The sequence below is a fragment of the Metallosphaera cuprina Ar-4 genome (genome assembly GCF_000204925.1).
GTDB classification, from domain to species: domain Archaea; phylum Thermoproteota; class Thermoprotei_A; order Sulfolobales; family Sulfolobaceae; genus Metallosphaera; species Metallosphaera cuprina.
Genome location: NC_015435.1, coordinates 1,779,239 through 1,835,406, shown reverse-complemented (window position 1 = coordinate 1,835,406; position 56,168 = coordinate 1,779,239). Strand labels below are relative to the sequence as shown.

Genomic DNA, 56,168 nt, shown 5'->3' with positions numbered 1-56,168 from the left:
CGTTAGCTTCATCGTAAATGGGTGGAAGGTCGTGAATCTCTGTCTCTAGACCACAACTACCACATTTAATATGCGCAGATTTAGGCCCTTCATGGTTCTTGTCAAATTTTATAGTTACAGCTATTTTACCGCAACGGGGACATTCGAAAGTCTTAGGTAATTTAGGCTTTACTTTTACGATCTTAGTCCTTTTTTTCCTTTTACCTCCCATGTGAGCCACTCTTCCTTCTTTTTTCTATTTTTACAGCCTCTTTCTTACTTGTTACACCGGTTAATATTTCCTCAAACGTTACGTACGTAACACTTCCGAAGATAACTACTATAGAAGCTATAAGTATTACCTGGATTAATGATAAGTCACTCATTTCGGGATCTCATTAACTTTCTCAGTTTTAATGATTTTCCATAAGTGAAAATCTCGTTTAAGATTTCTTTATATTCCTGTTTTTTAACAATGATCTTTACGAAGTCTTCTCTTTGAGAAGCTAGCTCATAAGTTTGTGCATGAACGCACAATCTGTCATAACCTAGGAGTTTAGAGAACACAAAAGATTCGCAGTCGCAGAAATTTGGTCCTACTATATGATCTTTATGTACTCCCTTTTCTCTAGCTAAGAAAATGAAAACATAGGAACCGTTATCTTGCAAAATAAGTTGTGCTATTCTTCTTTCCTTGACCGCTTTCTCTGCTCCTTTGGAATATCTCAATTGTTCCACCTTCGTCAGCAATCACTATCATGTCATATAGTTTCTCACAAAATATACCTGTTTCTATCACTCCAGGGATAGATTTTATTTCCCTTTCTAAGGCACAAAGGTTAGAGGTTTCTACTGAAACATCAACTAATACGTTTCCGTTATCGGTTACTATTGGCCCCATCTTTCCATTGGATTCTCTAAGGGTCGGATTTAAGCCAGATGACCTTAGCTTAGAAACCACAAATGAGAGCGCGAATGGTGCTATCTCAATAGGGACTAGTACGTCCCTTTTTGAGATGACCTTAGACTTTTCTCCGATGAAGATCCTCTCAGTTGAGAAGAAAGAGAGTATCTTCTCTCTTAGAAGAGCTCCTCCACCACCCTTTACTAAAATCTTTTCATCTCCCGAGTTCAGAAAGAAATCAAAACTATCAATGTAAATTTCTGGTATAGCTCCAGTCAACGGAGATAGGACGTTCTGAGTATATCTAGAAACTAAAAGATCTGTATCTACAGAACTAGTAATAATTATCTTATTATGTAACAGATTAGCGTTTTGTAAAACTTCTACTAATTTTCTCACGGTCTTTCCAGTGCCCAATCCGATTATTTTCTTGTCTCGTAGCATAGGTAAGACGTATTCAGCTAAGGCCTTTTTTGTATCATACATAGATCTAAATTAAATAGCCCTTTAAATAAACATTATGAGGGACCCGTAGCTCAGCCAGGATAGAGCGAAGGCCTTCGGAGCCTTAGGTCCCGGGTTCGAATCCCGGCGGGTCCGTAAAATAGTTAAAACGGATTGATAAATTTCGGTCCAACTCTTCATATCGTCTAATGAGCACTTTAGCTTTTATCGGATGTTTCTTAATCTTACCTCAATCTGTAAAAATAGAAATTTTTGTTGTACTTAGCAAAGCAAAACAAAGATGTAGATTTGTTACTTATGTCTCTCTTTTCCAGGTCATTCGTCATAGCTTCAATATCAGCTTCTGATTTGAAACAGGTTAGAGTAGGTCAAAGGTAAAGCAACAAGTCTTCAATAATTAGCTCTTCTAGACTATGAAATTGTTAAAATCTTTTTCTGAAAATTCTTTATTATTATTTAAGTTGTCTATGACGGTATTTGAATACGATGTCCTCGATTCCACTTCGTATCTGTAGTTTCGTCTAGCGTTTAGTTTTTAATTTTTATGTTTTTCAAATAAAAACATTTAATATTACTTCGTTATAATTAATAAAACAATTTCAGAACAGTTCTAGGTTTAGCTAAAGTTCACGATAGCGAATCTGTTATAGTATATAGAGAAAAGACCTTATCTTTGTTAACTTTTCTCATTAATATAGTTTTTGAACAATTTAATGGGCCCGTTGGGATTTGAACCCAAGACCTCTGGCTTGTAAGGCCAGCGTCCTAACCAGGCTAGACGACGGGCCCATTCCTTACTTTTCTTACAGGTTTGATTATAAGTTAGGGGTTATTAATTTGTTTCTAAGATCATGACAAGTCAAAACTTGTATCAGAATCGCCTGAAAGGTTATTAGCGATTTATTAATAAATCAATGTGCATTATAAAATATTATTTATGCCTTAATTCCATTTATACTGCAGTAAAGAATTGCACTAGCATAAGGAATGGGACCAACATCTATTTTCATTGATCTTAAGGTTACGTGTTCTCCTAGAGATTGTTCAATCTTGGTAAACCCATTCTCAATCCCAGGGAAAATCAGTATCGAGTTTTCCTGAATAGATCCTGGTTCTATTTCTTTTTCAGCATATGGAGAAAATAAATATATCTTACTGGGACTAAATAGCTCAACGGCGTCTTTAAGATCTGGAAGAATTATAAGAGATTTATTATACTTTAGAGCTAATCTTCCTACGTCGGGAATTCCAGCCTGAGCTGCAGTACCTCCAACCTTTGTTATTAAAAGTTTCTTAATGTTTAAGCTAAAAGCCAACTTTGCAAAGTCTAAAAGTCTCTGAGAACTCGTAACATTATGCAATCCGACTACTATTTCCAATTAAAGCACCAAATATATTCGAGGCTATTCTTGTTGATAAGACTACTGGTACGGCTTCTCCAACTTGGTTATATTGCTCTTCCTTACTACCGTAGAAGACGTGAGAGTCCGGATAGCTCATTAGTCTAGCCTGCTCTCTCACTGTGAGATATCTTGGATGAAACGGATGAACAAATTTTGAATTTCCGAGAACCGTGGGCGCTACTTCAAAAGGATCTAGTCTAATGTATAGAGGGATTTCTCTCTTGTGACCTCTGAACATTGTCAAATAGTCTCCATAATCTAGGGAACTCATCCTTACGGTCTTCATCTCATTTGGCTCTATCGGTTCATGATTAGGGACATCAAATCTATCCTCCAGGTCATATATTGCCTCCCACACAGTTTTTTTAGGCGATGTCTTTAATTCTAGCTTTACATTGGAGATAAAGATCCTGGTTCTTTTGGACGGATTTCCATAATTTTCGGCACGAAGGAGATTAAAGATTGGTTCATAGCCAACTCTTCTGAACTCATTTATTATAGCCTCTTTCAATTCTTTTGTCTCTATTATTGAAGGAACGTTTTCCATTATAAATATTCTAGGTCTCAGTTCTCCAACCAACCTGATGAACTCCAGGGTTAATGTCCCACGTTCATCCACGTAAAGTCTTTCCACCGGGTTATTCATTCTTAAAGGGTTAGCTCCTGTGAAAGGTTCACAGGGAGGACTTCCAATGACGACGTCGGGTCTTGAACCTATCAAACCTATTATATCTTTTCCTGTTACGTTTCTAATATCCTCTTCTAGTACTGTGGCTGTGGGGAAATTGCTAGAATAAGTTCTAGCAGCAGCATGGTTTAAATCTATGGCAAGGCTTATCTCAAATCCTTGAAGTTTAAACCCCTTAGCGAAACCACCAGCTCCAGAGAAAAGGTCCACTACCTTAGGAGCTTCCAATTTTTGTCTCCCTTGAAATCTCCTCCTCTATTTCTCTGATTTTTCGTTCTAAGAATTCTCGCATCTTAGCTGAATCATAATAAATTAATTGAACTCCACATTTTGGGCATTTAAACTCGTTCTCAAAAGCTTCCTCAAATGTGTACTTAGTTTTGTCATCAGGACAAATATAAAACTCATTGTTTGTCTCATACTCTAGTCTGGCCCTTAACTTATTTAGGATCTCTCTCTTTCTAGAGAGAAGTAACTCATTAATCTGGTCTATATTAGCTTTCCAATAGTACACGTACCATCCGGTCTCCTTATCTCTAGTCCTTCTATAGCTGACTAACCCGTGTTCCGAAAGAGCGTAAAGTTTTTTCCTTATCTCATTAACTTTTACGTTAAGTTTGTTAGCCATATCTTCATCAGTTAGCTCAGCTCTATTTTCTAAGAGGAAGGATAGAACGTCGATGACTTCATCTCCTAGCAGCTCTCTTGCAATGTCTTTCATGAGCTGATCTACGTTATCTGACGTCATTTATGAATCACCCTCTTTCCTCCATTTGTGGGAATAACGGAAATTTTACTATCCCCAAAAATAAGATTTAGTTGTTCTCCCTTATATAGCCTGTCAAGAAAAATAGCTAAGGACGCCACCTCTGAGTGTGGTTGGTTAGATATCGCTACGTTAAAGTCAGCTATATGATAGTACCATCCCTCCACCTTCTCCGCTCCAACTATAACTAGAATATTGTCCAATTGTCGTATGTTATCTATTATTTCAGGTACGTTGATCCCATACATGGTTAGATGAACTACTTTACCTCCGTCTTTCTTCCACTCACTGACAATTTTTTTAGGCTCAGATGTAATATCTATAGTGAAATAGTTTCCGCCCCACTTGCCTATGGTAGATCTTATTTTATCTACTACTTTTAGGTCGTCTCCTTCGATATAGATTCCTCTAGCCCCGAAGGCCCTTGCTACGAGCGCAACGTGGGTTGTTACTCTCTTATCTCTTAAAGGCCTGTGACCTAATCTTAAGACATATACGTTCTTTAGTTGACTAGGGAGAATATTTTATCCCTCAATAGTTCTATATTGAGGCCATTTTTAGCTGAAACTGGGACGCAGTCCATAATTGGAGCGTACAATCCCTCGCTTAGTAGCCTTACTGTTTCTAGTTTGTTAGCAACATTGCCGTTTAGCAAGTCGGCCTTATTGCCAACAATAATAATAGGTTTTCCTGTTATTCCGAGTTCTCTAAGTATCTCAAAAGACGATCTAGTAATCTCAATAAGAATCGAATCGTCTAGGGAAATGTCTACAACCAGTAACAATAGATCCGCATATTTTATCTCTGATAATGTAACAAAAAACGTGTCTATGATTTGAGGTGGGATACTTCTAATAAATCCTACAGTATCCACAAGCATCAATTTCTTAGAGTTTCGTTTTATAGCGTATCTCTTCGGGGCTGTTGTGGTGAACATAGACTGATCCGTAGCCTGATTTAAACCTGTCATCACATTAAAGATCGAAGTTTTACCGGCGTTAGTATAACCAGTAATAGCGACGTATGGTATATCCCTTTCTCTGCTCTTCATCTGATCCTCTCTAAATTTTTTTAGACTTTCTAACTCTCTAGTAATTTTTGAGATTTTCCTATTATAAAGCCTGAGAATTGATTCCACACCGTAAGTGCCGGCGCCCAAAGGCCCTTGTTGTTCTGACTTCTTGGTCTTGCTGTATACATCCTTTAGTATTGGAAGCTCATATTTTAGCCTGGCTAACTCTATCTGAAGTTTTGCTTCCTTTGAGCCAGCGTGTAGGGCAAATATTTCCAATAAGAGGAAAAGCTTATCTAGTATTTTCTTATTTTCAAGCGATCTATTCAAATTAATAAAGTGCCTTGGAGAAAGTAGATCGAATATAACTATTGTCTCTATATCCTTCTCCTTTAAGAGCTTAACCTTCTCTTGAGAAATGTAGAACAGTCTATTGGGCTTTGATGGAAGAGGATAAGTTAGTGTAACTGAGTAACCGGCAGTCTCGGTAAGAGTTAGAGCTTCTTCCACCAACTCATCAGGAGCGAATAGGACAGCCTTCACTTCCTCCCCTCTCTTATTTTTATAATGTCTCCCAAAGTTAAGGTTTGAGAGTCTGATTCTGAAGTTTCTTTTTTGCCTGAAGAAACTTCTACAACGAGTTTTACACCCAATATCCTCTCAATGACTCTTGCCTCACTTATAGTTGGTTTTAGCTTTCCTAGTTCAATTCTTTTTATTATGTTTTCCTTGACCTTCATTTTCTCCGCTAACTCATTAGTTGACAAATGCATTCTTTCTCTTCCCTCTCTTATTATCTTAGGGTAATTCTCGTCTATGTCTAGCTCTACCTCATCACGTTTTACTATCGTCTTCGGCCTAGTTTGAACTTGCTTCGTTTCCTTTGGAATCATGACTAAATGTTTCTTATTTTTCTCGTAACATCTTCTGCAAATTATCATGGGACTACCTTCTATTTTCACATGATAACCCTGTCCTTCAATCTCGGAACCACATATTTCGCAGTATGTTACTGCATCGTTTTTCATGGGTACCATATATAATAGATGGCGATAAACATTTTTAGTCTAACTTAACCAAATTCTTATATGATTGAGCTTGTCCGATGAGTTAGATTTATCAAAGGATGCTTCTGTAAATGACGAGCACGCTATAAGGATCCTGGAGGAGAAAATCAGGGCGATGCAAATTGAGGCCGAGAGCCTTAGAAAAGAATTAAATTATTACAAATCTGAAATGGAGAAATTATTAAGTCCTCCGCTCATAGAAGCAGTAGTACTTGATATATTAGAGGATGGTAGAGTAATAGTAAAAAGCACTTCAGGGCCTAATTTGGTTGTTAATGTATCAGATAACGTTGATATCAGTGCAATTAAGGTAGGAAAGTACGTGGCCCTAAATCAGAGAGGGTCCGCAGTAGTGGAAGTGTTGAGAGATAGAGAGGATCCATTAGTTAGATCTATGGAGGTTGTTGAGAAACCTAACGTTAGATATCAAGATATTGGAGGGCTAGAACAACAGATTCAGGAGATAAAAGAGGTAGTTGAGCTTCCTTTAAAGAGGCCAGAACTATTTAAAGACCTAGGGATAATTCCTCCTAAGGGAGTGCTTCTTTACGGACCTCCTGGTACAGGAAAGACCATGTTAGCTAAGGCTGTAGCTACTGAAAGTAAAGCCGCGTTCATACATGTTGTAGCTTCCGAGTTTGCGCAGAAGTTCGTTGGAGAGGGAGCTAGAGTAGTTAGAGATCTCTTTGAACTCGCTAGAAAGAAGGCCCCATCGATAGTCTTTATAGACGAGATAGACGCAATAGGAGCTAAAAGAATCGATTTGGGTACTAGCGGTGAAAGGGAAGTACAGAGAACTCTAATGCAACTATTAGCTGAGATTGATGGATTTCAACCTTTAGACAACGTAAAAATAATTGCTGCAACCAATAGGGTCGACATCCTTGATCCTGCGTTATTGAGACCAGGTAGGTTTGATAGGCTAATAGAGATACCTCTTCCTGACGTAAATGGAAGAGAGCAGATCTTTAGGATTTACCTTCAGAGGATGAAGATCGATGATTCAGTTAAAGTGAACGAGTTAGCTTTACTTACCGATGGTTTAAGCGGTGCGGATATTAAGAATCTATGTACAGAAGCGGGTTACATAGCAATAAGGGAGGAGAGCAAGACCATAACAATGTCGCATTTTAGGAAAGCTATAGAGAGACTGAGAAGCAAAAAGTTAAGTAGAGATGTAATAGACAGGGGAGAGAAGTATGTATGAGAGAGCGTAAACTAAGACAATTCGTAACTGACCCAGAGGAGGCATCACCCTACTTAGACGTCCTCAGATCCATTGCGGATTATCAGTTTGGTATAGGTACAGCTCCCTGTCTGTTCAATTCCGAGAGCTCTTTTACAATACAAAGATCTGTTAATACGTGGAGAATAAGAAACGTTCTTCTTGACGGAAAGCTTTTCTTAGTCCTAAGACCTCAAGATGGACTATTTTCTATTACAGTTTTTGCTGCAGAGCTATTAAAAAAATGTTCTAACCCACCTAGGCTGAGAGTTACAGTCAATGATGAGGTTATACAAGCAATAATGAAAGAGGGAAACGTTTTCGCCAAACACGTTATAAATGTGGACAGGAACTTACGCGCAGGTGATGAGGCCATCATTGTAAATAATAGCGATGAGCTAATAGCGGTAGGTAAGATGAGGCTATCTGGCGAGGAAGTGATGGAATATAAAAGGGGGGTAGCTGTAACAGTAAAGGAGAGGTGTAGGATACGAAAGTAGTCTTAAAGAATATTACAGAAGACGAGTTGAGAAACTCTAAATTTATTTCAGGTTTTAGGACTTTAGGAGAAGTAGGTTATCTTTCAATCAGGCATCTAGTGCTGATGAGGAAAATGAGGAGGATAGGATTCGTGCTTACCAAATATCTTAGGGATGTGACGTTTCTAGACGATTACGGGGTAGCTACTCCGTTCGAGTTATTTTATGATGATGAATACAAAGTACTAGTAATGCTTAATCATCTCTTACCCTTTCAAAGAGAATGGAGTGATTTTACTCACGGAATGGTTAAATGGTTAAAGAGGGTTCAGATAAGAGATTCGATACTTGTTGGAGGTCTAGATAAGAGATACAAGGACGTTAATGATCCGTTAAAGTGGATGAGAACTAGCAGGAGTAGCATAGAATTAGAGTACCCAACTCTGAATAAGCAGCTTATCATGGTAGGTCCATTAGCTCTCTTCACCGTGTATGCCGAGATCGAAGATTTACCAGCTACTGTGCTATTACCTTATGCTGATAGGGAAAGGTTAGATCCAGGAGCAGCAGCTGTAGCTGTAGATGTAATAAACAAGATTATTGGTTTTAACATAGACACCAGAGAACTTTATGAAGACGCTAAAAAAATAGAGCAGGAGCTCCAGAGACAGCTTGAGATGATTCAAAAGGAGTTATCCAAGAGCGGTGTTGATAGACATTACATGTGATAAGACCGATTTCTCACATTCTATAAATTTTATCTCTTCATAATTTTTATCTTTTAGAAAAGATTGTATGAAGGAAACCGTTTTCTCTAGCGTTAATTTATCGACCTCTTCTGGCATTTCGAACTGTGACATCGGAAAACTTTCAGACGTTGATACAGGAATTAACCCATAAAATGGAAGTGCTACGAATACATCTGTACCTCTATTTTTAGAAAGGATCGACTTAACCTTAGGATCTAAAATAAAGGGACTATTTAGCTTATCTCCACAAATTACTAATGCATTTCTCTTTTTTGGGACGAAAACTTTCATAAACTCGACATGTCTCAAAATTTCAGGTCTGTCTATAGAGTCGGAGTTAAATAATAGAACCCCTTTTACAGATCCCTTAACTCTAGGATCATACTTTTCTAGATATCTAGAGTATTTTAAGATCGACTTAAATGCATTGTAAAGGGCTGGATGAGAGTAAGCTTTCTGCTGTATGTATTCAAATAGCCTTCCCTCTCTAATTGCCTGCTTTACTGCGTTCATCTCTTCTCTTATTTTCCATAGGTTGTGAATTGCCAGCAGTTTAGACCTCTCTCCTGATTTCATTTCTGCCAATTCTTTAGGCGTGTATCTGGAACAGACTGGACAACTACACGGAAAATAGTCTAGTTCTTCTAATCTGTAGGTTCTCTCTCTAGTTAGATATCTATTATCTCTAGCAAACAGAATATAAGAGGCTGAGTCAAAGGTGTCAACTCCAAGGGCTACAGCAAAAGGTATCAGATGGGGAACTCCTCCCCCAAATAAGTGAAAAGGAATGCCTCTACTTACGTTAGATTTTGCAGTATAAATCATTTCGATTAATTTGGAATATCTATATTTTTCCATAAAAACTGTAGGGCTTCCTAAAGCTAACATTTTGAATTCTGGGATTTTAGAGGCTTGTTTAGAGGAGTATTCTATCAGGTCTAGGAAAGGGCCCCCCTGTATAGGGTGAGTCCAAATTATATCTTGATTTTCTCTTATAACTTCGATGATCTCTCTACCTCTTTCCAGAGTAAGTTCTACCGATTTTTTAGCTTCGTTCCAGTCATCAGTGTTTCCAGTTGGAACGTCAAGAAATACCCCTATATCTGGTTTTATCTCAACTTGATACGATACTATATCCTTGTTCTCCTGACTTATCTCACCGTACTCTAAAATCTGATAAGCACCAGAGTCTGTCATAATTATATTATTTTCTTCAAATTTATTATGAATATTGCCATTTAATAGATTATTTTTTTTAAGTATATAAGCATTAGTTATAAAATTATAAAATCCTATGGAATTTAGCTCTTTTATAGAGATATCATTTCTCAAAGGATTTACAACGGGGAAAAAGGAGGGCGTCTCTAATTTCCCATGCTTAGTTTCTAAAACTCCTATCCTTGCCGCCAGATCTTCATCCTTTATTTCAAAGTCTCCAATCATTTCATTTCTCCTTTCTTTTTCTTGGCAACATAGTCGTTATATAAATCATATATACGCTGTGCCATAGGCCCACTTCCCTCAACACCGCTTTCTGAAACTTTTATCCTTTCTAACACTGTTATTACTCCAACCTCTTCGTAAAGTTTTACGTCACCTGGCCTCAATCCCAAACTTTTTTGTAATAAATCTGCAAACTCTCTAACATCAAATACGGGAGTAGATTTAGCAATAATTTCTGAAATTACATCCCCATTTATAACAACCTTATAGAATGTATTGTTTTCGCCGTCTTTTGCGTTTACAAGGCTTATCATAAAAGGAGACAGTTCATAAGAAGACAATTGACCAGAATAGCTCCTTCCATCGGTTAACTTGATGATTACAGTTTTCTCAAGCAGAGAGTTCATGTCTGCCAGGATCCTTTTTGGGGTACTCATATCTGAAACCCACATAAAGTTAAAATATAGGAGTTTAAATAGTGGAGTGATTCCCGTGCTTAGTAATTACGTATTCTCGGAAATTTGTGACATAGTTTCCATAAAGAAAGGCGAACTAAGGGATCTCTTGGTAATAAGCATAAAATGCAAAGATATAGACATCACATTAGACATGATATCCTCTATTAACATGTTTGAACAAGGCGAAAAGGTCAACTTGACTATTTCCAAAGAGAGGCCAGAATTTTCAGAAAGGGACTTCTGTGCCCACGGTTACGTAGTGACAGAGAAAAAGAAAAAGGACGAAAGTTATACTACCATAATATCCTTCTTTGGCCCCCTATTAAGAATAAGTTCTAATGAATCATTCATTGAGAAGAAAGGATTAAAAATTATGGACCATATATATTTTTGCATAAAGAAATCAACTGCTTAAGTTTTCTTAATTTATCGTCAGTATATCAGAACGCTCCAAAACTAATACGAAATGAAATACTAAATCACGATTGATACAGTATATACGAGATAAGACGATTAAAATATAAATAACATGAAATAATTAACAACTAGCTTTATGAGGACAGAAATTCCGTATTTATTTTGCCATCCCTTGAAATAGTTAATATGTCTATCCCGTCACCCGAAGTAACATCTCTCTCTGCCGAAGCTCTGAGAGATTTAATGGTAAGTTCCTTTCCTTGCATTAAGGTCATAGACTCATTATATTCCGCTTCTAGAACTCCTATTGATACCCTTGCCCCGGAGCCAACTGCTGCATAAACATCGTCCAGTAGTGATCCCAAGGGGTCTAAAACATATAGCTGTGGTTGACCATCATCAACGCCTCCAAATAGAACTTCAGATATAAATGGCATGTACTTATATTGATATAGTATTATTGAGAGCAATTTAGCTGCAGCTTTAGTAGAAATTGGCCTATTGTTATACAGCTCATAATATTTGATATTTGCATTCATTATTCTAGTGAGAGCTTGAAGATCTCCAAAAAGTCCAGCTCCACCTATTCCAAATCTAGCTATAGGGAATACTTTCTTTGCGGATTTGCTAAGTACATATCCACCGTAGCTCAACCTCCTAACTGCACCTAAAATAATTCCATCCTGAACCTTTACACCGACTGCTGTAGAAGGTAACTCCTCCATAAATATATCCCTTACATTCTTCACACGTCAGGGTTATAATATTTGTCTTAAGTTACCGTTGGCCAGGAAATTGGGCCGGTCCTTAAGGAACTTCGATATATTATAGAACCTAATTTATACATTATAATTATGTATTTTTAAATATTTTATATATTGCAGACTTAATTAGTTTTTAAGGAAACGATGGGTTGGTCTGAAGGTTAAACTACAGAGTATCCATGTTCTTTAGACACTGGAACTGTACAGTATTAATTTGATGAAAAGATAAAGATTAATTCATTTTTATTAGATATAATGCTATAATATATTCTAGTTCGCTTGCATATCTGAATTAAGGACTCTAATCAACTCACTAATATTTACAAGTCTTTGCTCTCTAGTTTTTAGATTCCTTACTGTCACTTTTTCATTTTCTAGTTCTTTCTTACCAATAATTATTACATGAGTATAACCTTGATCAGCGTAAAGGGAGATAAGCTTTGATAGGCTCAAATCCTTGTTATTTAGTGTCGTAACGTACCCATTTTCTCTGAGGATCGACGCTATTTCTAGAGCTTTCTTGATTGCCAGGTTATCAAGAGTGATGACGGCGATTAGATGAACAGGCTCTTTCCTCAATAGGATATTCTCTAAAGCGTGAACAGTCCGTTCAATTCCTATAGCGAAACCTATTGCCGGCGTCTTACTACCTCCATATATTTCTACAAGCGAATCATATCTGCCTCCTCCTGCAATACTAAATGGTAACCCTTTTTTTGTAACTTCGAAGATAGGCCCAGTATAATAAGCTAAACCTCTTACAAAGCTCAGATCTATTAGGTAATTAATCCCCAAAGACGATAATACGTCGCTAATTAGGCTGATTTTTTCAATTTCAATTTTAAGTTCAGGTATATCTATTTTATCGATATAAGCAATTAATTCTTCAATTTTTACAGATTTTCCATTTTTTGTTAGTATTTCAAGAAGATCCATTATCTTAGAATTTTGTATTGGGATCCTTTCTAGAGTGGAATAGAATTCGTTTATTTTGCCCTTGTCTAGTAGGTGCAAGACGTGTTCCTGAAGATTATCATCTATTTTGATATAATCAAATATTTTTCTATATATACCAATATTATTTATTTTAAACTCTACATTATCTTTGAGTCCAATCTTACGATAGAAGTCGTTCAATAAATGGAACATTTCGAGTTCGGCAAGAATAGATTCAGTGCCGAGGACTTCTACTCCGGCTTGCCTGAACTCTCTGTATCTTCCTAATTGAGGCTCATCATATCTATACACTCTTCCTACGTAAAATATCCTTAAAGGTTTAGGAAAATGCTGTAGTGAGTTGAGATAAAGTCTGACAATACTAGGTGTAATTTCAGGTCTGAGTGCAACTTCCCTGTCTCCTTTATCTTTAAAAACATACATCGTCTTCCTCAATTCCTCACCACCTTTCACAGAAAACAGCTCAAATTCCTCCACTACGGGCGTAATTGCCTCGCTATATCCTGCCTTCTCTACAACTTCTCTGAATATTGTCTCTACTTTCCTTATTTTTTGAGCCTCATCTGCATAGTAATCTTGCATACCTCGTAAAGGTTCGTATGATACCATTGAAAATCACTTAATTAAGTTAATCTCTTCTAGATTATAATATGTTATATCGCCATATTTATCCACGAGAGCTACAAATATAGATATTTGCATTGATTTAGAGAATTTAATTAAATTCATAAAATTATTTATATCTATCATTTCGTCTTCTGATATTACTACTATTAATACCTCTGGCTTACCGGTTTTATTTGTTATAACTAATGTAGAGTCTAAATTAGAGACAGATATTTTCTTCCCTTTTAGTTTTAAATCTAAATATACTACGAATTTGTTCCATACGTTCCTATCGTGACTCACCAATTTTCTTGCGATTTCGGTTGCACTTTCAATATCGCCTCTTTGCACTCTGTTAGCGAGCTCTTCAAATAAGTCTGACATTATTGACTTACAATTGATGTAAGACGATATATTACTTTCGATCTTATCTGTCCGTGTGTTTCCGAAAGGATGAAAACGGTCAAATTTGTTAGTTATGTCGTTTAATGCATGAGACAAGGCGGATACAATTGCAGTTTTTGCGGATCATCAGATTTGATTTGGGATGATTCAAGGGGAGTGATAGTCTGCGCTAATTGCGCAGCAGTTTTGGACATAATATACGATTACAGGATGCCTTATATAGAGCCTCATAGGCCAAAAAGCACTTTTAACAAAGATATATTTTTTAAAAAAATTGAAATTAAAGAAATAAGTAAAATTCTGAAAAGGACTCAATATATAAGATTAAAGGGTAATCTCATGCTTGATTTCCATGGAAAAGATAGAAAGGTTAAAATATACACTACAGATTCCATCATGGCTCTCAATGCTTTAAACAGTGATAGGAATGTGGTTAAAATTTATAATTACCTTGAAAACAAAGGCATATTCAGTGGGCTTAAGTACAGAACAAGAGTGTTATTGACTTATTATCTAATATATAATGGGGATGAAAAAATATTAAAAAAACTGTTTAAAAGTCCTAATTTAAAGCTCGGCAACATAAAGAAGTTAGCAAAAAGAGTTCCTCTCTCAGTGAAGGTAGAAATAAAACATATTATCAATGGTTAGCTTCTTCGATAATCTAAGGCGTTTTGTCGATCGTGGGACACACTATATGAAGATATAGAAAGATTTTTATATAACCTCTTTCTATGTCATTCTGAAAAGGTGACCTTTATGGCCTCACAAGCTACAGTCGCACAAACTCCAGAAGGAATTCCCGTAATTATTTTAAAAGAAGGCTCAAGTAGGGCTTTTGGAAAGGAGGCATTGAGAGCTAACATAGCTGCCGTTAAGGCTGTTGAAGAAACTCTAAGAACCACATATGGACCCAGAGGAATGGATAAGATGTTAGTAGACAGCCTGGGCGATATAACGATAACAAATGACGGAGCGACATTGTTAGATAAGATGGACTTACAGCACCCAGCTGCCAAGTTATTAGTTCAAATAGCAAAAGGTCAGGATGAGGAAACTGCAGACGGAACTAAAACTGCTGTAATACTCTCAGGAGAGCTTGTTAGAAAAGCAGAAGATCTACTGTATAAAGAAGTTCATCCGACAATAATAATTAGTGGATATAAGAAAGCGGAGGAAGTTGCGTTACAAACAATTCAAGAGATAGCTCAGTCAGTAACTATCAATGATGTTGAACTGCTTAGGAAGGTTGCAATTACTTCTTTAAGTAGCAAAGCGGTAGCTGGATCTAGGGAATATCTAAGTGACATAGTAGTTAAAGCGGTATCGCAGGTTGCGGAGTTGAGAGGAAATAAGTGGTACGTTGACACAGATAACATACAGATTGTAAAGAAAGCAGGTGGAGGTATAAACGATACTCAGCTAATTTACGGTATAGTTGTGGATAAGGAAGTTGTTCATCCAGGTATGCCTAAGAGGGTTGAAAACGCAAAGATTGCGCTAACTGATGCTCCTCTAGAGGTGGAAAAGCCAGAACTTGACGCTGAAATAAGGATAAATGATCCAACGCAAATGGAGAAGTTCCTACAGGAAGAGGAAAACATAATCAAGGAAAAAGTTGATATGATAGCTAGAACTGGGGCCAACGTAATAATATGTCAGAAAGGTATTGATGAGGTAGCTCAATCTTACCTGGCTAAGAAAGGTATCTTAGCGGTTAGAAGAGCTAAGAAGAGTGACCTTGAGAAGTTAGCTAGAGCTACTGGTGGTAGAGTAGTCTCAAACATAGAGGAAATAAGCGAGCAAGATCTAGGGCATGCGGCTCTAGTGGAGGAGAGGAAAGTTGGAGAAGACAAGATGGTCTTCATCGAAGGTGCAAAGAATCCAAAGGCGATAAGCATACTAATAAGAGGAGGACTAGAGAGAGTTGTAGATGAGACAGAAAGAGCCCTCAGAGACGCTGTAGGCACAGTTGCTGATGTCATAAAGGACGGTAAGGCAGTTGCTGGAGGAGGAGCTGTAGAGATTGAAATAAGTAAGAGATTAAGAAAGAAAGCCCCGCAGATAGGTGGTAAGGAGCAGCTAGCGATAGAGGCATATGCTAACGCTCTAGAAAGTTTAGTAATGATATTAGTTGAGAATGCTGGATACGACCCAATCGATCAGTTGATGAAATTAAGGTCTCTACATGAAGATGAGGCTAAGAAGTGGTACGGGGTAGACCTAAATGCAGGACAGCCTGCAGATAATTGGACTAGAGGGGTAATCGAGCCCGCCTTAGTAAAGATGAATGCCATCAAGGCGGCTACAGAGGCAGCAACGTTAGTACTTAGGATAGATGACCTTGTGGCTGCAGGTAAGAAGTCAGGAGGAACAGGAGGAAAAGAATCTAAATCCGAGAATAAGCCTTCAGAAGAGGACTAAATGTATTCCAGAGGAACAGAACTTTATTTTTAATATTTATTCTTTTACTCTTATTATTATTGGAATTTTCATATTTGGTGCCGATATTAAGGCTTCTCCTACGTCCAATTTATCAAGGGAATCGTATAGGGAAGGCGTTAGCGATAGAGATTCTGCCAAGATTCTTTTATCTAAATCAGATTTAATTGTATGTATTATTTTTATATTAGTATTTTTTAGTACTTCAGGTGAAATAGAAGATGGTGACTGAGATACCACACATAGACCAAGTCCAAATTTTCTAATTTCGCTAATCAGTTTCTCTAGGAACTCGCTATCTTTAACGAAATAATTATGAGCTTCCTCTAATACGAGTAAAGAAGGTTTTATAGGCTTATTTTTCATATAAAAATCAGATATTAATTTAATCATTAATAATCCGTATATTCTTCTTAACCTTAAGTTCTTTATGAAACTTAAATCTATCACAGCATTGAAAATAACGTCGTCAACGTTAGGGTTTTCAATCTTATCTGTGAATAATTGTTTTCCCTCCTTAGTAAATAGTAGATATACCTTTCTAAGCAGACCGTATTTCACTTCTCTCATCCAATTATTGGTTTCTTCCACTCTAGTTAGAGTAGTTATGAACGTCTTCATATCAAATTTATTTGATCTTTTCATCTTAAGTAAAACAGAATATAGTAAAAATCTTTGAGGATCTGTTAATTTTAACACGTCTCCAAGTATTTCTACGATTTCATCTGTGTTACCAAGTTTTAACGGGTTTATTCTTATTACGTTATCAGAACCAACTATCTTCAGGCCATCTATCTTACCTATATGTTCGCCGTGCCAGTCCAGTAACGTGACGTTAAATCCGTTTCTAATTAACCTTTTTGCAAGTATATCTGCCGTAGTCGACTTTCCGCTTCCTGTGGACCCGAATATACCTATATGCCTGGTTATATCTGCTGTTCTTATCCCTGTTCTTATATCACCAGTATCCGTTTTCATTGTTCCTAAATCTATATCGAAGCCTTCAACTAGGAGGGAATTCTTCGGCGTGTCAATTAATTTCTGATATATTTTAGCGTAAGACATATTCCCCCAGGATGATGGGATGGGTATAGAACGATTTGAAATGGACGCTATGTCTAAATGAATGTGAGGAGCTACCGCACTAGCTATGTTTCTAATGTTTTCTATCTCTTCTAACAATTCATTTTCGCAGTTTATACAATCGCGCAATATTATGAGTGTAGAGACCGTTCTATTCTTAGTAAGCCCAGTAATTACAAAATATGTGAAGCCTACGTCTCTTCGAGCTAGGGTCTCCATAAGAGATTCCAGTTCTCTCTGAATGTTAATACCAGTCTTATCCACCTCCACCTTCCCGGACAATTTCAATGCTATTCCTGAGTATGTTTCTCCATTCGAGTTAATTTCAATAATATTTTGTCTTTCAATAATTTTATCTACAAAATATTTATTTTTTCTTAGAAATACTGATAACAAGAATGTAGCGGCTATAGCGCTAAAGATAACGATCATGTAGAAGGAAGATAAGTGTAATATTTGGTTCATAATTACTAAACTGCCCAGAAAGATTAGAATAAGAGGCGCGATCCTACTGTTCATTTAGAATTAACTACAAATAAATAATGAGCGCACTACATCGAAAGTATAGAGTTTCTACTAAGCAAGATTCTTTCCTCTCTGGAGCTGACCTGAATTGTTTCGTATACGTCATTTTTACAGCATTTTACGACGAAGTACTTTCCAACGTAACCTTGAGGTATGGAGTTTTTCAATGCCACGTTAACCTGATCTGTTGCACTTAGCAATGCTAGAAAATATAATGATTCGTCTTTAATTTTCCTTTTAGTCTTATTTTCGAAGAAGATATAGCACGCTTGTCTAATTAAGCTGAGTGGTGGGAGTTCTCTTAACACCTGACTAACGCAGTTTTCATCATAAGTCAAATACATTTTGATATCAGGTTTTCCTTCCAGCTCTAAAATTTCCACCTTTAGCCACCATGATTTATTGGAATTATTTCTACAACATCAGAATCGCCTAAGGTCACTGTATCAAGTAATCTTGAATCTTTACCGTTGACGAGAACAATGTATCCTGGCTTAACTTTTCCTTGATCTATAATTAGACCAAATTTATCAAAGTTTTTTAGAACAGATATCAAATTATCATCATTTATCAAAAATATAGATTGTCCAAACGTATTTGATAGTGGGCCTCTGAGTATTACTTTAACCATTTTACTCCTCGATTTCCTCCTGAACTTCAGGAGTTTGAATAACCCTCTTGCTCTGCTTAGCTTTTCTCGTTATGTATCCAGCTATTCTGTTTCTTACTTTCTTTGAGTATACGTCGACTACTTGTTTCACTAACTCTTTATTTTTTTCATAATCAGTAGATATATTGTCCTTATATTTTTCATATATCTGTTGACCTATCCTTTTGATATCTCTTGTATATATATTTCCCACATAATCACCTTGTTATGATTATAAGAGTCAGTTAAATAAATCTAGTCCATACCTTGGTCCTTTGATGCATATACACTAGGCTTTGCTTTTACGCTATCTTCTTTCTTGAATCTATCTTTTAATTTCTCTATAATAGTAGGTAAAGTTGTATATTCCATTTCTGTTGGTTCGAGTCTGTGTGGCATAAAAGGTCCATGTCTTCTCATGTAATCTGTCATTATAGCTGCAACCCTTCTAGTTTCATCGAAGGCTGGATCATCAAATAAATCAGAAGGTCCAGTCAGTTTTCCATTCTTTAGGTTAAATCCTAATCCAATCAATCTAGGCGGCCCATCAAATCTAGTAGCTTTTGCATCCCTTTGCGAAACAGGCATGAGAGGACCATAGTGGCTTCCGCGCATCCATCCTGGAACCAAGTAAGGGAAGGAAAAAGCCTCTAACGCCTCTCCTAATGCTGGAAATCCATGCTGTAATCTCACTATCAACACTGGATCGTCTTTACCAACATACTTCCCAGCTATTAGGTTAAGTCTCTCGATAGACGTAACGGATCCAATCATGTTGTCTGCTTTTCTATAAACTCTTCTTATTACATATCTAGCCATAGTTCCTATTAGACCAAGAAGATAGTATATTTCCTCTGGACTATTCAATAAGACGCTCTGGCCTTCATACACGTCTAAAACCTCTAATTTAAACCCCTCGTTCATAGTAGGGTCTATTACTAAGCCTGGCGTATTAAAAGGATCACAAAACATCTTATAGAGCGGGAAATTGAAGGCTCCAGGCTCAGTCTTATCAGCCATGAATATTGCGATTGGTTCAGATGGCCTCTCCTCAACTTCCAGTTCAGCTATTCCTGGTCCCATCCCCTTTAGGTTACCAGAGAATGTATCTGATAACAAGTCTTGTCCTGCCGCATAAAGTCCAAGTTCTTTGGAGACCTTTGTCGCTTCCTTGAAAGCGCTCCATGCCGTTTCATGAACCTTAGTGTCAAGTTCGCCTCTAGTATGGCTCATGATAAGCTCTAGATCATCACCAACGTTTGTAATATAATAGTCTAGAATTATTCCTTGCCTTTTTGCATCTGCCAATACCCTATTAGCTGCGGCCATTGTGTCTGGATGTACTACATGATGGCCAGCTAGACTTCCAATGTCCGCCTTTATTACACTTACCGTAGATCTCATGTATCGAGATTGTATAAATCAATATAAAACCTTATTGATAAAAGCCTTAACTCAAACTCCTTACTTAGTTGTTTTTGAATGGATAAACACGTAGAACGTTTCTATTTAGTTAATCTGATATGGTTTCTGTTGAATAATACTCGTTTCTCTCTCTTTGTACTCTATCTAAATAACTACCTATCTTGTTAGCTCTAGGTCTTCCAGTTTCAGCGTCTCTTCTAAACGTTAAACCTATATCTTTTAGGAAAACGTTTATCCCTTTTTGAAGAGAGAGAGGTTGAGTTGCATATCCTTGTTTCCCTGGAGTTCCTGAGAATGTGATTACCCTGTCTGCTACGTAATCATGGATAGCTAGATCATGATCTACTAGAAACGTAACACTCTTTCTTTCCCTGGTTATTCTTTTTATAGCTTTTGCAACGATATACCTCTCTTCAACATCAAGGTAAGAAGAAGGTTCATCAAGCAAATATACGTGAGCCTCTTTAGCTAACGTACCAGCAATAAGCAATTTCTGAAGCTCTCCCCCGCTAAGGCTCTTTACCTGATTATCTAGAAGCTTGTGAAGTTTGAGTTTTCTAGTTACTTCAGTGTAGAACCAAGAGGAGGTCGATAGCACATCTTTGCTCACAGTTTCAAGATATTCCCTAACAGTACCGTCATAGTCAGGTACTATACGTTGTGGCTTATAGGATAGTGTTAATCCTCCAGGGCTTATATGGCCAGTATCAGGTTCAATTTCTCCAACTAAGATTCTTATAAAAGTAGTTTTACCGATACCGTTGGGACCCACTATTCCTATTATTTCACCTTCTCTAGCAGAACCCTGTTGCACTTGAAGCGAGAAGTCCGAAAGGCGTTTTGTTATTTCACTCCATTTGATCTTTTCTATACTATTCTTTAATAAATCTAAATCGGTTATATCTTTTATATAAAACTGAATCTTATAATCTGATATTCTTGTATTTTCAGCAGGAAGGTATCCATTTAGAAAATTGTTTATTCCAGTTCTTGTAGAGTAAACTTTAGATACCTTACCATAAACTCCACTTTCCCCATAAACTATTGAAACGTAATCAGTGATGAAGTCAAGGACTATTAAGTCATGATCTACTATAATAACATATTTATTCTTAGTAAGTTCTTTAATTGCTTTAGCAGCATTTATTCTTTCTCTGATGTCAAGATATGACGAGGGTTCGTCAATAGCGTATACGTTAGCTTCTTTAGCCAACGCCGCCGCAATAAGCAATTTCTGAAGCTCTCCCCCGCTAAGAGTTGAAACGTCCTTATTCCACATGGTCTCCATGTATAGTAACTCCTTTACCTCATCTAACTTGCCCCTCTCGTCTACTTTCCTTAAGATATCTGATACATTTCCTTTTAGTAAACGCGATACATATTCTATATATTGTATTTTATGGACTATTTTTAGATTTTTATTATATAATTTACTGAAATATGTGTACATCTCTTTCCCTTTAAATCTTTGAAGGACTTCATCAACACCAATCTGCCTTTCAACTTGTCCGAAATTGGGAATTATCTCTCCGCTTATGATCTTCATAATTGTTGTCTTTCCTGCACCATTTTTACCAATGATTCCAATTACTTGTCCTTCCTTTAATATAGGGAGACCGAACAGCTCGAAACCGTTTTTACCGTATCTATGAATCACTTCTTTACTAAAGTTGTCAGGAACATTCAAAATTGATATTGCCTCGAATGGGCATTTTTTGACGCAAATATTACATCCTATACACGTTTCCTCGTAGACAATTGGCTTGCCCAGTTTACTTTGATCTATCTCTATTGCCTTGCTTCCTGATCTGTTTATAGGACAAAATCTAACACATTCTATTGAACACTTATCAGGTTTGCAACTATCATAATTGATTACTGCAACTCTCAAAACTCCTACACCCCATTAAAAAACAAAAACCCTTACTTTTAGTTTACCACTCTTCCTCTTCCCAATCTTCCTCCTCTATATCTTCCCAATCTTCCTCCTCTATATCTTCCCAATCTTCCTCAATCAACGAAAGCACCAATCAATCCTTAATTGAATAGTACTTATAATTTTCGACGGATCTTGCTTGAAGTAGTATCAGATCTCTCCCTGTAAATAGAAAAATTGCTTAAAATTCTACAAACCTGAAAATCTAAGTTCCATATTTCCATTGTTTAGAATACTCAATTTGTTCCTCAGTTAACTGCTCAATTTCTATACCCATAGAGCTGAGTTTTAGACGAGCTACCCTCTCGTCTATCTCAGAAGGAACATCATAAACTTTAGGACTCAGCTTGCTTTTGCTCTTATGTAGATAAACTACTGATAAAGCTTGATTAGAAAAGCTTAGGTCCATCACTTCGCTTGGATGACCTTCACCAGCTGCAAGATTAACTAAGCGTCCATCAGCTAGTAGATACACTTTGTTTCCATTAGGTAACGTGATCTCCTCAGTAAACGGTCTAATTATCCTACTGCTCTTAGCTATTTTTCTGAGACCTTCCACGTCAATTTCTACGTTAAAATGTCCTGCATTACTCAGTATTGCCCCGTCTTTCATGTTCATTATATGTTCAGTTGATATAACTCTAATATTCCCTGTTGCAGTTACAAATATATCTCCTATCTTTGAGGCCTCTTTCATGTTAGTAACAACAAAACCTTCCATTAACGCCTCAAGAGCTCTTAGAGGATTAGCTTCTACTACTATCACTCTGCCACCGAGTCCTCTGAGTCTTGAAGCAATACCCCTTCCGACCCATCCATAACCGACCACTACGCATACTTTTCCTGCTATTAAGATGTTTGTGGCTCTTAATATCCCATCTATTGCGCTTTGACCGGTTCCGTACCTATTATCAAAGAGGTACTTCGTAAAAGCGTTATTGACTGCTATGACAGGGTATTTTAATATTCCTTGCTCCTCCATAGCCTTTAGTCTAACCACACCAGTAGTGGTTTCTTCCGTACCTCCTATAACGTTAGAGATGCCCCTTTCATGGATGTAGGCATGAAGGTCTCCTCCGTCATCCATAACGATCTCTGGATTTGTATCGAGTAAGGCCTCAATATTGCTGTAGTACTCTTTCTCATTTTCTCCTTTCCACGCAAAAACAGAAACGTCGTGGAACTTAACTAGAGCTGCAGCCACATCGTCTTGAGTGGATAATGGGTTACTTGCAGCTAGAGCAATCTCAGCCCCGGCCAATCGCAAGGTTTTCATTAGGACTCCAGTCTCTTTTGTAACATGAAGAACGGCAGCTATTTTAACGCCTTTTAACGGTTTCTCTCTTTCTAGGTCCTTTTGGATAGATAGAAGAGCAGGCATATGTTTTTCTGCCCATTCTAATTGGCTTCTTCCTTGTTCCGCAAATGATATATCTCTTATCTTATAATTCATGTGCTTAACGGAAAAAGAAAGTATAAATTTCTATGGCTAAAGTTAAGTTAGCCGAAAGTAATTTTCCCCAGAAATATCACCATTAACTAGTGTCTAATTGATGGAAGGTAGATTATTGATAAATACAGAAAATTTAGTATTAAATCAAAATTCTGATCCAGATGGCAACAATAAGGACTCAGGAGGGCGTCAAGTGTCTTAGAGGAACGGAGCACTTAGGATGAATGAACAGCGATTCGCGAAAGGAGTTTTACAAGAACTTCAATGAGCACAGAGGAGGAGAAGCGTTGTGGGGCTTAGGAACATTATTCCGTACTAGACTTAGTTCAGAGCTGTATTAGTCTCTCAACTCAATGTTTTAGGTTATATACTTAAAATATTATTAGTTAAATTTATAGTTTTAATGAGATTACTTTAATATTAATTTCTTAGATATTTAATTTCATAAAAATATCATGAGCTATTGATCCCAACCTCAGTCAAGATAGCTTGGTCCACTTACACCTGTTAAATTAAATCTTTGATAGTCATTTTAAATTCTAATTAAACCTTTAGATTCGTCTTACTTCTTCGTCGTAAGCCTTAAAAATGGAAACTTTACTAAGATAGGTAGAGGGCCCGTAGCTCAGCTAGGTAGAGCGCGCGGCTCATAACCGCGTGGTCGAGGGTTCAAATCCCTCCGGGCCCAGTTTATTGTTGCGTAATTTAGAAATTTTCTTTAATAGGTTATCTTATTGGCTGACCTAACCAAAAGTTGTTTGATTCTTCTGTAAATACTTAGACGACCAAATTGAAGGCATTTTATTTACCTAGTAGCAGTTACGGTAGCTTAGATCAACCACTACTTCTACGTATTTAGGCTAATTTTAAAATTCCATATAATTATGAGCTTTGATCATCATGTTTAAAGACAAGGACTTCATTTATATAAATTATACAGGAAAGGATAAAAATACACAGGAAATTATAGACACGACCGTAGAGGAAGAGGCTAAAAAGGCTAACATTTACAACGAAGGTCGTAAATACGGTCCTCAACTCGTCATTTTAGGAGAGCATAGATTAATTAAAGGATTGGAGGAAAGTCTATATAACCTTAACCTAGACGAAGAGAAAGAAATAGAAGTTACTCCAGATAACGCTTATGGACCTAGAGATCCTTCTAAAGTTAAGGTAATGTCACTCGGAGAGGTTAGAAAACAAGGAATAACTCCATATCCTGGCTTGCCTGTAAGGTTTTCTGACGGATCTGTTGGGATAATAAAGAGTGTGAGCGGTGGTAGAGTTTATATCGATCTAAACCACCCTTTAGCGGGTAAAACGCTAGTGTATAAAGTCAAGGTGGTAAAGCAGTTAGTAGATGATAAAGAGAAAATAGATGCGTTGATTGAAAGATGGTTCTCTGGCGTCGAGAAGCCAACAGCTCAACTATCAGAGGACAAGAAGACTTTGAAAATCACAATACCAGAAAAGATTTTCATGTTAGAAGATATCCAATCAAGGAAACTCCTCTTAGCTAGAGATATACTGAAGTATGTTATTGATGAGATCTCTGTAGTATACGAAGAGGTATTTACCAAGTCTGTAATTAGTCAATAATTCCAGTGTCCCTTACTACTTTCTCAGCAGAGCTCCACGTTAATCCCCTGTCTCCAAGTATAGTGTATCTTTCGGGTCTTATGCTGTGAGCCACGGTCAGTGCCTTAATTATTACCTCGTTAGATATCCCGAGCTCCTTTACATTCGTTGGTAATCCTATCCTATTTAAAGCCCTCTTAATCTCCCTCCAATTAATACCGTGAATGTAAGCCATAATCACCGTGCCGATACCTACCAATTCGCCATGTAGCGCTGCATTAGGTTGAAGTAGATCTACTGCATGGGCAAACAAATGCTCTGACCCGCTAGCTGGTCTGGTACTGCCGGCCATTCCCATCGCTATTCCGCTGCTAATTAACGCTTCAACCAAAAGCCTTACGCTATATTTTAAATCCCTATGTATTATTCTTGTGCAACTTAAAGCGTGTTTAGCAGAGAGAATGGCAAGAGAGGCGGTATAATCGCCATAATACTCTCCAGTTAGCTTAGACGCAAGTTTCCAGTCTCTAACCGCAACGAGTTTGCCAAGGGTGTCTCCAATACCAGAGTTAATTAATCTCCGTGGGGCCGTACTCAGGACGTCAATGTCAGCTATGATGGCATAGGGCATCTTTGCCTTTACCGATACAGGCTTCCCGAGTCCCTTAATTGAAGCGAAAGGAGATGCTATACCGTCATGAGAGGGGGCAGTTGGGATACTTATGAAATTTACATTCAGCTTGTACGCAGCATATTTTGTTACATCTATCGTCTTTCCTCCACCTATACCAAGTATAAACTTTAGATTGGACCCCTTAGCCTTCTCCTCGACCCTGTTTACCTCGTCTATCGTCGAATCATTTACTTCTATCAGTTCTATTTTATTTATCTCGTTCAAGTTATCTAATATTTTATCTATTACAATTTTTCTTACATTAGGTCCAGTAACTATTAATAGAGGGCTTGTTACATTTAATTGGAAAAGATAATCTTTTAATTTAGATAAAATTCCAGTTCCGATGTAAACCTTCTTCGGAAGCTCAATAATATGCTCTTGAATCTCCATAGTATGAAAGAAGATTTAAATATAATAAAGAATTACCTATGCCTGCCGGATTTCTTTGTTTATTTGGTGATACAGGTGTCCAATTTTAGGATGGGAATAATATCTGCAATCTACAATGGAATTCCAAAGGAAGCTCAGATTACTAGAATTGAGTTTGAGGGACCTGAGATAGCAGTCTATGTAAAAAATCCGTCGATTCTAGGCGATAAGATGGATTTAGTGAGGAAGATAGTTAAAGAAATAAAGAAAAGGATAGTAATTAAGGCGGATAGCAGTGTTAGAAAGTCAGAAAAGGAAACGATAGAGATAATCAAAAACTTTGTGCCAAGCGAAGCTCAGATTTCTGATATAAAGTTCGATGATGAATTAGGAGAGGTATTAATTAAGGCAAAGAAACCAGGACTAGTTATAGGAAAAAAGGGATTAATTCAACAAAAAATATTCGTAGAAACTTATTGGAGACCTATAATAATTAGAGAGCCTCCAATCAAATCAAGGACCGTAGAAAGCGTTCTCACTCACATGTATAACGAAACGGAGTATAGATCGAAAATACTGAAGATCTTTGGAGAGAGAATTCATAGAGAGTTACTCTTCAAAGATAGATATGTAAGAGTTACAGCTCTGGGAGCGTTTCAGGAGGTAGGTAGATCCGCTGTTCTAGTCGAGACTCCTGAAAGTAGGATACTAATGGACGTAGGAGTAAATCCAAGCGTAAATTTCGGAGAGAGGATGTTCCCTAAACTAGACATAGATCAGTTAAGGTTAGAAGATTTAGATGCAGTAGTATTGACTCATGCGCATTTAGATCACAGCGGAATGATTCCATTTCTCTTCAAGTATGGCTATGAGGGACCTGTTTACACTACTCAACCTACTCGAGATATCATGGCTCTAATGCAGCTAGATATGTTAGACGTTGCAGATAAAGAAGGAAGACCTTTACCATATTCAGCTAAAGAAGTGAGGAAGGAACTTCTTCATACGATAACACTGGACTACGAGGAGGTAACAGATATAGCGCCTGATATCAGGTTAACGTTCTATAACGCTGGGCACATAATTGGATCAGCAATGGCCCATCTTCATATAGGAGACGGAGTCCATAACCTGGTTTACACTGGAGATTTCAAATACGCTAGAACTAGACTGTTAGATAGAGCCGTATCCGAATTTCCTAGAGTAGATACATTAATTATGGAAACCACATACGGAGTTCAAGAACAGACCAATAGAGATCAATCGGAGAAGAAACTTATAGAAACCATCAATAATACAATTAATAGAGGAGGTAAAGTATTAATTCCAGTATTAGCTGTAGGTAGAGGACAAGAAATAATGTTAGTGATTAACGACGCAATGAAAAAGAAAATGATCCCAGAGGTTCCGGTTTACGTTACTGGATTATTTGATGAGGTAACCGCAATACATACAGCTTACCCTGAATGGCTCGGTAAAGAAGTAAGGGACTCGATCTTGTTTAAGGACGAGAATCCTTTCACGTCCGATCTCTTTAAGAGAATTGAAGGATACAGAGAAGATGTAGCTCATGGAGAACCAAGTATAATTTTAGCTACATCTGGAATGTTAAACGGAGGCCCTGCTGTTGAATTTTTTAAGGAATTGGCACCTGATTCAAGAAACAGTCTAGTGTTCGTTAGTTATCAAGCAGAAGGTACGCTAGGAAGAAAGGTGAGAGACGGAGCTAGAGAAATCCAGATAATAGGTAGAGATGGTAGGGTTGATAACATAAAGGTTAACTTAGAAACTACACCGATAGATGGATTCTCTGGTCACTCTGACAAATGGCAGTTGCTGAATTTCTTAGGGGATATAACGCCTAAACCCAGGAACGTAATACTAAACCATGGAGAAGCCAATGCAATAAGAGAGTTTAAGAAAGTAGTAGAGAGACAGCGTAGGGAGAGGCTAGGTCTGGGAGGGGCAAACATTTTCGCTCCAACAATATTAGATAGTTTGAGGCTCGCCTAAAATTACCTATCATGTTTCTTCTTATTATTGCCTCTAAAAGAGATGATGGAAACTAAATTTTTAAGTATACTATACTTACAGACTAAGGGGCCCGTCGTCTAGCCTGGTTAGGATGCCGCTCTGACACAGCGGAGGTCCTGGGTTCAAATCCCAGCGGGCCCACTCCATCATAGGGGATATAGATAAGATAGAAAAATCCTAACGTTTTATTCTTCTATAGCAATATTAATTCTTTCTGAATCTATGAGACTCAACAAGTATCCTTGCAACTTTTGTTTTTAGTTAAGTGTCTTTTCTTTCCTGTTTCTCTCTTTCATATCCAATAAAACACCTCTCGATATTTCCTTGTCCCTGACATCATTAGGTTTCAACTTAAAGATCTAATCATAAGTTGTAGATTTTCAAATTTCAGATAATACTCAGGTTCAATGCCTAAATACCGACGCATCGCCAAGGTTTTTGATTCCTAGCCTATATACCTGGACCTCGTCAACAAAAATTTATTCCCTCTGTGCTTTACTACAGAGATGCAATCAAACTCGTTATCGTTATGTCTGATGTTTTGTGTCAGCACGTCTTCGAGATTCCCAACGCCCTGTTGAAGGCAATCGGAGGGTAAACCTGTTCTGCAATCTAAAAGTTTCCCAATCTGCAATCCTTTGGAGTACATGCAAGGTAGAGATAACGTCATTAATTTTAGCCGATTAACATAGAATGGTTTTTTATCTACTTATTCACTGGTTCGTCCTCGTCTAACATGGAGTCCTTTAAGAATAGAGGTTTACTTGTCTGTGATGCCGCGATCCTCTCATTATTTGAAGCTATGAGTTCATCTCTTTCTATTACTGTTCGTCGTAAATGTCCTAAGCGCTTTCTAAAATGTGTTGAAACGTTGTGCTAATTTCTTTATTGAAAATTTCTCTTATTACACATAAAATAGAGATTATATAGAACATTAGCATAAATTCAGATACTTCTTGATTAGTGATTAACTGTTTTCTTATAAGCAAGCATACAGATCTTCAAAGACAATGCTGCCACCACTTCAAATATAACGCCGAAAGTTGATCCTCTATTACGAAAGAGAATCACATTGTGATACGGTCTTAATCTAAGATATCATAGATATGCCTCAATTTAACACATTTCTAGTTTATTATTTCATAGCATTTTAGATAACTAAGAAAATCGAAGTGGACACAATTGGGGTTTAAACCTTTTTTGAAGAATCTACCAAACATACTTAAGAGAATTCCGCGGATTCTTAAAGACGTGGACCAATATTGAGCCAGGTAGATTTGTAGTGTTCTGCCTGCTAAGGCTGAACCTATAAAACAGGTAATCCATATATGTCAATAATGCAATTCCATGCTCGATTTTAATTATCCGATACAGACGCTTGGGAATACTTAGCATATTGAAATGAAACGTAGCCCATATGAGAACGTAGCATTATCTAAGTCACACAGTTGCAGTCCACAAGGGCGTGATAGCTCACCTGTTACTACAAAAAGTACCATTTATTACATGGATGTAAATCATGTAGTGACCAACCACAACGCAAGGAGGGAAAACGATAGCACAGGTATTGCTATCAAGAACCCAATTTTCATGTAGTACATTGCGGAAATTTTTATTCCTCCCTTCCTATCAAGCGTGTAAAGCCAGAGAAGAGTAGCAAGGGAACCTATAGGCGTAAACTTAGGACCTATGTCATTCCCTATAACGTTGGCATATATCAGAGAAGCTGGGTCAGTGAACCTTGAAATAGCAAGGTTCCCGATCATAACTGAAGGCATGTTATTCATTGTTGCTGCAATCAATGCAAAAAGGTAACCTGAAAGTAAAGTCGGAAATGGTCCTCCTAACTTGGAAAATGTAGCAAGCAAGGAGAAAAGGATCTCTGTAAAACCTTCCCTGCCAAGCCCAAAGACCACCAGGTACATTCCTAGAGAGAAGATCACTATCTGCCATGGAGCAACGCGCAGTATCCTGTTCGTGTTTATTTTTCCATTTATCCTGGCAACCAGAAAGAGCACGGCAACAACTGGGACAGCTATAAACGCTACAGGCACGTTATATATTCCACCTATTGAATACGATATTATCAGTAGTATAATGGTTGGCATTGCCAGCCTAAAAGTAAGGGGATCCTTTATTGCATCTTCGGGATTGTCAAGCTTTTTGACATCGTATTTATACGGAATGCTATTCTTGAAGTACAATAACATAAAAGCCAGGCTAGCTATTATTGCCATCAGGTCAGGCAGGATCATCACTCTAGCGTAATCCAGGAAGGAAATCGAGAAATAGCTTGCTGTCACTATGTTAACAAGGTTGCTCACTACGAGTGGTAGGCTCGCCGAATCAGCTATGAAACCAGTAGCCATTATAAATGGCACTACATGCTTCTTATCCACTCCTACCCTGGTCAACAATGTGTAGACTATAGGCGTTAGGATCAGCGCTGTGCCATCGTTTGCAAAAACTGCAGAAATCCCGGCGCCAAGCACTATGATCAGTACAAATAATTTTAAGCCGTTACCGTTAGCAAATTTAGCTATCCTTACTGCTGCATATTCAAAGAATCCAGCCTCATCAAAAATTAGTGACGCTATTATCACCGCTACAAAGGTGAAAGTGGCGTTCCAGACGATCCCCCACACTATGTACACATCGCGTACCGTGGTTATTCCAAGTAGCAAACTTGCCACGGCGCCAGCAATTGCGGAATACCCAATCCCTATATTTCTAGGCCTTATTATGACCATCGCCAGCGTGGCTAGGAATATAACAAATGAAACTATCAGCATGAACTTCATGCTGACCTCAAGATCCTTGATTTCATTTCATCCCTAATTTTCCTTTCTCTTTCAATTAATTTGTCATTTGAATTATTAATGTTCCATTTAATGAGTTTTCTCTGCGTTCTAGTAAGAATTGATGCAGGACATACATCTTTAACGAAGCAGCTCATCTTTATCACAACGTCAGCTCAGTTTATCATCTCGTTGGTAAGCATTTTAAGCCTTCTCTTACGTTATATATAATTCCAAGTTCTTTCGTTACATTCACAACTGTATGGTTTATATTCTATGCAGGAACAGTACCTTTAGCCTCATAACCCGGGCTTTCAGTTATCTTTCAGCCATCTGAGTTCTACATTTTCGATGCAAAGAAAGAGGAACTTCGTGCGAATCCTTACTATAGTATACACATTTAAATCAAAAAGTTCCAAAAAAAGTTACAGTGATGAAGAGAAGTTTTACGTACTCCTCTGGCCTGCATCTACCTTTAGGTTTCTTATAGTTATCTTTTCTGCAGCCCACTTGGGAAAGGGGAGCGTTGCAACCCTAAACCTCTTTCCTTCTTCTGAGGAGGTCGTATTAAAATCGCTAATTTTATTTTTATGCTAAAAGAGTTCTGGGTCACGTTAACTAAGATTCGAGCCTCTTCTAACTATTTTATTATCTGTTCCTAAATTGACATATCTAGCTTTTTAACGTGCGGGGGGCGGGATTTGAACCCGCGCAGGACTACTCCAGTAGGGTTCTCACTAAGGTCCTGAGCCTACCCCCTTTGACCATGCTCGGGCACCCCCGCATGGATCATATTATTTAACATACTAAAAAATCTAAGTCATACGCCGGGGACGGGATTCGAACCCGTGTACCTCTTAGAGGCAGTAGGTAGCTCCCTTTACGCTGGAACGGTCTCGAGCCTACCCCCTTGGTCCGCTCGGGCACCCCGGCATTTTATAGAGTATCATCTGTGCAAACTTAAAAATTAAGCAGGAACGGTAACTGGATTGTTCTCTGTAGATATTCTTGATTCTGAAGAGAGTTTTTCTCTAATATTCTTTGGGATGTTGAACAACGTCGAATGGGTTTCCCCATCATAAAATCTAAGTTTACCATTTATTCGATCTTCAATTAACTTGTTTATTGTCTCGGAAGACATTCTGGTATCAACGCTACCTTTATACGCATAAACGAATCCCCAAAGTCCATCAAATGATGGAACATACGTTATTGATGCCTTTGTAGTATGGTATACCGATCTAATTGTATTATAAATACCAGAGAAGGTGTCTATGCTGAACGAAGGTGATGTCGCTTGGGTTACTATGCCACCACCTTCATTAATCGAATTGCTAAGTTTTTCGTAAAACTCTCTCGTGTATAGCTTGTATGACGAGTTGCCCATAATAGGATCAGTAAGATCAAGGATGATTGCATCAAAAGTCTCTTTATTCCTTTGGATAAAGTTAAGAGCGTCATCTATCACTATTTCTGCTCTTGGATCATCAAATGAACCTCTATGCCACTCTGTAAGATGTTTTCTTGCGAAATCTATAACTGCTTGGTCTATATCGACCATTACAGCTTTCTTTACGGTTTTATGCCTTAGGACCTCTCTTAAAGTGGCTCCCTCTCCTCCACCTAATATTAGGATCCTTTCTGGGTTCCTTAGAGATAAAAGTAAAGGATGAACTAAAGTTTCGTGATATATATATTCATCGAACACTGTAGATTGTATTTTACCATCTATTATCAGCGATTTACCGAATCTAGTTAGACGGGCTACCATAACTCTCTGATATTTGGTTGTTATATCTTCCAGAACCTGGTCTATGTGATGACCGTGGAACTCATATGCGGACTGCCACTCGATATGCCAACTCCAACCAAATTCCATTACTTTAACCTTACCCCATTCACCTTTTTAGTCTTCCAACTGTATCTTGTTATTCTCTTAGATTTGCCAAATCCACAAGCAGCGCATTTGTGTTTAGTGGGATTATATGAGTTCCTGCCACATCTTCTACATCTTATGTGCGAACCTGCCTTATTCATTTTTCCAAATGATGGAGTTCCCTTCACTTTAGATCAAACCTCATTGCTGTATTGGCGATATGAGGATTACGTTATCCCCTCTTATAACTATTGTCCCCATCTTTTTCTCGTCATTGTTGTTTTGAATCTCTACCGAGTCAGAGAGAACCAGGTTCATGTGCTGATCGTAACTTTTTAGGTAACCCCTCACTTCCTTATTACCCTTTAGCTTTACTAGGACTAGACTACCTACTGATTCTGCAAGTAGCTTATGTGCGGTTTCAGCCATAAAACGAAACACCTATTAAGAGTAGGGCTAAGCCGCGTTTATAAATTGAGTGGATATAGTTTCGATATAGCTCACCTTAACTTTACGAGAGAGAATCCCGCCGCGGGGACTTGAACCCCGGACCACCCGGTAACTGCCCCTTATCTACAGCCGGGCGCTCTGAACCGGGCTGAGCTACGGCGGGACTAAATCTCATCTCTCCTCTTGCCATAAAAGTTTTCCGCTGTAATTATACCGTGTTATAAAGTTAGGACTTCTTCGTAGATAACGAAGTGCGGGGGGCGGGATTTGAACCCGCGCAGGACTACTCCAGCGGATCTCCTATAGTGATCTTAAGTCCGCCCCCTTTGACCATGCTCGGGCACCCCCGCATGTTATGTTTTGTAGCCAGTGCTTAAAGGTTTATCCGAAAATTTAATTTATTAGCATTTCCTCTGTTTCTCAGTGTTTCTCATGGTCTCGCATTCTAGGGGGAATAGAACTAGAAGCAGAAAGCTTCTAAAAAAATCGCCTAGAGAAAAGGGGGCAGTTCCTTCTCTTGGTAGACTAATGGATGATTTCCAAGAAGGACAAAAAGTTATAATCAAAATCAACTCCTCGACTCATAGTGGAATGCCTCATAGGAGGTATCAAGGAAAAGTAGGGGCTATTCTGAAGAAGAGAGGTAAGGCTTACGAAGTAAAAGTCTCTCTAGGAGAGAAAGAAAAGGTACTCATAGTTAGGCCAGAACATCTGGTCGAAATTAAGTCGTAGAGTGGTTTTTCAAAATGTCTTCATTTCAGATAATTGAAGAGGATTATGTTCCTTATTCTGTAGCTAAAGAGATCCTGAAGGAAGCAATAGAGGCAGGGTCATCTTCAATACTTCAGAAAACTTTCGAATATCTCAATTCTATTGAGAAGTGTTCTTCGGAAAATGCCAAACAACTTATGGAAGAACTCAAGCCCTTAGTTAGTAAGAAAGAAGTAAGGGCAATGATAAGTAGTATATGCCCTGAAACTCCAGACGAGCTTAGAGCTATCTTAGTTATAGAGAATAAGACCTTTTCTCAGGAAGATATAGATAATATAGTACGATTAGTAAAGAAATATAAATCGGCCTGATTGTCTTTAATAATCTTAATTACATAAGCTTACCTGTGGCACTATGAGCAAGAAGGGACCGAGAGAGCAATATGTCTACGTACTGGATTACCTTAGAGATGGAAATCCTCTAGATAGGCACTCATGGCACAAAAATAAGCCACTACTTCAATTGTTAGGAGAAGATTTCTTTATACTTATGGAAGCTTTTCCTCTAACCGATAAAATCCAGCTCGAGGAAAAGATAGATAGAGATCATGAGCCTCCTCTTCTGAGAGTTGACGTCCTAATAGGGTATGAAGATCTAACCTCGCTAGCCAGAGACAATCTTGCCAAGATAATAGAAAAAATAATCACAGAGAAGGAACATCAATTCGTGAACTTCTTTAATAAGGCGGAGGCCTTAACTCTAAAGCTTCATGCGCTGGAGTTACTCCCTGACATAGGTAAAAAGACCCTTAGAATAATCCTTGAAGAGAGGAAGAAGAGTCCCTTTACAAGTTATAAGGACATAGAAGATAGAGTAGGGATTAAGGGAGTAAAAGAGATATTAAAGAAAAGAATATTACTCGAAATAAAGCGTGAAGATAAATACTTTCTATTTGTCTACCCTACAGAGACCGAAAAGAGAAACCAAGAACAGAAATATATAGGTTACCTAGAAAGGATAAGACACGAATGAATTATTCTCAGAACTTCCTTGTAGATAAAGACGTTATAAGAAAGATTTCTGATAATATTTCTACAGAACGACCTCTAATTGAAATAGGATGTGGTAAGGGTAATCTCTCAGAAGTCGTATCGCCTGATTTATGTATTGAAATTGATCAGAGATTGTTATCTTTTCTCAAAAATTACAATCCGATTCAGGGTGATGCTAGGAAACTTCCCGTTTTACGTGGGCAAATTATCTCCTCTTTACCCTATTCCATTACCTATGACTTTTTTATGGAGATAATTAAAATCAATGGAATTTCAAGGTTACTGTTGATACTTCAAGAGGATTTTGTTAATAAGGTAATTGACTACCCAACGTTCATATCTTTTATACTGAATTATTATTTTGAAATAAATAAATTGTTTGTTATACCGCCTTCCTCATTTAGGCCCGCCCCTAGAATTTTCTCAGCACTAGTATCTCTAAAAAGATCTAGGCAGTACGATCAAAAGGTAACAGACGTAATAGCGTGTATTAGCAAATATAGAAATAAATCCTTAAATAATATAGCTAAGTTGTGTGGGCTAAACTCATCGAGTGACAAAAGATTGAGGGATTTTAAACCATGGATGGTTATAGATATTTTAGCTACCTTGGGTATAAGCTATGCTTAGACGATAACGTATACGAGCCAGCTGAGGATTCTGAGCTCTTGGCGTCAATTCTCGATTTGGAAAAAGGTGAGAGCGTATTGGACGTAGGGTCTGGATCAGGTATCTTAGGTATCGTAGCACATTCTTTAGGTGCTAGGGTAATATCAGTAGATATAAATCCTTTTGCCTCTTTAGTAACCCAATGTTCAGCTAGGCTAAATAACATCGATATAGACGTGTTAAACTGTGACCTAACTACCTGTTTAAGAGACGTAGCGTTTGACAGTGTCATATTTAATCCTCCGTATCTTCCGGTATCAGAGACTTCAAGTTGGATTGGATATAGTTGGTCTGGAGGAATAGGTGGACTAGAACAATTGAATAGACTTTTGCTTCTGACAAGATCTAGGAAGTATTATTTTGTTTACTCTAGCTTCACAGATGAGGAAAAGTTATTTAAAATCCTCGAGGAGAGGAGCTTGGAAGTAGACAAAGTCAAAGAGATCGTAGTCGGATTCGAGATATTAAAGGCGGTGAAGGTGATTGATAAGAGTTATATTGGTAGAACCTGAAGGAGAGTACAACGTAGGGTTTATAGCTAGACTATGTAAAAACTTTGACGTTGATCAGCTATACATTGTTAATCCCAAATGCGATCTAGATAAGGCGAAGCAATTTTCGGCAAAAGGCAACACATTCTTAGAAAGAGCTAAAGTAGTTGATAAACTAGAAGACGCCATAGAAGATCTGGATCTGAAAATCTCCACGTCTAGTATTGCAGATTCCAAAGGAGACATGCTTAGAAAGTCTATGGCACCTTGGGAAATTTCAAGTCTTATCGGAAGAAGGCAAGTTGGGTTAGTTTTTGGAAGAGAGAGCGTAGGTCTGACTAGGGAAGAAATAGCTATGACCGATATAATGGTTTTTATTCCAGCAAATAGAGACTATCCAGTTTTAAACTTGTCACATGCCGTGAGTATAATACTTTACGAACTTTGGAAAAGCAAGGTGAACGAGAATAGGATAAGCAACGATATGAATGTATCATCAGAAACTTTAGGATTTATAGATAAATATGTAAAACTCATCTATAATGATGTAAGGAGATCGGATGGAGACGATGCTATGTACGTTGCAACTAAAAGATCTTTATTTAGAGGTATTAGAGATGAGGAAGAAGGTAGGGCAGTCGTTAGATTCCTCAGGAAAGTATATATGAGGATCCTTCACACTCAAGAATGAGTTTTTATACTCTTTTCCTACACATGTTGATTAATGTCATCTAGATCAAGCGGCAAAAGCGGTACAGGTCAAATTAAGGATAAGTGGAGAATGAAGAAATGGTTCTCTATTTACTCACCGAAAATTTTCGGTGAGGTATCGTTAGGCTCAACGCCTGCATTTGAAGTTTCACAGGCCATTGGAAGAAAAGTGGAAACCACTCTCTACGATTTAACAGGCGATTTTAGTACGGTTTATGTTCATATATACTTTAAGATATACAGAAATGAAGGAGAGAGGCTATTTACACAATTTGCTGGTCATGAGTTGTCCAGAGATTACATCAGATCCTTAGTTAGGAGGAAAAGCTCTAAAATAAATAAGGTCATTGATATCACAACGAAAGACGGTTACACTTTAAGGATAAAGACGCTTGCGCTCACCGCATACAGGATCCACAGGGATCAGGCTACAGTGATAAGGAAGATCATGGAGGACGTAGTCAAGAAGTCTGCTGAAGGAAAGACGTTCGATGAATTCATACAGGAAATGATTTTCGGGAACCTAGCAAATAACATTTTTAATGAAGCGAAGAAAATAGCCCCGTTAAGGAAAGCTGAGATAGAGAAATCTAAGGTTCTCTTAGTGCCATTAATCAAGGAGTCAGAGAAGGAGGTTACACAAACAGTTGAAAGTAGTGCTGCTAGCAGCGGGTAAGGGAGAGAGACTAGAACCGATAACTGATACCAGACCTAAACCCTTCATTCCAATTTTAGGCGAGACGTTAATCGAAAGAACGTTGAGGTTTGTAAGGGAATTATTACAAAATCCTGATATTTATGTTATAATCCCAGATCAGCTAGAAAAGAGTTATGAGGCCTTCTTCTATAAGCTTAACAATGTTCGTTTCGTAAAACAAGGAGAGAGAAAAGGTACGGGAGGAGCACTGTTCTACGTTCCTAAGTTCTCTGATGACATTTTAATAATATATGGCGATATATATACAACAAAAGAATCGATAGAAGCCGTCATAACTCAGGAGGAAAGCGCGATATTAGGAGCTGAAGTACCTAATCCTGGAGAATATGGCTCGCTGATGATAGACGAGGGTGGTTACCTACGTGGAATAATAGAAAAGAGTCAGTCTCCTCCATCGAATCTAATTAACGGAGGAATATTTAAAGTCACACCAGACTTTTTTGAATTTGTAGATAAACTGCAGATTTCTTCTAGAGGGGAATATGAGCTTACAGACGCTTTAACTAACTTCTCAAGACGAAATAAAGTGAAGGTAGTAAGGACCTCCGCAGTCTGGAAGGACGTGGGTAGACCCTGGGATATAATTGAGGTGAACAAGACTGAGCTAAACGGTATTCATGGTAGTGTAATGGGGAATATTGAGAGTAACGTAATGATTAAAGGAGAAGTAGTTATAGAGGAAGGAAGTATAGTTAGACATGGAAGCGTTATCGAGGGTCCAGTCTATATAGGGAAGAATTCTTCTATAGGACCGAACGCATATATAAGGCCTTACACCGTTATAGGCAGTAACTCTAAGATTGGATCCTTTGTTGAAGTAAAAGAGTCAGTAATCATGGAGAATACAAAGATACCTCATCTTAGCTATGTTGGGGACAGTGTAATAGCCGAGGATGTTAACTTTGGCGCGGGAACTTTAATAGCGAATTTGAGATTTGATGAGAGAGATATATACGTTAATATCAAGGAAAAAAGGTTAAATAGCGGAAGAAAGAAATTAGGAGCAATAATAGGAGCACATGTTAGGACAGGAATTAATGTGTCAATTCTACCGGGTGTGAAGATAGGTTCTTACGCTAGAATCTACCCAGGTGCGGTTGTGAACAGAGATGTTAGAAGAGGAGAATTCTTTGGACTAAGATGAGTGCTTACCCTAAATTCTTTAGGTTTTAATAGTAAACCCGTTTTAGTCTACCAGTTTCTAGCCTCTAGATAAAGTCGATACAATTTTAATTACGTCTCCATCTTTTAAAATGTAGTCCTCTCCAATCCTCATTTTGGTTTTTGCTTCAATGGCGTACAGGAACCCTTTACCTAAGTCGGTATGTATCAAGAAAGCCATGTCTCTTGGTGTAGATCCATTTTCTAGAAGCAATACATCTGGCAAGACGTCACCATCCCTATTCGTGTATCTCCTTTCGTCTTCTACGGGATAGACATGAATCATGTTGAGTGCACCGAACACTGCATCATTTAGAGCCTGCTGGACCCCCGTGTTTCCATACACGTTAAGAACAGTATCTCTTATGAATTCTAGAGCTTTTTCTCTTTTCTTATCTATAGTCCCTTTCACCTTGAAGCTAGAGTCTCCCGGGATATAGTCAATTAGACCAGTTTTTGCTGCTCTTCTAAGCGCTAGCTCTGATTCTGCGCTAACAGGTATTACAAAAGGATATTTGGCTTTTAGTCTATTGATATTTTCTTTTGCTGTAGGCATATCAGCCTTGTTTGCTGCTATAACAATAGGTTTAGATATACGGCGTAAAGCGGAGCTGAAAGATCTAATGTCTTCATCTTTCCATAGAAGGAGTTTTTTACCATCTAGTCCTGTAGTTTTCAATGCCTTAATTATCTGTTTCCTGTTCACCGACAATCCAGATATTTTGGTTAGAAGCGACTCAGGTACGTCTTTACTACTAAGGTCCGTTGTTCTGGCAAATTTATCCCATTCTTTACTTATAATTGAATAAAACCATTCATCTATCTCATTCTCAACGAATTTTATGTCCTCTTCAGGGTCTCTTGTGCCGGGAGATACTTGACGTCCCTCTTCATCAGTGGAACCGCTAGCATCAACTACATGAATTAGAACGTCGGCTTTTCTTAAATCGTCAAGGAATTTATTACCTAAACCTTTTCCTTCGTGAGCTCCTGGAATAAGTCCAGCTACATCAACCAGTTTAACAGGAATGAATCTATAATCGCCTATACAAATTGAGTTCCTTGGATTGCACCTCACTCCAAGCTTAGTATGTGCACATTCTTTACGTACGTAAGCTACTCCAACGTTAGGTTCTATAGTAACAAACGGTCTGTTAGAGATTTCTACATCAATTAATGTAGCGGACGAAAAGAAAGTGCTTTTCCCTACGTTGGTTTTACCAATGAGACCGATAGTTATCATTTTATTATCTTCAATAATAAGGTACCGCTCAGTTTTTTAAGCCGTTGACATTAGCTCTATAGGAGAGGTTTTATGGTGGCTTCAGCTTATTCCTTGATGGAGAAGACGTGGTCCAGTGAGGATTGGAAGAAAACTATAATGAGGCAGAGGCTTATTGAATGGAGAAATCAGAACACGGTTACGCGAATAGAAAAGCCTACAAGGTTATATAGAGCTAGAGCCATAGGTTATAAAGCGAAACAAGGTATCGTTATAGCGAGGGTAAAAGTAGAGAAGGGTGGGCTTGACAAACAAAGGCCAAATAGCGGAAGACGTCCTAAAAGGATGGGCGTTTATGGATATTCGCCAGCCAAAAGTTTACAGTTCATCGCTGAGGAGAAAGCGGCCAGAAAATTTCCAAACCTAGAGGTTTTGGGAAGTTATTATGTTGCGGAGGACGGTAAATACAAATATTTCGAGATAATACTGGTCGATCCAAATAATCCAGTTATTAGTTCCGATCCCAGATTCAAGTGGTTAAAGGACCCTGCAAACACTAGGAGAGTGTTTAGGGGTTTAACCTCTGCGGGTAGAAGAACTAGAGGTTTGCTAAAATCACGTGGGCTAAGAGGGACACAACATCAAAAAATAGTGAAGAAAAGGAAGGAGAGAGAACAAAAGAGAAGACACGAAGCAAGTAAGTACTATAGATTGCAGAGTTATGATAGAATTCCAGGCAAGTAGACACAATGAAAGTCAATAAGTTAGTCGCTTCGATTTTCTCTTATTCTACTGAAAGTGAACAGAAAGTAGTTCAATCGTTGAACTCGCTTTTAGGTAATATTGAAGGACTAAACGTGATCGAAACTAAGGTGACTGGTCATTACGGCGATCCTATACTTACTTATAGAGTAGAGCTCGAAGGTAAACAAGCTACAGCAGTAACTGAAAGAATAATCTCAAAACTTGATAAGGGAGATATAGTTTTCTTACTATCAACACTGGAAAGCAGATCTCAGGGGAATAGGATATACCTAAGGATTGATAAACAGGAACTGATATCAAGAAATAGAGTTGTACTTAAAGACGGAGAGGATGTAATAAAGATCACTATAAGTCTCAAAGACGATATAGCAAAATTTAGGGAGGTCCTGAGGCAAATTGCTAGTGGAAACCTGTATACGTAACAACCGACTGATTGACGTAATGAAAGGCTTGGGTTTTAGCAAGTTTGTGTTAGAGTACTCCGCAGCTTCGGAAGCTGGAGAAGACATTAGAATAAGAAGGACTTTTTACAGTGGTGTGAGTAACCCTTCTACGACTTCAACCAACGAAATACTGTTTTTCAAGCCTTCATCAAGGGAAAATTTAGTCAAAGCCTTAAACGACTATAGAATACATGGAATAAGCTTGGATAGAACCAATTATCATCTTTTGAAAAAAAATCTCTTACATTTAATAAAAATTAAAAATAAGTTTATTGAGATTAGATTAAACGAATCTTCTTCCGAATTGATAAGAAGAAGTATAGAGTGGGGATATAATAATATAAAGATTGTATTTTCATCCTGCGCATCAACTATTTCAGACGTTTGGCCTCCGCTAAGCTTATTTAATTATTTATTGATTCACGGTGCGTCATCCTCGAGGGCGATCGTCTGGATTAGTCGATATCCAATGGAGCTGTTTAATATTGTATCAGACATATCTTAATATAATAATTATATTATGGTTATCTATAATAACATTTATTTTAATTTTAAAATTAAAAAATAAATCTTTTCAGATTGATCTGAATAGAAGATATAAGTTATCGAAAAATAAAAAGAGATATATTATATTTAGATTGATATCAAATAAACAGGATATATCTCCTCAAGCAATAGAGGAATCCATAAAGGACGGTGTCTCATACTTAGGAGGAAAAATGTGGCTTGATTTATCTTCACCACATGTGATTTTTTTTGATCCTCATAACATGATGGGCATAATATCCACTAATAGGATAGGATACAAAATGGTCATAGCTTCGTTACCTTTTGTGAAATCAATAAATGGAGTTGAAACTCTCCTAATACCTTACAAAACTACCGGAAGTTTAAAAAAGGCTAAGAGCCTCATACGTTCTAGATGATGACGCCGCTCCAGACTGCGCTATGATGAACCCTGCGACGATCTGATTATGACACTTTTATTAGCTTCTAGGTATCGTATAAATTGATGATATATGGCTTTTGGACCAGCCGCAATGGGTTATGATAGGGCAATAACAATATTTTCGCCCGACGGGTCTCTGTACCAAGTAGACTACGCCTTTGAGGCAGTAAAGAAGGGATGGACTACATTAGGAGTGAAAACTAGAAACGCTGTGGTTATCCTAGGAGAGAAGAAAAAAGCTTCACAGCTATTAGACGTTGATAGTATAGAAAAGGTATTTCTGCTTGATGATCATGTAGGCTGCAGTTTTGCGGGACTAGCCTCAGACGGTAGGATACTTATAGATTATGCCAGGAACTCATCTCTACAGCACAGATTAGTTTATGACGAACCTATCAGTATAGACTACTTGACTAAGCTAATATCAGACGTTAAACAAATGTACACTCAACATGGTGGAGTTAGACCGTTTGGTGTAGCCCTTATAGTAGGAGGGGTAGATAAAGGGGTTACTAAACTTTTCATGACCGAACCTAGCGGCCAATTCATGCCATATCAGGCCGTAGCGATAGGACAGGGAGGATATAATGCAACTGATTATCTAGAAAAGAACTATAAAGAGGACCTGACCGTTGAAGATACCATTCTCTTAGCTCTAAACGCATTAAAGGCTACGCTTAAGCCAGGGGAGAAGCTGAGCCCAAATAATGTAGAAATAGGTTTTGCCACAAAAGATGGCCAATTTAGGAAGATGGGGACAGAAGAGAGGTCTAGTTACATTCAAAAGATATAAAGTATGGTGATTAAAATATATGGGACCAAAGGATTATGTTATAGCGAAGTTCGAATCTCATGGAGAAAGATTCGAGATTCTTGTGAAACCTAAAGAGGCAATGCAGCTTAGAGAAGGAAAAGGCATTTCTTTATCTGATATAGTTGTTTCAGACACAATCTATAAGGATGTTAAGAAAGGGCTTAAGGCATCTCCAGCTTCTCTAAAGAAAGTGTTCGGCACTACTGACTTTGAAACAGTTTCGAAAGAGATTATCCTCAAAGGAGAAATTCCTGTTACTGCTGAACAAAGAAAGGAACTCCTAGAGACCAAAAGAAGGCAAATAATAGATTTTATTCACAGAAATGCTATAGATCCTAAGACTAACCTGCCTATTCCTCCGGCTAGACTTGAAATGGCTATGGAACAGGCAAGGATTCAAATTGACATGAACAAAGATATAGAAGCTCAGGCTCTTCAGATCATACACGAGCTCACGAAAGTGATACCAATTAAGGTTGCAAGAGCCATCCTGGAGGTTAAGATTCCTCAGAAATATTCTGGCAAGGCTAAACAGAGTTTAAGCTCGTTAGGTAGTGTCAAAAAAACGGTTTGGCTTAATGACGGTACACTAGTTGCAGAGATAGAGATACCAGCAGGAGCTCAGCAAGACATTATCGATAAGTTAAATTCTATAACTAAAGGAGAAGTAGAAGTTAGAGTTATCCAAGTGAAGTGAAATGTCGGGTGAGAATAAAATATATCTGCAAGATAAGTCGATAGTTGTACCTGGGGATTTAATAGCAGAAGGGAATTTTCAGATACCTTGGTCCCCTTACATAATCAAGCAAAGCAATAAATATTTTGCTTCTGTTGTAGGTATTTTGGAAATAAAAGAGCCAGTATTTGAAGTTATACCGCTAGAGGGCTCTCACTATTATCCGCGGATAGGTGATACAGTAATAGCTCTGGTAAAAGATGTAGAGCAATATGGTTGGATTGTGGATATAAAAGCTCCCTATTCGGCTTACCTACCAGCGGCCTCGTTATTAGGGAGACCAGCGAATGTAGGTGAAGATCTAAGGAGATACATAGATGTTGGTGACTTCGTTATAGCAAAATTAGAGAGCTTTGATAGGACAAGCGATCCAACCCTTTCAGTAAAAGGTAAAGGACTTGGTAGGGTATCTACAGGGACGGTAATAGATGTGCTTCCAGTAAAAGTTCCTAGGATAGTGGGAAAGGGCAGGAGCATGATGGACACACTGAGTACTGAAACTGGATGCGATCTGATAGTGGCCCAAAACGGGAGGGTATGGGCAAATTGTCCTTCTATAGAGAAAGAAAAAATACTAATAACCGCAATCAGGACAATTGAGCAGGAGTCTCACACAAAGGGTCTGACTGATAGAATTAAAAAACTTATAAAAGAATCTTTAGGTGATAAGAGTGTTACAAGTTCAGAAGCCCAAACTAATACTTGATGATGGAAGAAGGCTTGATGGAAGAAGACCGGACGAACTAAGGCCAATGAAGATGGAAATTGGCGTTCTAAAAAATGCGGATGGATCGTCATTAGTTGAGGTAGGAAACACCAAAATAATTGCCGCGGTATATGGCCCTAGAGAGATGCATCCTAGACATTTAGCCTTACCTAATAGAGCTACTTTAAGAGTAAGATATCATATGACTCCGTTTTCTACTGACGAGAGGAAAAGTCCAGTTCCTAGTAGAAGAGAGATAGAACTCTCGAAGGTTATTCGCGAAGCGTTAGAATCGTCTGTACTTGTTGAACAGTTCCCAAGGTCTTCAATAGATGTATTTATGGAAGTTATTCAGGCAGACGCGGGTACACGATTAGCATCTTTAATGGCTGCTTCTTTGGCTATAATAGACGCTGGAATACCAGTAAGAGATGCAATAGCTGCCGTAGCTGTTGGAAAAGCAGACGGAGTGGTTGTATTGGATTTGAATGAGCCTGAAGATATGTGGGGCGAGGCGGACATGCCGGTTGCCATGATGCCATCTTTGGGTCAAATAACATTAATTCAGTTAAACGGTCATATGACACCAGAAGAGTTTAAACAAGGGCTAGATTTAGCGTACAAGGGAATTAACACAATCTATAGTATGGAGAAAGAAGTGCTTAAATCTAAATTCGCCGAGATGCGGGAGGAGGGTTCATAAGATGTCGATGACACCAACTAAAGAGAATGTGGTCCCGTTAATAAAGAAAGAAAGTATAATATCGCTTTTGGAAAGAGGAAGTAGAAACGACGGGAGGAAATTTAATGATTATAGGCCTTTGTCTATAACCCTTGGGTATGCCAAAAAGGCAGACGGTTCGGCATTGGTGAAACTTGGTGATACTACAGTGTTGGCAGGCGTGAAAATAGAAGAGGACGAGCCATACTCGGATACTCCTAATCAAGGTAACTTAGTAGTTAACGCAGAGCTATTGCCTTTAGCGTATGAAACCTTCGAGCCCGGTCCACCTGACGAAAATGCAATTGAGCTCTCAAGGGTAGTTGATAGAAGTTTGAGAGACTCTAAAGCAGTAGACTTATCAGCATTAGTAATAGAGCCGGGTAAGAGGGTTTGGACGGTATGGGTAGATATATCTGTCCTAGATTATGGCGGTAACATCTTGGACGCTTGTACGTTATCTGCTGTAGCAGCTCTTTATGATACCAAACTTCCTAGGATTGTAAATGATAATGGAACCATAAATATTGTCAAAGAGGATAAAACTACTCCCTTTCCTATCAGGTATCCTGTAGCTACTGTTACTATAGCTAAACTAGGTAAGTTCCTAGTCGTCGATCCTGATCTAGAAGAGGAAGGAATAATGGATGCGAAGATATCGTTCTCTTATATTCCAGACGGGCATATAGTGGGGATACAGAAGTCTGGAGAAGGCAGCTTTAGCCAACAAGAAATTGAAATCGCTGAGAACACTTCACGTACGGTTAGTCAAAAAATGTTAGAAGATTTTAAAAATATAATGGGAATAAAGGTAGTGAATAATAATGCCAGCTAAAAATAGCTCAAAGATAGCAGGCAGATTTGCTGCTAGATACGGTTCCTCGCTTAGGAAAAAATGGAGCGAAATAATGAGTAAAAGATATTCGGAGCATACATGTCCAGTTTGTAAAACTCCAGGTAAAGTATATAGAGTAGCATCAGGTATATGGAGTTGCAAGAAATGTGGAGCTAAATGGGCTGGTCAGGCCTATACCCCGAGTTAGGGTTCTCATAACGAGTTCTAGGGACACGTCAAATCGCACAAGAAGTTTTTTAAATTATTTAGAATATATTTTTCCTGATTCCCTGAAAATAAATAGAGGAAAGAGAAAATTAGAGGAAATGTTTATAGCGAGTAAGGTATTGGGGGGAATATTATTAGTGGTGGTAAATACTAGCAAAGGAAATCCTGGCTCTATCGAAGTTTATGACGTAGCATATGAGCACCTTTTGTATAAGTTCAAAATAAGCGAGTTGAGCCTAAGAAGCGATTACGAACCTATTTCGTTGAATAACACTAGAAGAAGCCTTTGTTTGCTGAATATGGCTTGGCAATGCTTTAACGTTGCATCATTTCTTATAGATATGGGCGCTAAAAGATCTTATGAATGTAACGTTATGGCGAAAGTATGGTATGATAGTATATGTAAGATCAGTTTTATTAACAAAAAAGGTGTAGAAATAGCAAGGATTGGACTTAATGATGATAACAATTAACATCTCTCTAAAGGGGCTAGACAAGGAAGTAAGATCCTTAGTTAGAGACGCGCTACTAATAGAAGATATTGATAAACATTACGTTAAACTAAGCGATGATGAGATCACAATTTCCTGTGAGACAGCTTCCAGGTGTAGAGCTATAATGAATTCTTATATATTCTGGATCTACAGTGTGATAAGTACACTAAATGAGGTAGATTGGATTGGCAGAAAGGATTCCTCCTGAACTCCAAACCCAACTTTTAAAGCTACAACAATTACAAAATCAATTAGAGAGACTTACCTACGAAAAAAGTGTTATAGAAGGAGAATTAAGAGAGGTCAATGAAGTTCTCAAGGAACTAACTAACATTCCTCAAGATGCGCCTGTATACAAGATAGTAGGCAATCTTTTAGTAAAACAAGAGAGAACCAACGTTCAGAACGAACTTAATGAGAGAAAGGAGTTGTTAGAGCTGAAGAGTAGAACTTATCAGAAGCAAGAAGGGTTGCTTAGAAAGCAGTTTGAAGACCTTCAGAAAAAGGTAAACGAACTTGTACAGAAGTACTATCCACAAGGTACCCAGGGTAGCTCACCTCCAAAGGCTTAATATTTTTTCATGTAAAGTACTAATGAACTGTAATGCCAAGGATTTATGTAGATTCTAGAGAATTTCAATCTGGTATCCCAGATTTACTAAAAGAGCTCGGAGCTATTTTATTTACTCAACAGTTGTCCGTCGGCGATTACGTTGTATCAGAGGGAGTGGCAGTGGAGAGGAAAAGTGTTTATGATCTTATAAACTCGATTTATGATAAAAGGTTCTTTGATCAGTTGTCGAGGTTAAGAGAAGCTTACACGAAAGCATTTATCTTGGTTGAAGGAAATCTAGAGACAGCTAAGTCAGTTTCTGGGAAGAGCAAGCTATTTAACTCAGCTCTAATTTCAGCTGTTGTAGATTACGATGTAAACGTCCTGTTTTCTTCTAATAAGCGCGAATCTTCAGAGATATTATTTACATTAGCTAGAAAATATCAAGAAGATTTAGAGAGAAAGCCTATCTCCCTACATAGCAAGCCTAAATTTGAATCAATTGAGGAAATGCAGCTCTACTTAGTTCAGTCCTTACCACAAGTCGGTGTAAAAACTGCCTCTAAACTTTTGAAAGAATTCTCTACTGTGAGAAACATGTGTAATGGCAATATAGCAGATTTCGAAAAAATTTTAGGTAGTAGAAAAAAGGCTGAGCTACTATATAAAATCTTAAATACTAAATTTTCTAACTCCAACACCAATAAGTCTTCATCGATTACCGATTTCGTGAAGTAAGATTCGATACGTACTTGTTTTTCCTGGCGTATTTATTTCAGGAATACCAGATAAGAACTGTTTCTAAAATTCTATAGATTTAAATTATATAAATCCCAAGAGATGTTATCCTCTTATATAACGCCCGCTAGGAATTATGTATGTTTTCACTACTCTTTTGCTCCAAACCTCCATAATCACACTTTAATACTCCTGTCTTATAGTACTACATGCTTACGCTATCAGGTGATACGGTTTGCCTAAGTATAAGACATCTGAACAAGTCCTGAGCCTTATGAAGGATAGGACTAGAGTAAGGAATATAGGAATTATAGCTCACGTGGATCATGGTAAAACAACAACTAGCGACCAGCTGTTAGCGGCATCAGGTATAATATCACCTAAAGTTGCAGGGGAGGCTCTAGCCTTAGACTATTTATCAGTAGAGCAACAGAGAGGTATAACAGTAAAAGCAGCTAACGTCAGCCTTTATCATGAAGTTGAGGGAAAAGGATACGTAATAAACTTGATTGATACTCCAGGTCACGTAGACTTTAGCGGGAGAGTTACTAGGAGCCTCAGAGTATTAGACGGTTCTATTGTAGTGGTCGATTCGGTAGAAGGCGTTATGACGCAAACAGAAACGGTACTAAGGCAAAGTTTAGAGGAGAGAGTTAGGCCTATCCTATTTGTAAATAAGGTCGATAGATTAGTGAAAGAATTGAAGCTTGGGCCTCAAGAGATGATGCAAAAGTTAATGGATATAATAAAAGAGGTAAATAATTTAATCAATATATATGCTGAGCCTGATCTAAAAGAAAAATGGTCAATTAATCCATCATTAGGCAATGTAGTCTTTGGATCAGCTAAGGATAGATGGGGCTTCAGTATACCGATGGCACAGAAGAAAGGGATTAACATGAAACATGTTATTGATGCTTACTCAGTTTCTGATAAAACCAAGATAAATGAGTTAGCATCTCAAGTTCCAATCAATGAAGCGCTTTTAGATGCAGTAATCAAGTTCGTTCCAAATCCTGTAGAGGCCCAAAAATATAGGATTCCCAAGATTTGGAAGGGAGATTTAGATAATGAATTGGCCAAAGCCATGCTCGCGGCAGATCCGAATGGACCTGTTGTGATGATGATAACTGACATGAAGGTAGATCCTCATGCAGGACTAGTAGCTACAGGCAGAGTGTTCTCCGGAACCATCAAGCCAGGAAGTGAAGTTTGGCTAGTTAATGCCAAAGCCCCTCAAAAAGTCTTACAGGTAAGTATATACATGGGACAATTCAGAGAACTAGCTGACGAGATTCCTGCAGGTAACATTGCTGCCGTGCTAGGTTTAGAGAGAGCTAGATCTGGCGAGACTTTAATTGATGTCAGATTTAAAGATCTTCAGGGGAGCTTCGAGAAGTTACACTACGTATCTGAGCCAGTCGTAACTATTGCAGTTGAGCCTAAGAACCCTAAGGACCTAACTAAGATGATAGACGCACTGAGAAAGCTTAGTATTGAAGATCCAAACCTAGTAGTTAAAATAAACGAGGAAACAGGTGAATATCTACTCTCTGGAATGGGATTCCTCCATGTTGAGGTATCTCTACAACTCCTAAAGGATAATTACGGCGTAGACGTAGTAACCACACCTCCTATTGTAGTATATAGGGAAAGCGTGAGAAATAAGAGCCAAGTATTTGAGGGTAAATCGCCAAATAAACACAATAAATTCTATATAAGCGTAGAACCATTAAATGATAAAACAATAGAGTTGATCTCAAATGGTACAATAAAGGAGGATATGGATTCTAAGGAAATGGCAAAAATATTAAGAGATCAGGCGGATTGGGATTACGATGAAGCTAAGAAGATAGTTGCGATAGACGAAAATGTGAATGTTCTTATTGATGCGACTAGTGGAGTTCAGCATCTAAGAGAGATAATTGATACTCTCCTTCAAGGGTATAGGCTTGCTATGAGGGAGGGTCCACTGGCTCACGAACCCGTAAGAGGAGTTAAGGTAGTTCTGCACGACGCAACGATACATGAAGATCCGGCGCATAGAGGGCCTGCACAGATTTATCCCGCAGTAAGAAACGCTATCTTTGCGGCAATGCTCATGTCTAAGCCAACACTCTTAGAACCTTTGCAAAAGCTGGATATAAGAGTTCCTATGGAGTTCGTAGGAAACGTGACTGCAGTGTTAAGCAGAAAGAGAGGTAAAATACTTAACATGACACAAACTGGTAATGTGGCTAGAGTCTTAGCTGAAATTCCAGTTTCGGAATCTTATGAGTTAGCTAGCGATTTAAGAGGCTCTACAGGGGGAAGAGCTTTTTGGGGAACGGAATTTAGCAAGTGGGCTCCAGTTCCAGATAGCATATTAACTGATGTTGTTCTAAAAATAAGAGAGAGAAAAGGCTTGCCGAAAGAGTTACCTAAGGTTGAGGACTTCTTGTCGTGAAGAAGGATGGAAGATTTCAATCTTTTTGCAGGCTCAAAGGCAATTTTATTTGATTATGATAATACGCTCGTTAATTCGAAGCCAATTTTTGAGAAAGCGATAGAAGAGGTATCTAAAGATATTTATAACTTCTTAATAGACAATAATGTCCCCAGCACATCCCTACAATACCTTAGGGAGAAAATTCTAAGTATAGCCCAAAAATTTGACTCGGAAGGAACATATGATAGAGACGTTTGGTGGGTTGAAGCGTTAAATCAACTTGGAGTAAAAGATGTTGATAGAGACCAATTGCAAGAGTGGACTACCTTATACTGGTCCATAGCGCAAAACACACCTCCTTTTGACGACGCGATTGATATAGTTGATTACCTGAAAAGAAAGGGATACAAACTGGGTTTAGTTACCAACAGTGACGGAAATAGTGGAAATAAAAGAGCTAGGGTGGCAAAATTTCCACTAATTGATAGATTTGACATAATAATCATTGGTGGAGAAGATAATGTAAAACCCAAACCAAGCATTCAACCTTTTATTCTAGCATGTGAGACTTTAGGAGCAAGAAAGGAGAATTGCGTAATGATAGGTGATGATCCAGTTAAGGATTGCCTAGCCGCTAAAAAAGCTAATATAAAGAGCATCCTAGTAGATCGGTATAACTCAGTGAAGTATCCAGAACTATATGCAGATTTTGTAATATCCAGCCTTAAAGAGCTAGAGGAGTTCATGTAGCATATAGTATATTGTATCCATATATTTCTCAGTTGTGGCCCTATCAAGTTCGGATATGTATGAGCTGTTCATAGATTCATGTCTCCTGATATGGAACGCTGGATAACCTTCAGCGAAAACGTGTTCATATAGGTGCGATTTTCTAATGGAAACGAGATGGTGAAACAAAGCATATTTCATAGTTCCAGGTAGGTATAAATATCTGCCAAATAATTTGAAAAAAGGTTTTAGCTCATTTATATTTACGTTTTCTAAATTGACTAAAATTGATTTTAACTCTGGAGGCAAAATAATATAATCATAGATTAAGTCGTTTATCATTTGTGTGAACGAGAAATGAAAATCCAGCGACGAATGTTTTTGAATAAGTTTAAAGATGTGGTCGAAACTATCCCTACTTTGTAACCAATTATCGTTGATGTCATAAACTACGGAAGGAACACCCTCTCTTAAAAATTCGAATGAGATAGAACTTGGCTCAATGAGATTTTGATCAAGGTGAGCACTCTTAGTTCCGGGACTGCGTCTAATCTCTCCATTTCCTCGTTTTAGCTCTATGATTAAACTTATGTCGGAAAACTTGGGACTAAGAATGCGAGGAACATAGTTCCAGAATAACGAGGAGAAACCAGGTGACCCACTTTCGGTTCCAGACATAGATAAAAGTTCCCACTGGTTATTTGTTTTTGAATTCAATTTTTTAAATAAATTGAAGACATGAAAATATGTCTGGTCCTCGCTCAGCCAATTATCATGTTTAGTAACTAGTAATACCCTCCTTTCGTTACCGTGCTTAATAGCGTGCAAGGAGAGACTGGAAGAGTTTCTTACTCTGGTGTCTAAGTTTAGTTCTATATGGTAACCTCTTTTTACTGGATAGTTTATCCATGCCAACGGTAAAGGAGGAAGAGAAGGACCGTCCTGTAAATATGGAGGTGAAACAGATACGGCTTTTCTAACCTTCGTCAGTAGTACAGCTTCACATCCTCTTTCTTTTGCAAGTAAAATGTTGTAGTATATCATTTCAATTGATTCATTCCTGTCTATCAAGATTCTACCTGGACCACACTCAATTGGGCTTTCAATAAGCAAACCCTTCAAAGCCGTAACTGGGCTGTATGGAAGAGCTAAGTGAATTGCCTTATTTCCGTTTATGACGATCTCAGAATGTCTAACTTCCCAAAACGACACTCGTTCTTCATAAACTTTAACTTCATCGCTTACACACTCAATTTCTCCTTTGAGTTCATCAATTTTTCTTCTCTCTCTAGGATCTCCAGAAAGTAAATAGTCAATTTTCATTAACTTGAACCCCCTAACTAGAATCTGCCTTGATAACCAGTAACTTAAACGTATTTCCTCATAAAGGTATTTATGAGGTGTTGCTCGGAACTTCAGGTATCTCAGATAATGTATCCCCAATAGGTCTGAGATTCTTCGACGACATTAGGGTTAGACTCTATCCTGGCTCTATGACGCTAAGGAACATAACTTTGTATCCTTATTGTTCAATCCATATTTCTCAAGATCCAACACTATTTTATTTAGGTTTATCAGGAAAGCTGAAGGGTAGTTCCGTTTCTTATGGATTGCCAATCGTCGATGCTATAAACTGTATTTTGATTGCTAAATGCAGTCAAATTTCATTAGGTGTTCCAAGCGAGTTCTCCCTTATTTTCATTGAAGAATTAGGAAGTTGTACGGAAAGGGCGTTATCTAGAGGAGATGGGCTATTCATTGATCTATTAGTACATATAACAAGAATAGATTTATTACCAGAGATAGAAGCAAAAAAATTACTGGATATAATTAAATATGAAATAGGCGTAATCAATAGAACTAGCCCTCATTTAAGCGAATATGTAAATGAGATCTCAGAGTCTCTGAAGTCCAAAGGTTATAAGCTAGATTAATTAACGCATTACATGAGTTTCAGAGTTTCGGTAATTCCAGGAGATGGAGTAGGTCCTGAGATATATTTTTCTTCAAAAAAGATACTCTCTAAACTAATTGAAATCTACGGCCTTAAGATAGACTTTATAGAGGTAGAAGCCGGAGACGCAGCCTTATCTAAGTATGGAGAGGCTTTACCTAAACAAACTCTGAAGGTAATTGAATCTTCTGACATGATACTAAAGGGACCAGTTGGAGAATCCGCTATGGACGTCGTAGTTAAACTTAGACAGATGTATGATATGTACGCTAACATACGTCCAGCTAAGTCAATTCCCGGCGTTCCTAACAAGTACGGTAATGTAGACGTGTTGATAGTGAGAGAAAATACAGAAGATCTTTATAAAGGGATTGAACACGAGATAAGTGAAGGGGTTGCCGTAGGCCTTAAAATAATTTCAACCACAGCGTCAGTTAGGATAGCTAAGGTGGCTTTAGAGTACGCTAGGAAAAGGAGAGGAAAAGTTACATGCGTACACAAGGCCAACGTAATGAGAGTAACGGATGGACTATTTGCTAGATCGTGTAGAGACGTGTTAAAGGGAAACGTTGAGTATAATGAAATGTATGTGGATGCGGCGGCGGCCAATCTAGTAAAGGACCCTGGAATGTTCGATGTCATAGTAACCACTAACGTATATGGGGACATTTTAAGCGATGAAGCTTCTCAAATAGCGGGGAGCCTAGGTCTGGCTCCCTCATCTAACATTGGCGAGAAGAAGTCCTTATTCGAACCAGTTCACGGTGCAGCGTTTGATATAGCAGGAAAAGGGATCGTAAACCCGACAGCGTTCCTTTTATCGGTAAGCATGATGTTAGAGAGGATGTATGAGTTAAGTAAGAACCAAAGGTATCTTGAGGCTGCCAGGTCTTTAACGAACTCAATTTATTACGTGTATAGCGAGAGCAAAAAACTTACACCTGACGTAGGAGGATCTTCAAAGTTGAGCGATATGATTGAAGAGATTTATAGAAGGATAACGTAGCGTTTTTAAATTCTAGTTTTGTATACGTTTTCCGTGTCATACTCATCTCCTATCAAGTCACTACAGTCAAAGTTCGAACCTCTGAAAATAGAGGAGGAGATATCAGAGTTCTGGAAAGTCAATAACGTATATAAAAAACTGAAAGAATATAATTCCACATTTCCTAAAAAATTTTTATTTATAGACGGCCCGCCTTATCCTTCAGCACCCGTTCCTCATTTAGGCACCATTTGGAATAAGTTAATTAAAGACGCCATATTAAGGTATAAGAGAATTCAAGGATTTAAGGTACATGATCAGCCAGGTTATGATACGCATGGTTTGCCAATAGAGGTTGCAGTTGAGAAGAAACTTAACGTTTCTCAAAAAAGGGATATATTAGATAAAATAGGTGTACAAAAATTTGTAGAAATGTGTAAGGATTTTGCATTAACCAATTTAAACTCCATGTCAGATAATTTCAAAAACGTAGGAATTTTCATGGATTGGGATAATCCATATCTAACCTTGGATCCAATTTTTATTAGTAATTCTTGGGCTGTTATAAAGAAAGCGTATGAAAGAGGACTATTGGAAAGAGATGTACAAGTCCTACATTGGTGTCCTAGATGTGAGACTACTCTATCTGATTATGAGGTATCCGAATACAGAGACATAGAGGATCCATCAATCTATGTCAAGTTTAAAGTTGTAGGGGCTCAAAATAAGTACTTGGTAATATGGACTACAACGCCTTGGACTTTGCCTTCTAATGTATTCATTATGATAAATAAAGATTATGATTACGCCGAGGTGTTAGTTGGCAATGAGATTTACATTATGGCAAAGGAAAGAGTGGAACCCGTAATGAGGGAAGCCAAAATAGCCCAATACAAAATAATCAGGACTTTTAAGGGCGAAGAGATCATTGGACTTAAGTATGAACATCCTCTGAAAAACCTTGTCTTGGCCCAGCAAAATCTAGATCAATATCACGTTGTTATAGACGCTGGAAATAAGGTTACGCTTGAAGACGGTACAGGTTTAGTGCATTCTGCCCCTGGGCATGGAGATGCAGATTTTGAAATTGGTAGATTAAACGGGATGCCCGTTGTCATGCTAGTTAATGATAGAGGAGAGTTCGTTGATCAGGCTGGTAAGTATAAAGGCATGAACGTGAGAGAATCGTCGAATGTGATAATTGATGACTTGAGATCAAACGGTGCACTTCTATTTTCTACGAAGATAATTCATAGATATCCGATTTGTTGGAGATGTAAGTCCCCTATAATTTTAAGGGCTATTGATCAATGGTTCATTAAGGTTAGCAAGCTAAAGACTGTGTTAGAAGCTGAAATAGAAAGGGTAAACTGGATACCTATGTGGGGTAAAATTAGGATAGGAAACATGGTAAATGAGATTAGAGACTGGGTGATAAGTAGGCAAAGATTCTGGGGTAATCCTCTTCCTATATGGATTTGTGATAACGGGCATGTTAACGTTATAGGGAGTCTTGAAGAATTGAGGAAAAGAGCTGTAAACGACGTTCCGAAAGATCTGCATAAGCCTTGGATAGATAATGTAATTATAAAATGCGAAAAGTGCGGATCTTCCTCCAAGAGGGTCTCGGATGTAGCAGATGTGTGGTTTGACAGTGGGGTAGCGTTTTTCTCTAGTCTTGGAGAGGAATGGGAAAGAAAATGGAAAGAGTTAGGACCAGTCGATTTAGTCTTAGAAGGTCATGACCAGTTGAGAGGATGGTTCTTCAGTTTGTTAAGGTCAGGAGTTATCCTTAACGATAGAGCGCCTTACGAAGCTGTTCTGGTTCACGGTTTTATGCTAGACGAACAAGGGAGGGAGATGCACAAGAGTTTAGGTAATTATGTAGAGCCTTCTGTTGTGATAGAGAAGCTAGGCAGAGATGTACTTCGATTAACTTTGTTAAGAAACACGACTTGGGAGGACGTAAAGTTCTCATGGAAGAGTCTGGAGATGGCTCAGAGAGACCTTCAGATAGTGTGGAACGTCTTCCTATTTGTGACAATGTACATGAGCTTAGATAACTTCGACCCCAGAGATATGGAAATGAAAGACGCTTTGAGATATGCTAGAACCGAAGACAGATGGATAATTTCAAGGTTCTACAATATGCGCCAAAAGATAGAAGAATCAATGAAGGATTATAAAGTACACGATCTTGCTAACTATCTCATGAATTTCATAATAGAAGATGTAAGTAGATTTTATTTGAGATTAGCAAGGAAACGAGCCTGG

General features: G+C 38.0%; 64 protein-coding genes and 8 tRNA genes (2 of these 72 running past the window's edge). 38 read left to right on the top strand and 34 right to left on the bottom strand.

Annotated features, from left to right (window positions below):
• The 3 genes from MCUP_RS09690 to rpiA form a co-directional block, all read right to left on the bottom strand.
• Positions 1-211: the 5' portion of a transcriptional regulator gene (locus MCUP_RS09690; RefSeq protein ID WP_013738632.1), read on the bottom strand. It extends 122 nt beyond the left edge of the window; only the first 211 of its 333 coding nucleotides appear in the window; it begins with the start codon at positions 209-211; its stop codon lies off the left edge, out of view.
• Positions 201-365, bottom strand: coding sequence for a hypothetical protein (locus MCUP_RS10090; protein ID WP_013738631.1), 165 nt, complete (start codon positions 363-365; stop codon positions 201-203). Before MCUP_RS10090 ends, MCUP_RS09690 begins: the two co-directional genes overlap by 11 nt.
• 272 nt (positions 366-637) lie before the next feature.
• A complete protein-coding gene (gene rpiA, locus MCUP_RS09680; protein WP_013738629.1) occupies positions 638-1,369 on the bottom strand; it encodes a ribose 5-phosphate isomerase A in 732 nt (243 codons plus the stop codon).
• A 39-nt stretch (positions 1,370-1,408) separates the two neighbouring features.
• Here rpiA and MCUP_RS09675 point away from each other — a divergent pair.
• Positions 1,409-1,483, top strand: a tRNA-Arg gene (locus MCUP_RS09675).
• 579 nt (positions 1,484-2,062) lie between these two features.
• Here MCUP_RS09675 and MCUP_RS09670 read toward each other — a convergent pair.
• The 7 genes from MCUP_RS09670 to MCUP_RS09640 all read right to left on the bottom strand — a co-directional run bounded on the left by MCUP_RS09670 (position 2,063) and on the right by MCUP_RS09640 (position 6,254).
• Positions 2,063-2,137: transfer RNA gene (locus MCUP_RS09670), tRNA-Val, on the bottom strand.
• Positions 2,138-2,283: 146 nt separating this feature from the next.
• Complete coding sequence (locus MCUP_RS09665; protein ID WP_013738627.1) at positions 2,284-2,727, bottom strand: RecB-family nuclease; 444 nt, start codon at positions 2,725-2,727, stop codon at positions 2,284-2,286.
• Positions 2,702-3,667, bottom strand: coding sequence for a DNA cytosine methyltransferase (locus MCUP_RS09660; protein ID WP_013738626.1), 966 nt, complete (start codon positions 3,665-3,667; stop codon positions 2,702-2,704). The genes MCUP_RS09665 and MCUP_RS09660 overlap by 26 nt, the downstream gene beginning before the upstream one ends.
• Entirely contained in the window at positions 3,654-4,160 is a 507-nt protein-coding gene (gene tfe / locus MCUP_RS09655; protein WP_048057801.1) for a transcription factor E, read from the bottom strand. Before tfe ends, MCUP_RS09660 begins: the two co-directional genes overlap by 14 nt.
• A gap of 23 nt (positions 4,161-4,183) precedes the next feature.
• Positions 4,184-4,609, bottom strand: coding sequence for a tRNA methyltransferase (locus MCUP_RS09650; RefSeq protein WP_048057667.1), 426 nt, complete (start codon positions 4,607-4,609; stop codon positions 4,184-4,186).
• Positions 4,610-4,707: 98 nt separating this feature from the next.
• Complete coding sequence (hflX, locus tag MCUP_RS09645) at positions 4,708-5,760, bottom strand: GTPase HflX (protein WP_013738623.1); 1,053 nt, start codon at positions 5,758-5,760, stop codon at positions 4,708-4,710.
• Positions 5,757-6,254, bottom strand: coding sequence for a multiprotein bridging factor aMBF1 (locus MCUP_RS09640; RefSeq protein WP_013738622.1), 498 nt, complete (start codon positions 6,252-6,254; stop codon positions 5,757-5,759). Before MCUP_RS09640 ends, hflX begins: the two co-directional genes overlap by 4 nt.
• Before the next feature lie 61 nt (positions 6,255-6,315).
• On the opposite strand from MCUP_RS09640, the gene MCUP_RS09635 reads away from it, so the two are divergent.
• The 3 genes from MCUP_RS09635 to MCUP_RS09625 are packed head-to-tail and all read left to right on the top strand — an operon-like array spanning position 6,316 to position 8,716.
• Positions 6,316-7,491 (top strand): proteasome-activating nucleotidase, encoded by a 1,176-nt coding sequence (locus tag MCUP_RS09635; RefSeq protein WP_013738621.1) that lies wholly within the window; start codon positions 6,316-6,318, stop codon positions 7,489-7,491.
• Entirely contained in the window at positions 7,488-8,009 is a 522-nt protein-coding gene (locus tag MCUP_RS09630; RefSeq protein ID WP_013738620.1) for a PUA domain-containing protein, read from the top strand. The genes MCUP_RS09635 and MCUP_RS09630 overlap by 4 nt, the downstream gene beginning before the upstream one ends.
• 26 nt (positions 8,010-8,035) lie before the next feature.
• Positions 8,036-8,716 (top strand): proteasome assembly chaperone family protein, encoded by a 681-nt coding sequence (locus tag MCUP_RS09625; protein WP_373419056.1) that lies wholly within the window; start codon positions 8,036-8,038, stop codon positions 8,714-8,716.
• Here MCUP_RS09625 and tgtA read toward each other — a convergent pair.
• Together tgtA and MCUP_RS09615 are read right to left on the bottom strand one after the other, a co-directional pair.
• Positions 8,681-10,180 (bottom strand): tRNA guanosine(15) transglycosylase TgtA, encoded by a 1,500-nt coding sequence (gene tgtA, locus MCUP_RS09620; protein WP_013738618.1) that lies wholly within the window; start codon positions 10,178-10,180, stop codon positions 8,681-8,683. The genes MCUP_RS09625 and tgtA overlap by 36 nt on opposite strands.
• Positions 10,177-10,617: an Lsm family RNA-binding protein gene (locus MCUP_RS09615; protein ID WP_048057665.1), complete on the bottom strand. Its 441-nt coding sequence runs from the start codon at positions 10,615-10,617 to the stop codon at positions 10,177-10,179. The genes tgtA and MCUP_RS09615 overlap by 4 nt, the downstream gene beginning before the upstream one ends.
• 55 nt (positions 10,618-10,672) lie before the next feature.
• On the opposite strand from MCUP_RS09615, the gene MCUP_RS09610 reads away from it, so the two are divergent.
• Positions 10,673-11,053: a DNA-directed RNA polymerase subunit G gene (locus MCUP_RS09610; RefSeq protein ID WP_048057798.1), complete on the top strand. Its 381-nt coding sequence runs from the start codon at positions 10,673-10,675 to the stop codon at positions 11,051-11,053.
• Positions 11,054-11,189: 136 nt separating this feature from the next.
• Here MCUP_RS09610 and psmB read toward each other — a convergent pair whose 3' ends face one another.
• From psmB to MCUP_RS09595, 3 genes are all read right to left on the bottom strand, one after another.
• The gene (gene psmB / locus MCUP_RS09605; RefSeq protein WP_013738615.1) at positions 11,190-11,780 is read right to left on the bottom strand and encodes an archaeal proteasome endopeptidase complex subunit beta; all 591 of its coding nucleotides are present in this window, start codon (positions 11,778-11,780) and stop codon (positions 11,190-11,192) included.
• A 309-nt stretch (positions 11,781-12,089) separates the two neighbouring features.
• Positions 12,090-13,385 carry a histidine--tRNA ligase gene (gene hisS / locus MCUP_RS09600; protein ID WP_013738614.1) on the bottom strand — a complete coding sequence of 432 codons (1,296 nt, stop codon included), beginning with the start codon at positions 13,383-13,385 and terminating at the stop codon, positions 12,090-12,092.
• 6 nt (positions 13,386-13,391) lie between these two features.
• Entirely contained in the window at positions 13,392-13,733 is a 342-nt protein-coding gene (locus tag MCUP_RS09595) for a ribonuclease BN (protein ID WP_237697997.1), read from the bottom strand.
• A gap of 141 nt (positions 13,734-13,874) precedes the next feature.
• On the opposite strand from MCUP_RS09595, the gene MCUP_RS09590 reads away from it, so the two are divergent.
• On the top strand, positions 13,875-14,438 hold the full coding sequence (locus MCUP_RS09590) for a TFIIB-type zinc ribbon-containing protein (protein WP_048057664.1): 564 nt from the start codon (positions 13,875-13,877) through the stop codon (positions 14,436-14,438).
• A gap of 108 nt (positions 14,439-14,546) precedes the next feature.
• Entirely contained in the window at positions 14,547-16,211 is a 1,665-nt protein-coding gene (thsB, locus tag MCUP_RS09585) for a thermosome subunit beta (protein ID WP_013738611.1), read from the top strand.
• 36 nt (positions 16,212-16,247) lie between these two features.
• On the opposite strand, the gene cedD is transcribed toward thsB, so the two are convergent.
• The 8 genes from cedD to ahcY form a co-directional block, all read right to left on the bottom strand.
• Complete coding sequence (cedD, locus tag MCUP_RS09580) at positions 16,248-17,831, bottom strand: DNA-translocating ATPase CedD (RefSeq protein ID WP_048057663.1); 1,584 nt, start codon at positions 17,829-17,831, stop codon at positions 16,248-16,250.
• A gap of 32 nt (positions 17,832-17,863) precedes the next feature.
• A complete protein-coding gene (locus MCUP_RS09575) occupies positions 17,864-18,220 on the bottom strand; it encodes a hypothetical protein (RefSeq protein ID WP_048057662.1) in 357 nt (118 codons plus the stop codon).
• Positions 18,221-18,222: 2 nt separating this feature from the next.
• A complete protein-coding gene (urm1, locus tag MCUP_RS09570; RefSeq protein WP_013738608.1) occupies positions 18,223-18,468 on the bottom strand; it encodes a Urm1-like protein in 246 nt (81 codons plus the stop codon).
• Position 18,469: 1 nt separating this feature from the next.
• Complete coding sequence (locus MCUP_RS09565; RefSeq protein WP_013738607.1) at positions 18,470-18,700, bottom strand: 30S ribosomal protein S17e; 231 nt, start codon at positions 18,698-18,700, stop codon at positions 18,470-18,472.
• 41 nt (positions 18,701-18,741) lie between these two features.
• Positions 18,742-19,890, bottom strand: coding sequence for a fructose-1,6-bisphosphate aldolase/phosphatase (gene fbp / locus MCUP_RS09560; protein ID WP_013738606.1), 1,149 nt, complete (start codon positions 19,888-19,890; stop codon positions 18,742-18,744).
• Between the two features lie 109 nt (positions 19,891-19,999).
• Complete coding sequence (locus MCUP_RS09555; protein ID WP_013738605.1) at positions 20,000-21,802, bottom strand: ribosome biogenesis/translation initiation ATPase RLI; 1,803 nt, start codon at positions 21,800-21,802, stop codon at positions 20,000-20,002.
• 43 nt (positions 21,803-21,845) lie between these two features.
• Positions 21,846-21,938 carry a pyruvate dehydrogenase gene (locus MCUP_RS10105; protein ID WP_237698041.1) on the bottom strand — a complete coding sequence of 31 codons (93 nt, stop codon included), beginning with the start codon at positions 21,936-21,938 and terminating at the stop codon, positions 21,846-21,848.
• 114 nt (positions 21,939-22,052) lie between these two features.
• Positions 22,053-23,300, bottom strand: a complete 1,248-nt coding sequence (ahcY, locus tag MCUP_RS09550) for an adenosylhomocysteinase (RefSeq protein ID WP_013738604.1) — start codon at positions 23,298-23,300, stop codon at positions 22,053-22,055.
• Between the two features lie 614 nt (positions 23,301-23,914).
• Between ahcY and MCUP_RS09545 the strand changes: the two genes are divergently transcribed.
• Both MCUP_RS09545 and MCUP_RS09540 read left to right on the top strand, forming a co-directional pair.
• Positions 23,915-23,988, top strand: a tRNA-Ile gene (locus tag MCUP_RS09545).
• Between the two features lie 212 nt (positions 23,989-24,200).
• On the top strand, positions 24,201-24,899 hold the full coding sequence (locus MCUP_RS09540; protein WP_013738603.1) for a peptidylprolyl isomerase: 699 nt from the start codon (positions 24,201-24,203) through the stop codon (positions 24,897-24,899).
• Here MCUP_RS09540 and MCUP_RS09535 read toward each other — a convergent pair.
• Positions 24,889-25,944 carry an NAD(P)-dependent glycerol-1-phosphate dehydrogenase gene (locus MCUP_RS09535; protein ID WP_013738602.1) on the bottom strand — a complete coding sequence of 352 codons (1,056 nt, stop codon included), beginning with the start codon at positions 25,942-25,944 and terminating at the stop codon, positions 24,889-24,891. The genes MCUP_RS09540 and MCUP_RS09535 overlap by 11 nt on opposite strands.
• A 90-nt stretch (positions 25,945-26,034) precedes the next feature.
• Here MCUP_RS09535 and MCUP_RS09530 point away from each other — a divergent pair, with 90 nt between their 5' ends.
• The gene (locus MCUP_RS09530) at positions 26,035-27,936 is read left to right on the top strand and encodes a beta-CASP ribonuclease aCPSF1 (RefSeq protein WP_048057797.1); all 1,902 of its coding nucleotides are present in this window, start codon (positions 26,035-26,037) and stop codon (positions 27,934-27,936) included.
• Between the two features lie 87 nt (positions 27,937-28,023).
• Positions 28,024-28,098: transfer RNA gene (locus MCUP_RS09525), tRNA-Val, on the top strand.
• 1,376 nt (positions 28,099-29,474) lie between these two features.
• Here MCUP_RS09525 and MCUP_RS09520 read toward each other — a convergent pair.
• From MCUP_RS09520 to MCUP_RS09485, 8 genes are all read right to left on the bottom strand, one after another.
• The gene (locus tag MCUP_RS09520) at positions 29,475-30,749 is read right to left on the bottom strand and encodes an arsenic transporter (protein ID WP_013738600.1); all 1,275 of its coding nucleotides are present in this window, start codon (positions 30,747-30,749) and stop codon (positions 29,475-29,477) included.
• Positions 30,750-31,441: 692 nt separating this feature from the next.
• Positions 31,442-31,539: transfer RNA gene (locus MCUP_RS09510), tRNA-Leu, on the bottom strand.
• Positions 31,540-31,580: 41 nt separating this feature from the next.
• A tRNA-Ser gene (locus MCUP_RS09505) sits at positions 31,581-31,688 on the bottom strand.
• Positions 31,689-31,722: 34 nt separating this feature from the next.
• On the bottom strand, positions 31,723-32,634 hold the full coding sequence (locus tag MCUP_RS09500) for a spermine/spermidine synthase domain-containing protein (RefSeq protein WP_013738598.1): 912 nt from the start codon (positions 32,632-32,634) through the stop codon (positions 31,723-31,725).
• Positions 32,634-32,819, bottom strand: a complete 186-nt coding sequence (locus MCUP_RS09930; protein WP_013738597.1) for a 50S ribosomal protein L37e — start codon at positions 32,817-32,819, stop codon at positions 32,634-32,636. The genes MCUP_RS09500 and MCUP_RS09930 overlap by 1 nt, the downstream gene beginning before the upstream one ends.
• Positions 32,820-32,832: 13 nt before the next feature.
• Positions 32,833-33,060, bottom strand: a complete 228-nt coding sequence (locus MCUP_RS09495; RefSeq protein WP_013738596.1) for an LSM domain-containing protein — start codon at positions 33,058-33,060, stop codon at positions 32,833-32,835.
• Positions 33,061-33,155: 95 nt separating this feature from the next.
• Positions 33,156-33,244 (bottom strand) — tRNA-Tyr (locus tag MCUP_RS09490).
• A gap of 89 nt (positions 33,245-33,333) precedes the next feature.
• Positions 33,334-33,431: transfer RNA gene (locus tag MCUP_RS09485), tRNA-Leu, on the bottom strand.
• An 82-nt stretch (positions 33,432-33,513) separates the two neighbouring features.
• Between MCUP_RS09485 and MCUP_RS09480 the strand changes: the two genes are divergently transcribed.
• Genes MCUP_RS09480 through spn form a run of 8 tightly spaced genes read left to right on the top strand, consistent with a single transcriptional unit; the run spans position 33,514 to position 38,577 of the window.
• Positions 33,514-33,813, top strand: a complete 300-nt coding sequence (locus tag MCUP_RS09480) for a 50S ribosomal protein L21e (RefSeq protein ID WP_013738595.1) — start codon at positions 33,514-33,516, stop codon at positions 33,811-33,813.
• Positions 33,814-33,827: 14 nt separating this feature from the next.
• Positions 33,828-34,163 (top strand): DNA-directed RNA polymerase subunit F, encoded by a 336-nt coding sequence (locus MCUP_RS09475; RefSeq protein WP_013738594.1) that lies wholly within the window; start codon positions 33,828-33,830, stop codon positions 34,161-34,163.
• A gap of 43 nt (positions 34,164-34,206) precedes the next feature.
• Positions 34,207-34,824 carry a DUF655 domain-containing protein gene (locus MCUP_RS09470; protein ID WP_013738593.1) on the top strand — a complete coding sequence of 206 codons (618 nt, stop codon included), beginning with the start codon at positions 34,207-34,209 and terminating at the stop codon, positions 34,822-34,824.
• On the top strand, positions 34,821-35,474 hold the full coding sequence (locus tag MCUP_RS09465; protein WP_013738592.1) for a 16S ribosomal RNA methyltransferase A: 654 nt from the start codon (positions 34,821-34,823) through the stop codon (positions 35,472-35,474). Before MCUP_RS09470 ends, MCUP_RS09465 begins: the two co-directional genes overlap by 4 nt.
• Entirely contained in the window at positions 35,426-36,025 is a 600-nt protein-coding gene (locus MCUP_RS09460; RefSeq protein WP_013738591.1) for a HemK2/MTQ2 family protein methyltransferase, read from the top strand. Before MCUP_RS09465 ends, MCUP_RS09460 begins: the two co-directional genes overlap by 49 nt.
• Positions 35,997-36,695, top strand: a complete 699-nt coding sequence (gene trmJ / locus MCUP_RS09455) for a tRNA (cytidine-2'-O-)-methyltransferase TrmJ (protein ID WP_013738590.1) — start codon at positions 35,997-35,999, stop codon at positions 36,693-36,695. The genes MCUP_RS09460 and trmJ overlap by 29 nt, the downstream gene beginning before the upstream one ends.
• A 33-nt stretch (positions 36,696-36,728) precedes the next feature.
• Positions 36,729-37,391 carry a 30S ribosomal protein S3ae gene (locus MCUP_RS09450; RefSeq protein WP_013738589.1) on the top strand — a complete coding sequence of 221 codons (663 nt, stop codon included), beginning with the start codon at positions 36,729-36,731 and terminating at the stop codon, positions 37,389-37,391.
• Entirely contained in the window at positions 37,363-38,577 is a 1,215-nt protein-coding gene (spn, locus tag MCUP_RS09445; protein ID WP_048057659.1) for a bifunctional sugar-1-phosphate nucleotidylyltransferase/acetyltransferase, read from the top strand. Before MCUP_RS09450 ends, spn begins: the two co-directional genes overlap by 29 nt.
• Positions 38,578-38,634: 57 nt before the next feature.
• Here the strand turns inward: spn and MCUP_RS09440 are convergent, their stop codons facing one another.
• On the bottom strand, positions 38,635-39,837 hold the full coding sequence (locus MCUP_RS09440; RefSeq protein WP_013738587.1) for a redox-regulated ATPase YchF: 1,203 nt from the start codon (positions 39,835-39,837) through the stop codon (positions 38,635-38,637).
• Positions 39,838-39,909: 72 nt separating this feature from the next.
• Between MCUP_RS09440 and MCUP_RS09435 the strand changes: the two genes are divergently transcribed.
• From MCUP_RS09435 to MCUP_RS09360, 16 genes are all read left to right on the top strand, one after another.
• On the top strand, positions 39,910-40,560 hold the full coding sequence (locus MCUP_RS09435) for a 50S ribosomal protein L15e (protein WP_013738586.1): 651 nt from the start codon (positions 39,910-39,912) through the stop codon (positions 40,558-40,560).
• A gap of 5 nt (positions 40,561-40,565) precedes the next feature.
• The gene (locus MCUP_RS09430) at positions 40,566-41,003 is read left to right on the top strand and encodes an RNA-binding domain-containing protein (protein ID WP_013738585.1); all 438 of its coding nucleotides are present in this window, start codon (positions 40,566-40,568) and stop codon (positions 41,001-41,003) included.
• Positions 41,004-41,022: 19 nt separating this feature from the next.
• Positions 41,023-41,529: a hypothetical protein gene (locus tag MCUP_RS09425; RefSeq protein WP_148230935.1), complete on the top strand. Its 507-nt coding sequence runs from the start codon at positions 41,023-41,025 to the stop codon at positions 41,527-41,529.
• Positions 41,510-41,950, top strand: a complete 441-nt coding sequence (locus MCUP_RS09420; protein WP_048057657.1) for an Rpp14/Pop5 family protein — start codon at positions 41,510-41,512, stop codon at positions 41,948-41,950. The genes MCUP_RS09425 and MCUP_RS09420 overlap by 20 nt, the downstream gene beginning before the upstream one ends.
• 93 nt (positions 41,951-42,043) lie before the next feature.
• Positions 42,044-42,766 (top strand): archaeal proteasome endopeptidase complex subunit alpha, encoded by a 723-nt coding sequence (gene psmA, locus MCUP_RS09415; protein ID WP_013738583.1) that lies wholly within the window; start codon positions 42,044-42,046, stop codon positions 42,764-42,766.
• A 19-nt stretch (positions 42,767-42,785) separates the two neighbouring features.
• Positions 42,786-43,484 (top strand): ribosome assembly factor SBDS, encoded by a 699-nt coding sequence (locus MCUP_RS09410; RefSeq protein WP_013738582.1) that lies wholly within the window; start codon positions 42,786-42,788, stop codon positions 43,482-43,484.
• 1 nt (position 43,485) lies between these two features.
• Entirely contained in the window at positions 43,486-44,229 is a 744-nt protein-coding gene (rrp4, locus tag MCUP_RS09405; protein WP_013738581.1) for an exosome complex RNA-binding protein Rrp4, read from the top strand.
• Entirely contained in the window at positions 44,195-44,932 is a 738-nt protein-coding gene (gene rrp41, locus MCUP_RS09400) for an exosome complex exonuclease Rrp41 (protein ID WP_013738580.1), read from the top strand. Before rrp4 ends, rrp41 begins: the two co-directional genes overlap by 35 nt.
• A gap of 1 nt (position 44,933) precedes the next feature.
• Positions 44,934-45,785, top strand: coding sequence for an exosome complex protein Rrp42 (gene rrp42 / locus MCUP_RS09395; protein ID WP_013738579.1), 852 nt, complete (start codon positions 44,934-44,936; stop codon positions 45,783-45,785).
• The gene (locus tag MCUP_RS09390; RefSeq protein WP_013738578.1) at positions 45,775-45,993 is read left to right on the top strand and encodes a 50S ribosomal protein L37ae; all 219 of its coding nucleotides are present in this window, start codon (positions 45,775-45,777) and stop codon (positions 45,991-45,993) included. Before rrp42 ends, MCUP_RS09390 begins: the two co-directional genes overlap by 11 nt.
• The gene (locus tag MCUP_RS10040) at positions 45,953-46,486 is read left to right on the top strand and encodes a hypothetical protein (protein WP_158305262.1); all 534 of its coding nucleotides are present in this window, start codon (positions 45,953-45,955) and stop codon (positions 46,484-46,486) included. The genes MCUP_RS09390 and MCUP_RS10040 overlap by 41 nt, the downstream gene beginning before the upstream one ends.
• A complete protein-coding gene (locus MCUP_RS09380) occupies positions 46,470-46,715 on the top strand; it encodes a hypothetical protein (protein WP_013738577.1) in 246 nt (81 codons plus the stop codon). The genes MCUP_RS10040 and MCUP_RS09380 overlap by 17 nt, the downstream gene beginning before the upstream one ends.
• Positions 46,693-47,079, top strand: coding sequence for a prefoldin subunit beta (locus MCUP_RS09375; RefSeq protein ID WP_013738576.1), 387 nt, complete (start codon positions 46,693-46,695; stop codon positions 47,077-47,079). Before MCUP_RS09380 ends, MCUP_RS09375 begins: the two co-directional genes overlap by 23 nt.
• 32 nt (positions 47,080-47,111) lie before the next feature.
• Entirely contained in the window at positions 47,112-47,798 is a 687-nt protein-coding gene (gene xpf, locus MCUP_RS09370) for a 3'-flap repair endonuclease Xpf (protein ID WP_013738575.1), read from the top strand.
• Between the two features lie 235 nt (positions 47,799-48,033).
• Positions 48,034-50,244 (top strand): elongation factor EF-2, encoded by a 2,211-nt coding sequence (locus MCUP_RS09365; protein WP_013738574.1) that lies wholly within the window; start codon positions 48,034-48,036, stop codon positions 50,242-50,244.
• 6 nt (positions 50,245-50,250) lie between these two features.
• Positions 50,251-50,976, top strand: coding sequence for an HAD family hydrolase (locus MCUP_RS09360; protein WP_013738573.1), 726 nt, complete (start codon positions 50,251-50,253; stop codon positions 50,974-50,976).
• Here MCUP_RS09360 and MCUP_RS09355 read toward each other — a convergent pair.
• Complete coding sequence (locus tag MCUP_RS09355) at positions 50,959-52,278, bottom strand: hypothetical protein (RefSeq protein WP_013738572.1); 1,320 nt, start codon at positions 52,276-52,278, stop codon at positions 50,959-50,961. The two genes, MCUP_RS09360 and MCUP_RS09355, sit on opposite strands and share 18 nt — an antisense overlap.
• A 77-nt stretch (positions 52,279-52,355) precedes the next feature.
• Here MCUP_RS09355 and MCUP_RS09350 point away from each other — a divergent pair, with 77 nt between their 5' ends.
• The 3 genes in view from MCUP_RS09350 to ileS are tightly spaced (at most 51 nt apart) and all read left to right on the top strand, a layout consistent with a single transcriptional unit that may run on beyond the window.
• Complete coding sequence (locus MCUP_RS09350; protein ID WP_237697995.1) at positions 52,356-52,889, top strand: DUF447 domain-containing protein; 534 nt, start codon at positions 52,356-52,358, stop codon at positions 52,887-52,889.
• Positions 52,890-52,901: 12 nt separating this feature from the next.
• Positions 52,902-53,915: an isocitrate/isopropylmalate family dehydrogenase gene (locus MCUP_RS09345; protein WP_013738570.1), complete on the top strand. Its 1,014-nt coding sequence runs from the start codon at positions 52,902-52,904 to the stop codon at positions 53,913-53,915.
• 51 nt (positions 53,916-53,966) lie between these two features.
• A protein-coding gene (gene ileS, locus MCUP_RS09340) for an isoleucine--tRNA ligase (protein WP_048057795.1) crosses the window boundary here: on the top strand, positions 53,967-56,168 show its 5' portion. Its footprint extends 948 nt past the window's final position; the window shows 2,202 of its 3,150 coding nt (coding positions 1-2,202); the start codon lies at positions 53,967-53,969; its stop codon lies beyond the right edge, outside the window.

Excerpts from the sequence above, each read along its gene's own strand:
- urm1 (WP_013738608.1), bottom strand. The coding sequence starts at position 18,468 with ATGGTTAAAGTAATACTCAGAGGCCCACTATCAAATACGTTTGGACAA.
- tfe (WP_048057801.1), bottom strand. The coding sequence starts at position 4,160 with ATGAAAGACATTGCAAGAGAGCTGCTAGGAGATGAAGTCATCGACGTT.
- MCUP_RS09500 (WP_013738598.1), bottom strand. The coding sequence starts at position 32,634 with ATGGAATTTGGTTGGAGTTGGCATATCGAGTGGCAGTCCGCATATGAG.
- MCUP_RS09450 (WP_013738589.1), top strand. The coding sequence starts at position 36,729 with ATGTCATCTAGATCAAGCGGCAAAAGCGGTACAGGTCAAATTAAGGAT.
- fbp (WP_013738606.1), bottom strand. The coding sequence starts at position 19,890 with ATGAGATCTACGGTAAGTGTAATAAAGGCGGACATTGGAAGTCTAGCT.
- MCUP_RS09535 (WP_013738602.1), bottom strand. The coding sequence starts at position 25,944 with ATGGAGATTCAAGAGCATATTATTGAGCTTCCGAAGAAGGTTTACATC.
- MCUP_RS09460 (WP_013738591.1), top strand. The coding sequence starts at position 35,426 with ATGGATGGTTATAGATATTTTAGCTACCTTGGGTATAAGCTATGCTTA.
- cedD (WP_048057663.1), bottom strand. The coding sequence starts at position 17,831 with ATGAACAGTAGGATCGCGCCTCTTATTCTAATCTTTCTGGGCAGTTTA.
- rrp42 (WP_013738579.1), top strand. The coding sequence starts at position 44,934 with ATGTCGATGACACCAACTAAAGAGAATGTGGTCCCGTTAATAAAGAAA.
- MCUP_RS09640 (WP_013738622.1), bottom strand. The coding sequence starts at position 6,254 with ATGGTACCCATGAAAAACGATGCAGTAACATACTGCGAAATATGTGGT.
- MCUP_RS09355 (WP_013738572.1), bottom strand. The coding sequence starts at position 52,278 with ATGAAAATTGACTATTTACTTTCTGGAGATCCTAGAGAGAGAAGAAAA.
- MCUP_RS09345 (WP_013738570.1), top strand. The coding sequence starts at position 52,902 with ATGAGTTTCAGAGTTTCGGTAATTCCAGGAGATGGAGTAGGTCCTGAG.
- MCUP_RS09425 (WP_148230935.1), top strand. The coding sequence starts at position 41,023 with ATGAAAGGCTTGGGTTTTAGCAAGTTTGTGTTAGAGTACTCCGCAGCT.
- MCUP_RS09480 (WP_013738595.1), top strand. The coding sequence starts at position 33,514 with ATGGTCTCGCATTCTAGGGGGAATAGAACTAGAAGCAGAAAGCTTCTA.
- MCUP_RS09430 (WP_013738585.1), top strand. The coding sequence starts at position 40,566 with ATGAAAGTCAATAAGTTAGTCGCTTCGATTTTCTCTTATTCTACTGAA.
- MCUP_RS09360 (WP_013738573.1), top strand. The coding sequence starts at position 50,251 with ATGGAAGATTTCAATCTTTTTGCAGGCTCAAAGGCAATTTTATTTGAT.
- thsB (WP_013738611.1), top strand. The coding sequence starts at position 14,547 with ATGGCCTCACAAGCTACAGTCGCACAAACTCCAGAAGGAATTCCCGTA.
- tgtA (WP_013738618.1), bottom strand. The coding sequence starts at position 10,180 with ATGATTGGAGACTTTGAAATAAAGGATGAAGATCTGGCGGCAAGGATA.
- psmA (WP_013738583.1), top strand. The coding sequence starts at position 42,044 with ATGGCTTTTGGACCAGCCGCAATGGGTTATGATAGGGCAATAACAATA.
- MCUP_RS09440 (WP_013738587.1), bottom strand. The coding sequence starts at position 39,837 with ATGATAACTATCGGTCTCATTGGTAAAACCAACGTAGGGAAAAGCACT.
- MCUP_RS09470 (WP_013738593.1), top strand. The coding sequence starts at position 34,207 with ATGAGCAAGAAGGGACCGAGAGAGCAATATGTCTACGTACTGGATTAC.
- MCUP_RS09380 (WP_013738577.1), top strand. The coding sequence starts at position 46,470 with ATGATGATAACAATTAACATCTCTCTAAAGGGGCTAGACAAGGAAGTA.
- rrp4 (WP_013738581.1), top strand. The coding sequence starts at position 43,486 with ATGTCGGGTGAGAATAAAATATATCTGCAAGATAAGTCGATAGTTGTA.
- hisS (WP_013738614.1), bottom strand. The coding sequence starts at position 13,385 with ATGGTATCATACGAACCTTTACGAGGTATGCAAGATTACTATGCAGAT.
- MCUP_RS09390 (WP_013738578.1), top strand. The coding sequence starts at position 45,775 with ATGCCAGCTAAAAATAGCTCAAAGATAGCAGGCAGATTTGCTGCTAGA.
- MCUP_RS09630 (WP_013738620.1), top strand. The coding sequence starts at position 7,488 with ATGAGAGAGCGTAAACTAAGACAATTCGTAACTGACCCAGAGGAGGCA.
- MCUP_RS09410 (WP_013738582.1), top strand. The coding sequence starts at position 42,786 with ATGGGACCAAAGGATTATGTTATAGCGAAGTTCGAATCTCATGGAGAA.
- xpf (WP_013738575.1), top strand. The coding sequence starts at position 47,112 with ATGCCAAGGATTTATGTAGATTCTAGAGAATTTCAATCTGGTATCCCA.
- MCUP_RS10090 (WP_013738631.1), bottom strand. The coding sequence starts at position 365 with ATGAGTGACTTATCATTAATCCAGGTAATACTTATAGCTTCTATAGTA.
- MCUP_RS09590 (WP_048057664.1), top strand. The coding sequence starts at position 13,875 with ATGAGACAAGGCGGATACAATTGCAGTTTTTGCGGATCATCAGATTTG.
- MCUP_RS09615 (WP_048057665.1), bottom strand. The coding sequence starts at position 10,617 with ATGAGTACCCCAAAAAGGATCCTGGCAGACATGAACTCTCTGCTTGAG.
- MCUP_RS09435 (WP_013738586.1), top strand. The coding sequence starts at position 39,910 with ATGGTGGCTTCAGCTTATTCCTTGATGGAGAAGACGTGGTCCAGTGAG.
- ahcY (WP_013738604.1), bottom strand. The coding sequence starts at position 23,300 with ATGAATTATAAGATAAGAGATATATCATTTGCGGAACAAGGAAGAAGC.
- MCUP_RS09520 (WP_013738600.1), bottom strand. The coding sequence starts at position 30,749 with ATGCTGATAGTTTCATTTGTTATATTCCTAGCCACGCTGGCGATGGTC.
- MCUP_RS09495 (WP_013738596.1), bottom strand. The coding sequence starts at position 33,060 with ATGGCTGAAACCGCACATAAGCTACTTGCAGAATCAGTAGGTAGTCTA.
- rpiA (WP_013738629.1), bottom strand. The coding sequence starts at position 1,369 with ATGTATGATACAAAAAAGGCCTTAGCTGAATACGTCTTACCTATGCTA.
- MCUP_RS09465 (WP_013738592.1), top strand. The coding sequence starts at position 34,821 with ATGAATTATTCTCAGAACTTCCTTGTAGATAAAGACGTTATAAGAAAG.
- psmB (WP_013738615.1), bottom strand. The coding sequence starts at position 11,780 with ATGGAGGAGTTACCTTCTACAGCAGTCGGTGTAAAGGTTCAGGATGGA.
- MCUP_RS09530 (WP_048057797.1), top strand. The coding sequence starts at position 26,035 with ATGGGAATAATATCTGCAATCTACAATGGAATTCCAAAGGAAGCTCAG.
- MCUP_RS09540 (WP_013738603.1), top strand. The coding sequence starts at position 24,201 with ATGTTTAAAGACAAGGACTTCATTTATATAAATTATACAGGAAAGGAT.
- MCUP_RS09475 (WP_013738594.1), top strand. The coding sequence starts at position 33,828 with ATGTCTTCATTTCAGATAATTGAAGAGGATTATGTTCCTTATTCTGTA.